The 54,414-nt window shown below is 64.1% G+C and carries 58 protein-coding genes and 1 pseudogene (2 of these 59 cut by a window edge); 40 read left to right on the plus strand and 19 right to left on the minus strand.

Translation table 11 applies throughout. The features are described from left to right. From AC0L2L_RS17215 to AC0L2L_RS17230, 4 genes are all read left to right on the plus strand, one after another. On the plus strand, nt 1-235 hold the 3' portion of the coding sequence (locus tag AC0L2L_RS17215) for a DUF3775 domain-containing protein (RefSeq protein WP_473579775.1). The gene continues 191 nt to the left of window position 1, outside the view; only the last 235 of its 426 coding nucleotides appear in the window; its start codon lies beyond the left edge, outside the window; the stop codon is at nt 233-235. 75 nt (nt 236-310) lie between these two features. After that, entirely contained in the window at nt 311-1,357 is a 1,047-nt protein-coding gene (locus AC0L2L_RS17220; RefSeq protein WP_473579776.1) for an extensin-like domain-containing protein, read from the plus strand. Between the two features lie 166 nt (nt 1,358-1,523). Beyond that, nucleotides 1,524-2,351 carry an extensin-like domain-containing protein gene (locus AC0L2L_RS17225; protein WP_473579777.1) on the plus strand — a complete coding sequence of 276 codons (828 nt, stop codon included), beginning with the start codon at nt 1,524-1,526 and terminating at the stop codon, nt 2,349-2,351. 66 nt (nt 2,352-2,417) lie between these two features. Then, nucleotides 2,418-3,125 (plus strand): LssY C-terminal domain-containing protein, encoded by a 708-nt coding sequence (locus AC0L2L_RS17230; RefSeq protein WP_473579778.1) that lies wholly within the window; start codon nt 2,418-2,420, stop codon nt 3,123-3,125. Nucleotides 3,126-3,140: 15 nt separating this feature from the next. On the opposite strand, the gene AC0L2L_RS17235 is transcribed toward AC0L2L_RS17230, so the two are convergent. After that, on the minus strand, nt 3,141-4,163 hold the full coding sequence (locus AC0L2L_RS17235; protein WP_473579779.1) for a zinc-dependent alcohol dehydrogenase family protein: 1,023 nt from the start codon (nt 4,161-4,163) through the stop codon (nt 3,141-3,143). A gap of 122 nt (nt 4,164-4,285) precedes the next feature. Here AC0L2L_RS17235 and AC0L2L_RS17240 point away from each other — a divergent pair, with 122 nt between their 5' ends. The 3 genes from AC0L2L_RS17240 to AC0L2L_RS17250 all read left to right on the plus strand — a co-directional run bounded on the left by AC0L2L_RS17240 (nt 4,286) and on the right by AC0L2L_RS17250 (nt 8,011). Next, a complete protein-coding gene (locus AC0L2L_RS17240) occupies nt 4,286-5,200 on the plus strand; it encodes a LysR family transcriptional regulator (protein WP_473579780.1) in 915 nt (304 codons plus the stop codon). A 76-nt stretch (nt 5,201-5,276) separates the two neighbouring features. Continuing rightward, nucleotides 5,277-6,587, plus strand: coding sequence for a hemolysin family protein (locus AC0L2L_RS17245; RefSeq protein ID WP_473579781.1), 1,311 nt, complete (start codon nt 5,277-5,279; stop codon nt 6,585-6,587). Nucleotides 6,588-6,709: 122 nt separating this feature from the next. Next, nucleotides 6,710-8,011: a glucoamylase family protein gene (locus AC0L2L_RS17250; protein WP_473579858.1), complete on the plus strand. Its 1,302-nt coding sequence runs from the start codon at nt 6,710-6,712 to the stop codon at nt 8,009-8,011. 60 nt (nt 8,012-8,071) lie between these two features. On the opposite strand, the gene AC0L2L_RS17255 is transcribed toward AC0L2L_RS17250, so the two are convergent. Then, nucleotides 8,072-8,227: a hypothetical protein gene (locus AC0L2L_RS17255; protein WP_473579782.1), complete on the minus strand. Its 156-nt coding sequence runs from the start codon at nt 8,225-8,227 to the stop codon at nt 8,072-8,074. 87 nt (nt 8,228-8,314) lie between these two features. Here AC0L2L_RS17255 and AC0L2L_RS17260 point away from each other — a divergent pair, with 87 nt between their 5' ends. After that, nucleotides 8,315-8,638, plus strand: coding sequence for a winged helix-turn-helix transcriptional regulator (locus tag AC0L2L_RS17260; RefSeq protein ID WP_473579859.1), 324 nt, complete (start codon nt 8,315-8,317; stop codon nt 8,636-8,638). 24 nt (nt 8,639-8,662) lie between these two features. Here AC0L2L_RS17260 and AC0L2L_RS17265 read toward each other — a convergent pair whose 3' ends face one another. Further along, nucleotides 8,663-9,343 (minus strand): TetR/AcrR family transcriptional regulator, encoded by a 681-nt coding sequence (locus AC0L2L_RS17265; RefSeq protein ID WP_473579860.1) that lies wholly within the window; start codon nt 9,341-9,343, stop codon nt 8,663-8,665. Between the two features lie 147 nt (nt 9,344-9,490). Between AC0L2L_RS17265 and AC0L2L_RS17270 the strand changes: the two genes are divergently transcribed. From AC0L2L_RS17270 to AC0L2L_RS17280, 3 genes are read left to right on the plus strand one after another with little or no spacing between them, the layout of a single operon-like run. After that, on the plus strand, nt 9,491-10,507 hold the full coding sequence (locus AC0L2L_RS17270) for an efflux RND transporter periplasmic adaptor subunit (protein WP_473579783.1): 1,017 nt from the start codon (nt 9,491-9,493) through the stop codon (nt 10,505-10,507). A 6-nt stretch (nt 10,508-10,513) separates the two neighbouring features. Beyond that, nucleotides 10,514-11,755 (plus strand): ABC transporter permease, encoded by a 1,242-nt coding sequence (locus tag AC0L2L_RS17275; protein ID WP_473579784.1) that lies wholly within the window; start codon nt 10,514-10,516, stop codon nt 11,753-11,755. Next, nucleotides 11,752-12,423 (plus strand): ABC transporter ATP-binding protein, encoded by a 672-nt coding sequence (locus AC0L2L_RS17280; RefSeq protein ID WP_473579785.1) that lies wholly within the window; start codon nt 11,752-11,754, stop codon nt 12,421-12,423. The genes AC0L2L_RS17275 and AC0L2L_RS17280 overlap by 4 nt, the downstream gene beginning before the upstream one ends. A 203-nt stretch (nt 12,424-12,626) precedes the next feature. On the opposite strand, the gene AC0L2L_RS17285 is transcribed toward AC0L2L_RS17280, so the two are convergent. Further along, nucleotides 12,627-13,232, minus strand: a complete 606-nt coding sequence (locus tag AC0L2L_RS17285) for an NADPH-dependent FMN reductase (protein ID WP_473579786.1) — start codon at nt 13,230-13,232, stop codon at nt 12,627-12,629. A 91-nt stretch (nt 13,233-13,323) separates the two neighbouring features. Here AC0L2L_RS17285 and AC0L2L_RS17290 point away from each other — a divergent pair, with 91 nt between their 5' ends. Then, nucleotides 13,324-13,692 (plus strand): winged helix-turn-helix transcriptional regulator, encoded by a 369-nt coding sequence (locus tag AC0L2L_RS17290; protein WP_473579788.1) that lies wholly within the window; start codon nt 13,324-13,326, stop codon nt 13,690-13,692. A 487-nt stretch (nt 13,693-14,179) separates the two neighbouring features. On the opposite strand, the gene AC0L2L_RS17295 is transcribed toward AC0L2L_RS17290, so the two are convergent. Further along, nucleotides 14,180-14,575: an acyl-CoA thioesterase gene (locus AC0L2L_RS17295; protein ID WP_473579789.1), complete on the minus strand. Its 396-nt coding sequence runs from the start codon at nt 14,573-14,575 to the stop codon at nt 14,180-14,182. A gap of 21 nt (nt 14,576-14,596) precedes the next feature. Here AC0L2L_RS17295 and AC0L2L_RS17300 point away from each other — a divergent pair, with 21 nt between their 5' ends. The 4 genes from AC0L2L_RS17300 to AC0L2L_RS17315 are packed head-to-tail and all read left to right on the plus strand — an operon-like array spanning nt 14,597 to nt 18,505. Next, nucleotides 14,597-14,728 (plus strand): hypothetical protein, encoded by a 132-nt coding sequence (locus AC0L2L_RS17300; protein WP_473579790.1) that lies wholly within the window; start codon nt 14,597-14,599, stop codon nt 14,726-14,728. Nucleotides 14,729-14,763: 35 nt separating this feature from the next. Next, complete coding sequence (locus AC0L2L_RS17305; RefSeq protein ID WP_473579791.1) at nt 14,764-16,380, plus strand: GMC family oxidoreductase; 1,617 nt, start codon at nt 14,764-14,766, stop codon at nt 16,378-16,380. Next, nucleotides 16,377-17,591 (plus strand): mandelate racemase/muconate lactonizing enzyme family protein, encoded by a 1,215-nt coding sequence (locus AC0L2L_RS17310; RefSeq protein ID WP_473579792.1) that lies wholly within the window; start codon nt 16,377-16,379, stop codon nt 17,589-17,591. Before AC0L2L_RS17305 ends, AC0L2L_RS17310 begins: the two co-directional genes overlap by 4 nt. Continuing rightward, nucleotides 17,588-18,505 (plus strand): NAD(P)-dependent oxidoreductase, encoded by a 918-nt coding sequence (locus AC0L2L_RS17315; protein WP_473579793.1) that lies wholly within the window; start codon nt 17,588-17,590, stop codon nt 18,503-18,505. The genes AC0L2L_RS17310 and AC0L2L_RS17315 overlap by 4 nt, the downstream gene beginning before the upstream one ends. Nucleotides 18,506-18,576: 71 nt before the next feature. Here the strand turns inward: AC0L2L_RS17315 and AC0L2L_RS17320 are convergent, their stop codons facing one another. After that, the gene (locus AC0L2L_RS17320) at nt 18,577-19,515 is read right to left on the minus strand and encodes a diacylglycerol/lipid kinase family protein (protein ID WP_473579794.1); all 939 of its coding nucleotides are present in this window, start codon (nt 19,513-19,515) and stop codon (nt 18,577-18,579) included. Between the two features lie 938 nt (nt 19,516-20,453). Here AC0L2L_RS17320 and AC0L2L_RS17325 point away from each other — a divergent pair. Then, a complete protein-coding gene (locus tag AC0L2L_RS17325; RefSeq protein ID WP_473579795.1) occupies nt 20,454-20,969 on the plus strand; it encodes a hypothetical protein in 516 nt (171 codons plus the stop codon). Nucleotides 20,970-20,975: 6 nt separating this feature from the next. On the opposite strand, the gene AC0L2L_RS17330 is transcribed toward AC0L2L_RS17325, so the two are convergent. Then, the gene (locus AC0L2L_RS17330; RefSeq protein ID WP_473579796.1) at nt 20,976-21,602 is read right to left on the minus strand and encodes a hypothetical protein; all 627 of its coding nucleotides are present in this window, start codon (nt 21,600-21,602) and stop codon (nt 20,976-20,978) included. Between the two features lie 229 nt (nt 21,603-21,831). On the opposite strand from AC0L2L_RS17330, the gene AC0L2L_RS17335 reads away from it, so the two are divergent. Continuing rightward, nucleotides 21,832-22,314, plus strand: a complete 483-nt coding sequence (locus AC0L2L_RS17335) for a YegJ family protein (protein WP_473579797.1) — start codon at nt 21,832-21,834, stop codon at nt 22,312-22,314. Between the two features lie 11 nt (nt 22,315-22,325). Here AC0L2L_RS17335 and AC0L2L_RS17340 read toward each other — a convergent pair whose 3' ends face one another. Beyond that, the gene (locus tag AC0L2L_RS17340; RefSeq protein WP_473579798.1) at nt 22,326-23,297 is read right to left on the minus strand and encodes a DUF3137 domain-containing protein; all 972 of its coding nucleotides are present in this window, start codon (nt 23,295-23,297) and stop codon (nt 22,326-22,328) included. A 93-nt stretch (nt 23,298-23,390) separates the two neighbouring features. After that, nucleotides 23,391-24,452 carry a CapA family protein gene (locus tag AC0L2L_RS17345; RefSeq protein WP_473579799.1) on the minus strand — a complete coding sequence of 354 codons (1,062 nt, stop codon included), beginning with the start codon at nt 24,450-24,452 and terminating at the stop codon, nt 23,391-23,393. Between the two features lie 138 nt (nt 24,453-24,590). On the opposite strand from AC0L2L_RS17345, the gene AC0L2L_RS17350 reads away from it, so the two are divergent. Next, nucleotides 24,591-25,844, plus strand: coding sequence for a hypothetical protein (locus tag AC0L2L_RS17350; RefSeq protein ID WP_473579800.1), 1,254 nt, complete (start codon nt 24,591-24,593; stop codon nt 25,842-25,844). Between the two features lie 16 nt (nt 25,845-25,860). On the opposite strand, the pseudogene AC0L2L_RS17355 reads toward AC0L2L_RS17350, so the two are convergent. Continuing rightward, nucleotides 25,861-27,140, minus strand: a pseudogene (locus AC0L2L_RS17355) (clavaminate synthase family protein). Between the two features lie 47 nt (nt 27,141-27,187). Here AC0L2L_RS17355 and AC0L2L_RS17360 point away from each other — a divergent pair. The 7 genes from AC0L2L_RS17360 (at nt 27,188) to AC0L2L_RS17390 (ending at nt 35,123) form a co-directional block, all read left to right on the plus strand. Then, a complete protein-coding gene (locus AC0L2L_RS17360) occupies nt 27,188-28,123 on the plus strand; it encodes a LysR substrate-binding domain-containing protein (RefSeq protein WP_473579801.1) in 936 nt (311 codons plus the stop codon). Between the two features lie 99 nt (nt 28,124-28,222). Then, the gene (gene uvrB / locus AC0L2L_RS17365) at nt 28,223-31,363 is read left to right on the plus strand and encodes an excinuclease ABC subunit UvrB (protein ID WP_473579802.1); all 3,141 of its coding nucleotides are present in this window, start codon (nt 28,223-28,225) and stop codon (nt 31,361-31,363) included. Nucleotides 31,364-31,695: 332 nt separating this feature from the next. Then, the gene (locus AC0L2L_RS17370) at nt 31,696-33,222 is read left to right on the plus strand and encodes an ABC-F family ATP-binding cassette domain-containing protein (RefSeq protein ID WP_473579803.1); all 1,527 of its coding nucleotides are present in this window, start codon (nt 31,696-31,698) and stop codon (nt 33,220-33,222) included. Nucleotides 33,223-33,317: 95 nt separating this feature from the next. Then, nucleotides 33,318-33,707, plus strand: a complete 390-nt coding sequence (locus AC0L2L_RS17375; protein WP_473579805.1) for a nuclear transport factor 2 family protein — start codon at nt 33,318-33,320, stop codon at nt 33,705-33,707. A 92-nt stretch (nt 33,708-33,799) separates the two neighbouring features. Beyond that, nucleotides 33,800-33,982 carry a hypothetical protein gene (locus tag AC0L2L_RS17380; RefSeq protein ID WP_027169923.1) on the plus strand — a complete coding sequence of 61 codons (183 nt, stop codon included), beginning with the start codon at nt 33,800-33,802 and terminating at the stop codon, nt 33,980-33,982. A gap of 261 nt (nt 33,983-34,243) precedes the next feature. Next, nucleotides 34,244-34,660, plus strand: a complete 417-nt coding sequence (locus tag AC0L2L_RS17385) for a VOC family protein (RefSeq protein WP_095766546.1) — start codon at nt 34,244-34,246, stop codon at nt 34,658-34,660. Between the two features lie 109 nt (nt 34,661-34,769). Next, on the plus strand, nt 34,770-35,123 hold the full coding sequence (locus tag AC0L2L_RS17390) for a DUF1428 domain-containing protein (protein ID WP_473579806.1): 354 nt from the start codon (nt 34,770-34,772) through the stop codon (nt 35,121-35,123). Between the two features lie 342 nt (nt 35,124-35,465). Here AC0L2L_RS17390 and AC0L2L_RS17395 read toward each other — a convergent pair whose 3' ends face one another. Both AC0L2L_RS17395 and AC0L2L_RS17400 read right to left on the minus strand, forming a co-directional pair. Next, a complete protein-coding gene (locus tag AC0L2L_RS17395) occupies nt 35,466-37,100 on the minus strand; it encodes a tetratricopeptide repeat-containing sulfotransferase family protein (protein WP_473579807.1) in 1,635 nt (544 codons plus the stop codon). 201 nt (nt 37,101-37,301) lie between these two features. Next, complete coding sequence (locus AC0L2L_RS17400; protein ID WP_473579808.1) at nt 37,302-37,694, minus strand: Kazal-type serine protease inhibitor domain-containing protein; 393 nt, start codon at nt 37,692-37,694, stop codon at nt 37,302-37,304. A 435-nt stretch (nt 37,695-38,129) separates the two neighbouring features. Here AC0L2L_RS17400 and AC0L2L_RS17405 point away from each other — a divergent pair, with 435 nt between their 5' ends. The 3 genes from AC0L2L_RS17405 to AC0L2L_RS17415 all read left to right on the plus strand — a co-directional run bounded on the left by AC0L2L_RS17405 (nt 38,130) and on the right by AC0L2L_RS17415 (nt 39,403). After that, nucleotides 38,130-38,342 carry a cold-shock protein gene (locus AC0L2L_RS17405; protein ID WP_006202520.1) on the plus strand — a complete coding sequence of 71 codons (213 nt, stop codon included), beginning with the start codon at nt 38,130-38,132 and terminating at the stop codon, nt 38,340-38,342. A gap of 237 nt (nt 38,343-38,579) precedes the next feature. Continuing rightward, complete coding sequence (locus AC0L2L_RS17410; RefSeq protein WP_006202521.1) at nt 38,580-38,792, plus strand: cold-shock protein; 213 nt, start codon at nt 38,580-38,582, stop codon at nt 38,790-38,792. A 197-nt stretch (nt 38,793-38,989) separates the two neighbouring features. After that, entirely contained in the window at nt 38,990-39,403 is a 414-nt protein-coding gene (locus AC0L2L_RS17415) for a BA14K family protein (RefSeq protein WP_027169928.1), read from the plus strand. A 114-nt stretch (nt 39,404-39,517) separates the two neighbouring features. On the opposite strand, the gene AC0L2L_RS17420 is transcribed toward AC0L2L_RS17415, so the two are convergent. From AC0L2L_RS17420 to AC0L2L_RS17430, 3 genes are all read right to left on the minus strand, one after another. Then, on the minus strand, nt 39,518-40,156 hold the full coding sequence (locus AC0L2L_RS17420) for an MBL fold metallo-hydrolase (protein WP_473579809.1): 639 nt from the start codon (nt 40,154-40,156) through the stop codon (nt 39,518-39,520). Between the two features lie 151 nt (nt 40,157-40,307). After that, the gene (locus AC0L2L_RS17425; RefSeq protein ID WP_027169930.1) at nt 40,308-40,625 is read right to left on the minus strand and encodes a hypothetical protein; all 318 of its coding nucleotides are present in this window, start codon (nt 40,623-40,625) and stop codon (nt 40,308-40,310) included. Nucleotides 40,626-40,771: 146 nt separating this feature from the next. Next, on the minus strand, nt 40,772-41,665 hold the full coding sequence (locus AC0L2L_RS17430) for a branched-chain amino acid aminotransferase (RefSeq protein ID WP_473579810.1): 894 nt from the start codon (nt 41,663-41,665) through the stop codon (nt 40,772-40,774). 257 nt (nt 41,666-41,922) lie between these two features. Here AC0L2L_RS17430 and AC0L2L_RS17435 point away from each other — a divergent pair, with 257 nt between their 5' ends. The 4 genes from AC0L2L_RS17435 to AC0L2L_RS17450 all read left to right on the plus strand — a co-directional run bounded on the left by AC0L2L_RS17435 (nt 41,923) and on the right by AC0L2L_RS17450 (nt 45,895). Continuing rightward, the gene (locus AC0L2L_RS17435; RefSeq protein WP_473579811.1) at nt 41,923-42,453 is read left to right on the plus strand and encodes a MarR family winged helix-turn-helix transcriptional regulator; all 531 of its coding nucleotides are present in this window, start codon (nt 41,923-41,925) and stop codon (nt 42,451-42,453) included. Next, entirely contained in the window at nt 42,440-43,159 is a 720-nt protein-coding gene (locus AC0L2L_RS17440; protein ID WP_140827952.1) for a response regulator, read from the plus strand. The genes AC0L2L_RS17435 and AC0L2L_RS17440 overlap by 14 nt, the downstream gene beginning before the upstream one ends. A gap of 52 nt (nt 43,160-43,211) precedes the next feature. Then, the gene (locus AC0L2L_RS17445; RefSeq protein ID WP_473579812.1) at nt 43,212-44,627 is read left to right on the plus strand and encodes an ATP-binding protein; all 1,416 of its coding nucleotides are present in this window, start codon (nt 43,212-43,214) and stop codon (nt 44,625-44,627) included. Between the two features lie 245 nt (nt 44,628-44,872). Next, nucleotides 44,873-45,895 carry a glycosyltransferase family 4 protein gene (locus AC0L2L_RS17450; RefSeq protein ID WP_473579861.1) on the plus strand — a complete coding sequence of 341 codons (1,023 nt, stop codon included), beginning with the start codon at nt 44,873-44,875 and terminating at the stop codon, nt 45,893-45,895. 314 nt (nt 45,896-46,209) lie between these two features. Here the strand turns inward: AC0L2L_RS17450 and AC0L2L_RS17455 are convergent, their stop codons facing one another. From AC0L2L_RS17455 to AC0L2L_RS17465, 3 genes are all read right to left on the minus strand, one after another. After that, a complete protein-coding gene (locus AC0L2L_RS17455) occupies nt 46,210-46,569 on the minus strand; it encodes a tRNA-binding protein (RefSeq protein WP_027169936.1) in 360 nt (119 codons plus the stop codon). A 17-nt stretch (nt 46,570-46,586) separates the two neighbouring features. Then, a complete protein-coding gene (locus tag AC0L2L_RS17460) occupies nt 46,587-47,087 on the minus strand; it encodes a type III secretion system chaperone family protein (protein WP_040989643.1) in 501 nt (166 codons plus the stop codon). 317 nt (nt 47,088-47,404) lie between these two features. Then, entirely contained in the window at nt 47,405-47,707 is a 303-nt protein-coding gene (locus AC0L2L_RS17465) for an accessory factor UbiK family protein (RefSeq protein ID WP_027169938.1), read from the minus strand. Nucleotides 47,708-47,916: 209 nt separating this feature from the next. Between AC0L2L_RS17465 and AC0L2L_RS17470 the strand changes: the two genes are divergently transcribed. The 7 genes from AC0L2L_RS17470 to AC0L2L_RS17500 all read left to right on the plus strand — a co-directional run bounded on the left by AC0L2L_RS17470 (nt 47,917) and on the right by AC0L2L_RS17500 (nt 53,995). Next, nucleotides 47,917-48,156: a BrnA antitoxin family protein gene (locus AC0L2L_RS17470; protein WP_473579813.1), complete on the plus strand. Its 240-nt coding sequence runs from the start codon at nt 47,917-47,919 to the stop codon at nt 48,154-48,156. A 97-nt stretch (nt 48,157-48,253) separates the two neighbouring features. Beyond that, nucleotides 48,254-49,108, plus strand: a complete 855-nt coding sequence (gene lgt, locus AC0L2L_RS17475; protein WP_473579815.1) for a prolipoprotein diacylglyceryl transferase — start codon at nt 48,254-48,256, stop codon at nt 49,106-49,108. Continuing rightward, nucleotides 49,105-50,172 (plus strand): class I SAM-dependent methyltransferase, encoded by a 1,068-nt coding sequence (locus AC0L2L_RS17480; protein WP_473579816.1) that lies wholly within the window; start codon nt 49,105-49,107, stop codon nt 50,170-50,172. Before lgt ends, AC0L2L_RS17480 begins: the two co-directional genes overlap by 4 nt. Before the next feature lie 88 nt (nt 50,173-50,260). Continuing rightward, nucleotides 50,261-51,049, plus strand: coding sequence for a peptidoglycan editing factor PgeF (pgeF, locus tag AC0L2L_RS17485; protein ID WP_473579817.1), 789 nt, complete (start codon nt 50,261-50,263; stop codon nt 51,047-51,049). Further along, nucleotides 51,049-52,200 carry a M24 family metallopeptidase gene (locus tag AC0L2L_RS17490; RefSeq protein WP_027169943.1) on the plus strand — a complete coding sequence of 384 codons (1,152 nt, stop codon included), beginning with the start codon at nt 51,049-51,051 and terminating at the stop codon, nt 52,198-52,200. The genes pgeF and AC0L2L_RS17490 overlap by 1 nt, the downstream gene beginning before the upstream one ends. Before the next feature lie 55 nt (nt 52,201-52,255). After that, nucleotides 52,256-52,870 carry a hypothetical protein gene (locus AC0L2L_RS17495; RefSeq protein WP_473579818.1) on the plus strand — a complete coding sequence of 205 codons (615 nt, stop codon included), beginning with the start codon at nt 52,256-52,258 and terminating at the stop codon, nt 52,868-52,870. Nucleotides 52,871-53,059: 189 nt separating this feature from the next. Further along, the gene (locus tag AC0L2L_RS17500; RefSeq protein ID WP_473579819.1) at nt 53,060-53,995 is read left to right on the plus strand and encodes a ribose-phosphate pyrophosphokinase; all 936 of its coding nucleotides are present in this window, start codon (nt 53,060-53,062) and stop codon (nt 53,993-53,995) included. Here AC0L2L_RS17500 and AC0L2L_RS17505 read toward each other — a convergent pair whose 3' ends face one another. Next, on the minus strand, nt 53,996-54,414 hold the 3' portion of the coding sequence (locus AC0L2L_RS17505) for a dihydrofolate reductase family protein (protein ID WP_473579820.1). Its footprint extends 133 nt past the window's final position; only the last 419 of its 552 coding nucleotides appear in the window; its start codon lies beyond the right edge, outside the window; it ends in the stop codon at nt 53,996-53,998.

The following is a 54,414-nucleotide window of genomic DNA, read 5'->3' on the forward strand; positions in this document are numbered from 1 at the left end:
GGAAAACCTCACCGAGGAAGAATTCCGCGAACTGATCAACGATCTCAATGTCGACGAAGCGGCCGAACTGATCGCGCTCGCCTGGGTCGGGCGCGGCGACTATGACGCATCCGAGTGGTCCGACGCGGTCACAGCCGCGAAAGAACGTTCCAACAGGCGCACCGCCAAGTATCTGCTCGGCCTGCCGCTGCTTGCCGACTGGCTGGAGGAAGGCCTTGAAGCCATTGGCGCGTAACGCACCGGTAACCGATTGTGATCGGCAAGGCTGCTGGCGCAGGCAACTTCGCAACGCGACCGCCGTTTCGGGGCGATGGCAACGCTGAGCTTTTCGCGACTATGCAAACTGGCGCTGCCTTTGGCGGCCGCGATCCTGCTGGTTACGCCGGCCCTGGCCAAGCACCATCATCGGCACAAAAGACACGTGCCGCCGACCAGCCTGAGCGCCGCTCCGGCACCGGAAACGCCCCTGGCGACGCCGGTTCCGGGGCCGCGTCCTCAAGATATGGAGAACGGCGCCGACAAGTCCGGGCAAGACAAAAGCCGCCTCGAAGGCGATGACGACTTCCTCAACCAGGAGAAGTCGCACCCGAAATGGGATGCCCATCCGCCGCGTTCGAAGGGCGCTGAATCCGAGCCGCAGACAGAGTCCGAGCCGCAGACGCCGGCAGTCGTTCCGACGCCGCCGGAGAAACCGGCCGAACTCGAGCCGGAACCGCCCGGCACGGCGCCGCAGCCGCCGGAAAAACCCGCACCTCCGGGCGAGGAAAAGATGCTTCCCGATCCACGCTCGGCCGACATGCCGGCCGACAGGATGCCGGCGGAAGAAACCGCATGCCGCGCGCGGCTGAAGGCGCTTGGCGTCGAATTCGAGGAACACAAGGCCGAGCACGATCCTGAGATCGGCTGCTCGATCCCCTACCCTGTCGTCTTAAAGACACTCGGCAAATCCATCGGCATCAGCCCTGGCACCGAACTCAACTGCGAGATGGCCGAGGCGGCGGCGCACTTCATGGCTGATGTCGTCCAGCCCATGGCGAAGGCCGAACTCGGCGCGGATCTTAAGTCGATCAACCAGGCCTCGGCCTTTGTCTGCCGCCCGCGCAACGGCACGCGCAGACTGTCGGAACATGCCTTCGGCAACGCGCTCGACATCGCCTCTTTTACACTGTCGGACGGCAAGAAGATCGAGATCGGCCCGACGCCACCCGAGAAGGACGCGAAATTCCTCAACGCGGTGCGCAAGGCCGCCTGCGGGCCGTTCAAGACGGTGCTTGGGCCGGGCGCCGACCCCGACCACGCGCTGCATTTCCACCTCGACCTGGAACCGCGCCGCCACGGCGGTACCTTCTGCCAGTAAGCATGGTCTCGAAAGTTTCGACCACGTCCCGGCAAGAACAGCGCCGCAATTCCGCCCCACGCATGAATCCCGGCGCTGATCTTTCCTTTACTCTTGCCGACTAGACTTGTGCCATCGGAAGCATGATCCCAATTGGGATCAGCTCTTGGGGACAGGATGCCTTTCGATGGCTGGAAGACTTGGTGCCATGCTTAGCCTGGCGCAACGGAACAGGTGCGCGCGGATCACGATTGTCGGGCTGGCAGCGGGCGCCATCGCCACGATATCGGCCTGCACGACCGGTGACGTCTTCGCGCTGCAGCCGGCCGTCGATGTCGGCAGCCAGACGGCAGCCGTGCCGCAGCCCGAGGCGCCGCAATATTCCGGCATGCAGCGCCTAGTTCCGTCCAACCCCTACATGACCCAGGCTGCCTATCCGCGCATGGACGAGCCGATGTCGCCTCTCGAGCAGATGCCGGCCAGCGAGATCGACTGCCGCAACGAGTTGAAGCGGATGGGCGTTGTCTATCAGGACATCCAGCCGATTCATGAAGGCCAGTGCGGCATCGATTATCCGGTGAAAGTCTCGGCGATCGGCGGCGTCGCCATGAAGCCGGCGGCGACGCTGACCTGCAACATGGCCGCCACCTTTGCCGCCTGGACGAAAAACGAGCTGCAGCCGGCCGCCCGCTGGCGCTATTTCTCCGGCGTCAAGGCGATCCACCAGGGCTCGAGCTATTCCTGCCGCAACATCGCCGGCGAAGGCGTCCTGTCCGAGCATGGCAAGGGCAACGCGCTCGACGTGATGAGCATCGAGCTCAACAATGGCGACGACATCGACGTCCGCAAGCCCGGCCTGTTCGCCTTCCGCACCCGTGGCTTCCTCAACAATGTGCGTGCCGACGGCTGCCAGTATTTCAACACCGTGCTCGGCCCCGGCTACAATTACGACCACCGCAACCACTTCCATTTCGACGTCAAGGACCGCAAGAGCGGCTACCGCGCCTGCCGCTGAGGCAGTGCTGCCCAAACTGGTCCGCACCGCATAGAGTGGTTGTCATGGGTCAGGGAGTGGTTTCTCGTGAGTGAGCGAAGCCTTCGGCGGCGTGCGGCGATCTGGCTGGCGGCCTTCTGCGCGGGCTATTTGGCGCTTGCTTATGTCGCGGCGCCGGAATTCTGGACATTCCGGGATCGCGGCTTCCGCACCCGGCCTTTCGAGATGGTGACACATACGCCGCAGGGCATTCCCGGCGACCCGATCAATGTCGGACTTGTCGGCACCAAAAAGGAGGTCGTCCACGCTTTCGCCGTCGCCGGCTGGGACACGGCTGACGCCGTCACGCTGCGGACCGCGATCGACATCGGCGAAAGCGTCTTGTTCTCCCGCCCCTACCCCGATGCGCCGATGAGCCGCCTGCTGTTCGAGGGTCGCGCCCAGGATCTTGCCTTCGAAAAGCCGGTCGGCGACAGCGCCGACCAACGCCACCATGTCCGCTTCTGGCTGACAGACACGGTCGGCGACGACGGCCGCCCGCTCTGGCTGGGTGCCGCGAGCTTCGATCGCGGCGTCGGCCTCAGCCACGACACCGGCGCCGTCACCCATCATATCGGTCCCGACATCGACGCGGAGCGCAACTTCCTGATCGGCGACCTGAAGGCCGCGGGTCTGCTGGCATCGACCAGCAAGATACAAGGGATCGGCGCCACCAAGACGGGGCGCAACGGCGGCGGCGATCCCTATTTCACCGACGGCATGGCCGTGATCGGCGTGTTGAAGACGCAGCAGTGACGTCGCCGAAGACGGTCAGGTCGTGGTGATCACGATCTTGCCGAACGGTCCTTCTTCCAGATGCTGGAGCGCCTGCGGCACCTCATCGAAGCCGTAGACCTTATCGATGACCGGCTTGACGTTAAGCGCCTCTATCGCCTGGTTCATGCGCTCGAACGCGCGCCGATGGCCAACGGAGATGCCCTGGACGACGATGCGGTTGCGCATGAACGGTATGATCGGAAAGCTGATCTCCATCGCGCCGAGCAGGCCGATGATCGATAGCCGGCCGTCGGCGGCAAGCGCGTTGAGCGACCGCCGTGCATTGTCGCCGCCGACCATTTCCAGCACATGGTTCACGCCGAGCCCGTCCGTCAGGGCGCGAGCGGCCTCGTCCCACGCCGGTTGGGCGCGGTAGTTGATCGCCTGCCAGGCGCCGAGATCCCTGGCGCGCTCCAGCTTCTCGTCGCTGCTCGAAGTGACGATGGCGCGCAGACCGAAGGCGGCGGCGAATTGCAGCGCGAACAGCGACACGCCGCCGGTGCCCTGGATCAGGATGGTCTGGCCCGGCACCGGTCTTGTCGCTTCCGCCATCGCGAACCAGGCGGTCAGCGCCGCGATCGGCAGCGTTGCGGCCTCTATGTCGCTCAGCGAGGCCGGCGCCGGCACCGCGGCGTCCTCGCCGAAGACGACATGCTGGGACAGCATGCCTGAAAGCGAGGAGCCGAGCGTATGTCGGTGGAGCACCGCCGGCGCATCGCCGTCCGGCCAGTCGGCGATCACCTGCCCCAGAACCCGCTGTCCGACCTTGAAGCGGCTGACGGCGCTGCCAACCGCCACGATCTCGCCCACGGCATCCGAAGTCGGCACGAACGGGAAGGAAAGATCGGGGATCAGCACGCCGTCGACGATCATCTTGTCCTTGTAATTCAGCGAGACGGCTCTCGTCCGCACCAGAAGCTCGTGCGGGCCTGGCTCGGGTATCTCGCCTTTCACCGGCCTCAGCTTCGAAAGGCCGAAACCGCTCATTTGCCAGGATCTGTTGCTGTCGGTGCCCATGCGTCGCGCTCCTTGTTGACGGTGCGCGAAAGATTTATGCGATCCGACTATGGAAAATAGTGCCGCAATGCGGGATATTCGACGACAAATTGAAGACTTGAAATCTACAATAGGAAATCGAAATGGACTCGGCTGATCTCCAGGGTGTCGTCGCATTCGTCAACGCCGTCGAAGCAGGCAGCTTCACCGGCGCCGGCGAGCGGCTGCATGTGACGAAGTCGGCGATAGGCAAGTCGGTCGCGCTACTGGAGCAGCGGTTGGGCGTGCGCCTGCTCAACCGCACCACACGCAGCCTCAGCCCGACCAGCGAAGGCATGAGCTACTACGAGGCCTGCGTGCGGGCGCTTGCCGAGATCGAGGCCGGGCAAGCGCTGCTCGCCTCGCGCCGGCGGATCCCATCGGGCAAGCTTCGTGTCGATGTGCCGCTCGCATTCGGCCGCCGATGCGTCGCGCCGGTGCTGTTCGACATATCCAACCGGTTCCCCGACCTGACGATCGAGATCTCTTTCAACGACCGCCGCGTCGACCTGATCGAGGAAGGCATCGACCTTGCCGTGCGCATGGGCGACCTCGACGATTCTTCATCTCTCGCGGCACGCCGCCTTTATGCCCAGCGCTCGGCGATCTGCGCATCGCCCGCCTATCTCGAACGGCACGGCCGCCCGCAATCCATCGACGACCTCGCCCGGCACAGCGTCATCGGCTATGGGCGCGAAGGCGTCGTCCGTCCGTGGACCATACGCGACGGCGCCGGACGTCTCACCACCTTCGTGCCCAAGGCGCGGCTTGTCCTTGGCCACGGCGAGCCGATGCTGGACGCCGCGCTTGCCGGCTGCGGCATCGCCTCACTGCCGACCTGGCTGGCCGGCCAGAGCCTGAGGCGCGGCGCGCTCGAAATGGTCCTGTCCGATTATCCGGTCGAACACATCGTCGTCCATGCCGTGTGGCCAGTCACGCGCGCGCTGACGCCAAAGCTGCGCGTGGTCATCGACGCGCTCGTCGGGCATTTCTCGGCACCGATTTGGGACGCCGCCTGAACAGAGCAAATTGTCATGTTCCAAAAATGCCGTCGGGCTATTTTCGGATGCACCGCAGCAATGCTATTGACCGCCCATGCTTTACGCTGAAATCGCCGTCGTTGCCGTCCTCATCTTGGTGAACGGCCTGTTGTCGATGTCGGAGCTCGCCATCGTCTCGTCGCGGCCTGCCCGCCTCAAGGCGATGATCGACCGCAACGTCAAGGGCGCCGGCCGCGCGCTGGCGCTCGGCTCCAACCCCGGCAAGTTCCTGTCGTCGGTGCAGATCGGCATCACCCTGGTCGGCGTTCTCTCGGGCGCGTTCTCGGGCGCGACGCTCGGCGAACGGCTGGCGCAATATCTGGCCTCGACCGGCATCCGCGAAACCATCGCCGACCCCGTCGGCGTCGGCATCGTCGTCGCTTTGATCACCTATGCCTCGCTAATCGTCGGCGAGCTGGTGCCGAAGCAGATCGCCTTACGCGATCCCGAGCGCGTCGCTGCCCGCGCCGCGCCCGCAATGACGGTCCTTGCCACCGTCTCGGCCCCGCTCGTCTTCCTGCTCGACCTCTCCGGCCGCACCATTCTCTGGCTGCTCGGCCAGAGCGGGGAGACGGACGAGAAGGTTACCGACGAGGAGATCAAGATGCTGGTCGCCGAGGCCGAGCATCACGGCACCATCGAATCCGACGAGCGTCGCATGATTGCCGGCGTCATGCGGCTCGGCGACCGCGCCGTGCGCGCGGTGATGACGCCGCGCACCGAGGTTGACTGGCTGAACCTGCAATCCGACGAAGCCGCGGTCCGAAAGCTCTTGATGGACACCCAGCATTCGCGCCTTCCCTGCGGCGACGGCAATGTCGATGCGATGGTGGGTGTGGTGCAGACGCGTGACGTTCTGGCGGCGATTCTCGGCGGCAAGCCGCTGGAGCCGCGCCAGCATGTGCGCGCCGCCCCCATCGTGCATGACCAGGCCGACGCGCTCGATGTCCTGCAGAAGCTCAGGGAATCGGACGTGCCGATGGCGCTTGTCCATGACGAATACGGCCATTTCGAAGGCATCGTCACGCCGGCCGATATCCTCGAAGCCATCACCGGCGTCTTCCGCTCCGACCTCGAGGCCGGCGAGGAGGAGAACGCCGTCAAGCGCGAGGACGGCTCCTGGCTGCTCGCCGGCTACATGCAGGCCGACGAGATGGCTGAGGTGCTGGGCATCGACCTGCCAGAGAACCGCGACTACGAAACCGTCGCCGGCTATGTGCTCTCGCATCTCCACCATCTGCCGACGACCGGTGAATGCGTCGACGCGCAAGGCTGGCGCTTCGAGGTGGTCGACCTCGACGGCCGCCGCATCGACAAGCTGATCGCCACCCGCCTGCCCGACGGCCACCGCCCGGTGGCGCGCTGAGTGGTCGGAAAGGTTCGACTAAGCGTCGGGGCGGTTGACGCAGCAGTAAGGCTTCGCTTCCTCACATAGGATTGACCGGCTAGAAAGCTTTGAAGCGCTGCGAAAGCGTTTATATCGGCACTATGGATGCATCGAGCGAACACGCGCTGAACGACGAGCTTCTTTCGGACATCCAACGTCTGTCCTTCGACTATTTTCTGAAGGAGGCCAGCCCGGTCAACGGGCTGGTCGCCGACCGAAACACCGCTGCATCGCCCGCCAGCATAGCCGCCGTCGGCCTCGCTTTGTCGTCTTATCCTGTTGGGGTCGAGCGCGGTTTCATGACGCGCGCCGCGGCGGTCGAGCGGACACTCGCCACGCTCCGCTTCTTCTGGAGCGCGCCGCACGGGCCGGAGCCCGACGCCACCGGCTACAAGGGCTTCTACTATCATTTCCTTGACATGAAGACCGGCCGTCGCGTCTGGAAGTGCGAATTGTCCACGGTCGATACGGCGCTTCTGCTTGCCGGCGCCCTGGCAGCCGGCGCCTATTTTGATGGTGACGACGCGCCCGAGCTGGAAATCCGTCGGCTTGCCGATGCGCTCTACCGCCGCGCCGACTGGCGCTGGGCGCAGAATGGCGGCGCCACTGTCACCCATGGCTGGCGGCCCGAAAAGGGATTCCTGCGCTACCGCTGGGAAGGCTATGACGAGGCGCTGATCCTTTACATGCTGGGCCTCGGCTCGCCGACCTTTCCGCTCCCGCCCGAGAGCTATGCTGCCTGGCTGTCCAGCTACAAATGGAAGAAGATCTATGGCTGGGAATTGGTCTATGCCGGTCCGCTCTTCATCCACCAGTTCTCGCATATCTGGATCGATTTTCGCGGCATTCGCGATGCCTTCATGCGCAATGTCGGCAGCGACTATTTCGAGAACAGCCGCCAGGCGACTTTTCTCCAACGCGACTATGCCATGCGCAATCCCAAGGGCTTCGTTGGCTACGGCGAGAATTGCTGGGGCCTCACGGCCAGCGATGGCCCGGGCCTGCGGCAGAACCAGGCGGCGGCCGGCGGACGCCGCTTCTTCGGCTACCTGGCGCGCGGTGCGCCCTTCGGTCCCGATGACGGCACGCTGTCACCCTGGGCGGCGATCGCCTCATTGCCCTTTGCACCGGAGATCGTGCTGCCGGCGCTGCGCTATTTCCACGAGATCGACCTGCACGAAGGCAATCCCTACGGCTTCACCGCGAGCTTCAATCCCACGATCGCCGACGCCGCCGGCCGACCTTGCGGCTGGGTGTCGCCGGACCATGTCGGCATCAACCAGGGGCCGATCGCGCTGATGATCGAGAACTACAGGTCGGATTTCCTGTGGCGGCTGATGCGCCAGGTGCCGGCCATCATCACGGGCCTGCGGCGAGCCGGATTTTCGGACGGCTGGCTGTAAGAGGCAGCCTGCCCTTCGTATCGCAGGGGCAGCGTCTGAACCGGCTTCTGCCGGTTCCGCTCAATGCGCATCCGGCGGCGGCGCCTTGGGCATCACGTTGCGCAGGAACGGAACCAGTGCCGTGGCAACGACGAAAGCCGCCATGATGACAAGGAACGCATCCGCATAGGCCATCGTCGAGGCCTCGCGATAGGCCAGTTGCCAAAGCTGTTTCAATGAGGCCGCGTGACCATCACCGATGGCGCCGGGCAATTGTCCGTAGCGCTGCGCGACAGTGTCGACCATGCGCATGGCCGCTTCGTTCTGCGGCGTCAGGTGCGAAGCGATCGTCAGGAAATGGAAGTTGGTCCGGTTCCGCGCCGGCTCAAGGCGCTGATGCCCGGCATCACCCAGAAGGTACTGATCGACCAGCTGCGCGAGATGGAAGAGCATGGGCTGGTAAGCCGCGATATCTTCGCGGAAATCCCGGCGCGCGTCGAATATTCCGCGACACCGCTCGGCTTCAGCCTCGAGCCCATCCTGCTGGCGCTCTGCCAATGGGGACAGCACCACGCCGACGAGCTGGACGAGCGGAGCCGCCTTGCCGACTGTATCATCAGGCCCAGGCAGGTGGCTTCCGCAAATTGAAAAAGATCAAACACCCGGCGCTCATCAATTCGCCTCCAGGAATGCCCGGGCGAAACCAGGCTCTACAGCCTTGATCGTTCCATCAGGCAACTTGAGCAAGCGGTCGACCGCAATGCCGTAGATCCGCAGCCGCTCCTCGAGCAGGTGGGCCGCTTCCTTGAGATCGCCTTCTTCGGCCTGGCGCAGCGCACGGTGCATCACGTCCCGGAAGAACAGCCTGATCTGCAGAAGCATATCGGCGAAGGCCATCGGGTCGGGCACCTCGAAGGCGCCTTCCTGGCTCCCCTTCCTCAGGAGGTCCGCGACCATCGGCAGGGCGAGCTCCCTGGCGGCCTCGTCGATCCTGTGGAAGAGCACGACGTTCTCCGGCCGAAAGACCACGGCGAAAGTCTTCCTGATCTGCGGGGCAAACTCGACATTGAGCCGCTGCGATCCGGAAAAAAGCGCGTTGAGCCGGCCGATCGCATCGAGCGAAGAATCTTCGAGCATGGGCCCGAGCTCGGCGAGACTTTCGCGAGCGATCCGCGCCGCGAGCGCTTCCAGCAGCGCCTCCTTCGAGGCGAAGTAGTGGTAGAACGCCCCCTTCGACAGCCCGGCCTCATGGATGATGTCGTTGACCGTCGTGTCGTCATAACCGCGCTGGGTGAACAAGCGCTGGGCGCAGTCGAGAAGCTCGGCAGAGCGTATTTCGGGCGACTTTATCACTCTGGCCAATTGGGTTCCCTCGGGACGACTGCTTGCTCAAAACGTGATCGACAGGCCGGAACGCCTCCGCTGTCAATACGTTTTGGAGAGTATAGACCGACGGTCGGTCTGATGCTATAGGTCCCGCCCTTGAAAAAGGAGCGCTCCATGCGGTTGAGGCGGTTGAAAGCCTGGATTGCGGGTATTGTCGTCGCAGCGGCGGCGGCCAGCGCCACGGCCTGGTATCTGCTGCAGCCGACGCCCGTCCCGGTGGTGACGGCCAGGCGCGGCGACGCGGCCGAGATCGTCTATGCCAGCGGCTCCGTAGAGCCGAGGACCTGGGCAAAGGTGGCGCCCGTGGTCCGCGAGAGGATTTTCGAGCGGTGCGACTGCGAGGGCTCGCGGGTCAAGCGCGGCGACGCGCTTGCCAAGCTCGACGATAGCGAGGTCAAGGCCGCGCTCGGCGAGCTCGAGGCGCGACGGGCTCTGGCCGAACAGGAATTCCAGCGCCAGACGGTGCTCGCGCAAAGAAATGCTGCCAGCCAGCAGGCGCTCGATCAAGCGCGCAGCGCGCTGTCTCAGATCGAGGCGCTGATTGCCGCGCAGAAGGCGCGCCTCGAAACTTATATATTGCGCGCGCCGAGCCCGGGCATCGTGCTGAGGGAGGACGGCGAGGTGGGCGAGGTGGCCGAACTCGGCACCATACTGTTCTGGATCGGCGAGCCGCGGCCTCTGCTCGTGGTCGCCGAGGTCAACGAAGAAGACATTCCGCGCGTCGAGGTTGGCCAGCGGACGCTGCTGAGGGCCGACGCGTTCCCCGGCCGGAACCTGGAAGCGGTCGTCGATCGGATCACGCCCAAGGGCGATCCGGTGACGAAGACATATCGCGTGTATTTCCGCCTGCCGGACAACACGCCGCTCAGGATCGGCATGTCGACCGACGTCAACATCGTTACCCGCGAGGCCAGGAACGCGCTGCTGGTTCCTTCCGCCGCGGTCCAGAAAAGCGATGTCGTCGTGGTCGAAGGCGACAGGGCACACAAGCGCGAAATCGGCGTCGGCATTCGAGGCGTGAAGGACGTCGAGGTGCTGTCCGGCATCGGCGAGCAGGATCGCATCGTCTCGCCCTACCCGGCTGACCTCGAAGACGGCACGCGCGTGAGGGCCGCCGAAGGAGGAACGTGAAGCGAGATGCCGCTGATCCTCGACATCGCCATCACGCATATCGCCTGCCGCGGCCGCCAGACGCTGGTGGCGCTGGTCGGCGTGGCGGTCGGCGTCGGCTTCTCGATCGCCATGGCGGCGCTGATGCAAGGCGGGCAGGACGATTTCGTCAGGCAGCTCGTCGACACGATGCCGCATGTCGACATAACCGACGAACAGCGCACGGCTCGCCGCCAGCCCGTCGAGGACGTGTTCGATGCTGTCGCCATATCGGGTCTGAGGCCACGCGACGATCGCAGGGGCATCATCAATCCGACCCAAGCGATCGCATGGCTCGGAAGCTGGATACCGGGACGATTCGCCGTCAGCCTCAGGACGCAGGGCGTTATCCGCTATTCGAGCCGCGAGGTTGGCGCCACCATCATCGGCGTCGAGCCGGAGCGCGAGCGCGGCGTGTCGCCGATCGTGGACGATTTCGTCGCTGGCAACTTTGCGGCGCTGGCCGCGGGCGGAAACAACGTGCTGATGGGCGATACGATGGCGAGCCGGCTCGGCGCCGGGTTCGGCGACACGATCACGGCGGTATCGTCGGAAGGGCAGGCACGCAGCTTCAAGATCACGGGCCTTTTCCACACCGGCACGACCGCACGTGACGAGGGCGAGGCCTACATTCTGTTGAAGAACGCGCAGATCCTGTCGCAGCGACCCAACGCCATCAACGATATCCGGATCAAGCTCGACGACCCGAACCGCGCACCCGTGGCGGCGCACCGGGCCGAGGCCGAGCTTGGCTACAAGGCCGTGGCATGGCAGGAGGCCAACGAAGCGATCCTGCAGGCTTTCGTCATCCGCAATATCATCATGTACACCGTGGTCGGCGCCATCATGCTGGTCGCTGGCTTCGGCATCTTCAACATCATCTCTACCATCACTCACGAGAAGACGCGCGACATTGCCATCATGAAGTCGCTTGGCTTCCGGGAAGCGGATATGCGGCGATTGTTCCTGCTTGAAGGCGTGGTGATCGGCGCCGGCGGCTCGACGCTCGGCTGCCTGCTCGGCTTTTCGATGGTCTTCGCGCTGTCGCTGGTGCGTTTCGAGATTGCCGCGGCTGGCCAGGAGATGACCCATCTGCCGATCGCCTGGAGCGTGTTGCATTACATCATCGCCTCGTTGTTCGCGGTCGGCTCGGCGGCGGTGGCCGGCTATCTGCCGGCGCGGCGGGCGGCGAGGCAGAACCCGGTCGAGATCATCAGGGGCGCGACATGAGCACGCTGATCGAGACCGAAGGGCTGACCCGCATTCTGCCGGAGACGGTGCCTGTGACGCTCGTCAAGGACATTACCCTTCGGATCGACGAGAGGGAGCTCGTCGCCATCACCGGTCCGTCCGGGTCGGGAAAATCGTCACTGCTTTACCTGCTCGGCCTTCTCGACCGGCCGACTTCAGGCCGGCTCTCGATCGCCGGCCGCGACAGTGGCCCCATGGACGAAGAGGAACGCGCCAGGACACGGCTCGAGACGATGGGCTTCGTGTTCCAGTTCCATTTTCTGTTGCCGGAATTCACGGCGCGCGAAAATGTCGAGATCCCGATGCGCAAGCTCGGCCGGCTTGCGCGGGACGAGATGCGCAAGCGCGCCGGCGATCTGCTCGGTTCGCTTGGACTGGGTGAGCATCTCGACCGGCGACCCGACCAGTTGTCGGGCGGCCAGCGCCAGCGGGTGGCGGTAGCGCGCGCGCTCGCCAACGACCCTCCGCTCATCCTCGCCGACGAACCGACCGGAAACCTCGACAGCAAGAATTCCGAGCAGGTTTTCGAAATACTGCAGAACCTGGTGCGTGAGCGCAGCAAGGCGGTGGTCGCCGTGACCCATGACCTCGACATGGCCGCGCGAATGCAACGCCAAATCCATATCGTGGACGGTAGGACCGCGTGAAAGCTGCAGCTTGCACTGAGGCCGTTGCCTCGGCAAAGCCGAGCCCGATGGCAGCCCATTTGCGGAAATGAAGGGAACAGCCTGGCCGACTGCATATCATGCCAAGGCTGGCGGCCGACGCTTCCGCGAATTGAAAGGGCGGCGCGAAGCGCCGCCCTTGGGGACATGATCTTGAGAGGACGATCTTGGGAGGACGATCCTGTTCAGGCGGCCTGGGCTTCGCCGGCGATCGCGTCGGCGGCGCGGGCGGCCTTCAGCACCCTCGCCCACCAGGCGACGTCGTTGACCAGCGCGGCTGCCGCCTGGTTCAGGTGCTCGATGTCCTCGAGCTTCTTTTCGCCCTGGCGGACGGCAAGGAAATCGCCCCAGGCGATATGCACGGCCGACTTGACCGGCGCCATCTGCAGCTCGACGGCGATCAGGCGGAGCTGTTCGACCGCGCGCGCGCCGCCGACCGAGCCATAGCCGACAAAGCCGGCCGGCTTCTTGTTCCATTCATTGGCGGCGTAATCGATGGCATTCTTCAAGACACCGGTCGGAGCGTGATTGTATTCGGCCGCGGTGAAGATGAAGCCGTCGAACTCGGCGACCTTCTTCTGCCAGCGCTGCGCCACTTCGTTCTGCGACGGCGCCCACGCCGAGGAAGCGACTTCGTCGAAGAAGGGCAGCGGCCAGTCGCGCAGATCGACGATCTCGACGTCGATGTCGGCATGGGATTTGGCGATCTTGGCGATCCACTGCGTCGGCACGTCGGCGAAGCGGGCGGCGCGTGTCGAACCAACGACGATGGCGATTTTGGGCTTGGACATAAGGGGGCTCTCCTTGCGGGAATTTCTGGTATCGTTTGGATACCGGCGCTATATGTGATACCGACAACTTGGCGCGCAAGGAGGCACGTTTTTGTTACTGAGGCACCCGCACAACACCGAGGACTGCCGGGCCGTGTCGGAAATCCTGCAACGGGTCGGCGACAAATGGACCGTGCTCGTCGTCGGCAAGCTCGGCGGCGGAGCGATGCGCTTCAACGAATTGCGCGCCGCAGTCGGCGGCATTTCGCAGAAGATGCTGACCACCACTTTGCGCGGTCTGGAACGCGACGGCTTCGTCACGCGAAAGGTGTTTCCGACCATTCCGCCGCGTGTTGACTACGAGCTGACCGAGCTCGGCCACGAGTTGCTTGTGCCGGTCGGCGCGCTCGGCGCATGGGCGCGCAAGAACACCAATCGGGTTCAGGAAGCGCGCGCGAAATTCGACAGCCAGCAGGGCTGAAACCCTTGTAGCGCAAGGGATTCTGAACCGACGGTGAAATCCGTGCGCCTCAGCGCCGGCCTCATCACCCTGTGATTTTGATCAGATCCGCTGCGATCTCGAGTTAGCCTCGCAGTGTCGCCACGCCACCGCTTCGCCAGGGACGACCGTATTTAGTCGGCCACTCATCAGGCGCTTGGGGCGCTGCTGTCGCAGCATGTAGTCGAGCAGCTTTGCACCCGCGCCACCCTCTTGCCCACCGCCTTCCGGTCTCGCATGCAGGCAACGCGTGGAAGGTCTTTGCTGACCTCCACAGAGGCCGTTATGCCGAGCAGGCAGACCAGGGCGATAAGGGCTGCCACGAGCCAGCCGTTCAGCATGTGTTGACGCATTGTCTTTCCCCCGCGCCCTCAAAGTGGGGCGTGAAAGCAACCACTGGATGTCGCGAAGCGCATCTCCCGCGCGGGCGTTGTTACAAAACCGCATGCTTCTTGAGAATCGGGCCCCGTCAGCTCTCGGCCGGAACCGCCTTCGGCTTGCCCTCGCCATCGAGCGCCACCATGACGAAATCGGCATGGGTGACCTTCTCCATCAGGTCGGAAAGGTAGCGCTGCGCCCAGGCCTCGACCTTGAGCACCATCGAGGTGCGGCCGACGCGCTCGACATGGGTGTAGATGCACAGCGTGTCGCCGATCTTCATCGGCTTGGCGAAGGACATCTCCTTGACCGCGGCAGTGACCACCCGACCCTTGGCGCGCTCGGCGGCGCGGATGCCGCAGGCAAGATCCATCTGCGCCATCACCCAACCGCCGAAAATATCGCCGGCGGCATTGGCGTCGGAGGGCATGGCGAGCGTCCTCAAGGTGAGATCGCCAAGAGGTTTTCCGTCCGCGTAGTGCACCATCGCGAAATCCTTAAAGGTCAGATGCTGCTGCGTATCAATGCGACCGCCATGTCGCAAGCTTTGGTGAAAGCGAAATGCACGCCGCTGCGCCGGTCGCTTTTTTCACAAGCCATGCCGGAAGCCACGGCGACGCCGCAAGCCGGCAATGTCTAGGGTAAGCCCGACATTGCGGAGCCCGCCCTTCCATCATGCAGACTTATGATTTCATCGTCGTCGGCTCCGGTTCGGCTGGTTCGGTGGTTGCCGACAGACTGTCGGCTTCGGGACATTATTCCGTGCTGGTGCTGGAGGCAGGCGGGACCGACCGGCGGTTCTATGTCCAGATGCCGCTCGGCTACGGCAAGACCTTCTTCGACCCGGCCGTCAACTGGAACTACAAGGCCGAGCCCGATCCCGGCCTGGCCGGCAATAGCGACCACTGGCCACGCGGCAAGCTGCTCGGCGGTTCGAGCTCGATCAACGCCATGGTTTTCATCCGCGGCGCGCGGGAGGATTTCGATGCCTGGGCCGCCGCCGGCAATCCCGGCTGGAGCTATGACGACCTCCTGCCTTCCTTCAAGGCGATGGAAGACAATGCGGCCGGCGCCGATCAGTGGCGCGGCGTCGGCGGCCCCTTGCGCATCACCGACTGCACAAACGCGGTGCACCCACTGACCAAGCGCTATCTTGCCGCCGCACAGCAGGCCGGGCTGCCGCTCAATCCTGATTTCAACGGCGCTTCCCAGGAAGGCGTCGGCGTCTACCAGATCACGACGAAGAACAGCCGCCGCATGTCCGCCGCTCGCGCCTTCCTGCGGCCGGCGATGAAGCGCTCCAACGTCCGTGTCGAGACCAACGCGCTGGCGACGAAGATCCTGTTCGAGGGCAGGCGCGCCGTCGGCATCGAATATGAGCAGAACGGCGAGACCAAAACTGTCCGCGCCGGCCGCGAGGTGATCCTTTCGGGCGGGTCGATCAACACGCCGCAACTGCTGCAGCTGTCCGGCGTCGGCCCCGCGGCGCTGCTAGGCAACCTCGGCATCCCGGTCGTTCGCGGCAACGACAATGTCGGCGCGAACCTCCAGGACCATGTTGGCATCAACTACACCTTCAAAGGCAAGCTGCCGACGCTGAACCAGATCCTGCGGCCCTGGTGGGGCAAGCTGCTGGTCGGCATGCAGTACATCCTGCTGCGCTCGGGTCCGCTGTCGCTGTCGATGAACAATGCCGGCGGCTTCTTCCGCACCGACCCGTCGATGACGCGACCGAACATGCAGCTCTATTTCCAGGCCTTCTCGACCGTCATCCCGAAGAGCGGCGAGCGTCCGATCCTGACGCCCGATCCGTGGCCCGGCTTCTCGATCGGCTTGTCCAACTGCCGGCCGTCGAGCCGCGGCGAGATCATGATCCGCTCCAAGGATCCGCGTGCGTATCCGAAGATCACGGCTAACGCCTATTCGACCAATGCCGATGTCGACGAGATGCTGGCGGCGGTGAAGTTCGTGCGCAAGATCGCCTCGATGCCGGCCATGGCCGAGATCATCGAGGAAGAAGTGCTGCCCGGCCCGTCTATCCAGTCGGACGCCGACCTGATCGAGGATTTCAGGAAACGCTCGGGCACCGTCTACCATCCGGTCTCGACCTGCCGCATGGGGCCGGACGCCGCGCGCGCCGTCGTCGATCCGCGGCTGAAAGTTCATGGGCTGGAAGGCCTGCGCGTCATCGACGCTTCAATTTTCCCCGACAACATCACGGGCAACACCAACGCCGCCTCGATCCTGACTGGATGGAAAGGCGCCGAGTTGGTTCTGGAGGATCAGAAATGAAGATTACCGACGTCAAGACCTGGGTGGTCGGCAACCCGCCGCCCGGCATCGGCGGCAAGTATTTCATCTTCGTCAAGCTCACCACCGACGGCGGCGTGGTCGGTTACGGCGAGGCCTATAACGCCACCTTCTCCGCGCATATCACCGCGAAAATGATCGAGGACATGGCCGAGCGCTATCTCGTCGGCCGCGATCCGCACGACATCGAGAATTTCTTCCGCCGCGCCTATTCCTCCGGCTTCACGCAGCGGCCCGACGTTTCCGGCATGGGCTGCTTCTCGGCGCTGGAAATGGCCTGCTGGGACATCATCGGCAAGGAAGCCAGCAAGCCGGTCTACAAGCTGCTCGGCGGCAAGGTGCACGAGACGCTGCGCTCCTACACCTACCTCTACCCGCACACCGGCAGCGTCCATTCCGAGGACGCGCCGGACGGCAGGAACGTCTACAACGACCCTGATATGGCGGCCGCCTGCGCGCTCGAATATGTCGAGCAGGGATTTAATGCCGTCAAGCTTGATCCGGCCGGCCCCTATACCGCTTTTGACGGCCATCAGCCGCGCTTGATCGACATCGACCTCTCCGCCCGCATGGTCAAGGCGATCCGCGAGGCTGTCGGAAACAGGGCGGACATCCTGTTCGGCACGCATGGCCAGTTCACCGCATCCGGCGCCCTGCGCATGGCGCGCGCCATCGAGCCCTACGATCCGCTGTGGTTCGAGGAGCCGGTGCCGCCGGACATGCCCGAGGTTATGGCGCAGGTCGCCCGCGGCACGTCCATCCCGATCGCCACCGGCGAGCGGCTGACGACGAAATTCGAGTTCGCCCGCGTCATCGAGAACCGCGCCGCCACCATCCTGCAGCCGGATCTCGGCCGCTCCGGCGGCATTCTCGAAACCAAGAAGATCGCCGCCATGGCCGAGGCCTACCATATTCAGATCGCGCCGCACTGCTATTGCGGCCCGATCGTCGGCGCCGCCAACATCCAGTTGGCGGTGACGCTGCCCAATTTCCTCATCCTGGAATCGCTGAAGCAGTGGGACGGCTTTCACGCCACCCTGCTCAAGAAGAAGATCGAATGGCAGGATGGCAATGTCATCCCGTCGAAGGAGCCTGGCCTCGGCGTCGAGCTCGACGAGGCGGTTTGCGAGGCGCATCCTTACACCGGCAAGGACCTGCATCTGCAGATGATGCAGACGCCGCTGATGCCGTGACCCGCGCTTACGCCTTCATCGGCCTTGGCCATCTCGGCGGCAACCTTGCCGCCAGCCTGCTGCGCAACGGCTTTGCCGTCACCGTCTTCGACCGCGAGCCGGCGGCGGTCGAGCGCCTTGTCGTGCTCGGCGCCATGGCGGCGGCAAGCCCGGCGGATGCCGCTGCCCGCGCCGGCAATGCGATCACCTGCCTGCCCTCGCCGAAGGTCAGCGAAGCGGTGCTCGCCGGCCCCGACGGATTGCTTCAGGGCCTGCCCGCGGGCGGCACCTGGATCGAGATGTCGACCAATGGCCGCGACGAGATACTGCGGCTCGCCGCACTCGCTTCGGCAAAAGGCATCGAGACGCTGGAATGCCCGGTGACCGGAGGTGTGCATCTGGCGGCGGCAGGAAAAATCACTGCGCTCGTCGGCGGTGACGCTGCTCTCTATGAACATCACCGCCCGGCGATCGAGGCGATGTGCGCGAAGTCGTTCCTGATGGGGCCGGTCGGCTCGGCGGCGGTGATCAAGGTGATCACCAACATGCTGGCCTTCATCCATCTGGTCGCCGCCGGCGAGGCGCTGATGCTGGCCAAACAGGGCGGGCTCGACCTCGCCCAGGCCTACCACGCCATCGTCGCCTCCTCCGGCAACAGCTTCGTGCATGAGACCGAAAGCCAGCTTGTCCTGAACGGCTCCTACGATATCGGCTTCACCATGGACCTGGCGCTGAAGGACCTCGGCTTCGCGCTGGCCATGGGCAGGGATTTCGGCGCGCCGCTCGATCTGGCGTCTCGCGTCAACGCGATCTTCGAGGAAGGCAAGCGCGCCTATGGCGGCGATGCCTGGTCGACCCGGATCGTCAAGCTGCTCGAGGATGAAGTCGGTGTTGAGCTTCGCGCGCCGGGCTTCCCGGCCAGACTCGAACCATAACCGGCAAAAATTTAGCCAGTTATTTCAGGCGGCTAACAGGATCGGGTGAATCAGCTTCTCAGCCAGTTGATTCAACCTCTCAGCGTCAGCGCACCGGGCAGGATCTCGAAAGTCGCCGGAATCCGGCCCGGCGACTCGCCGTCTATGTCGACCAGCGCGCCGTTCTTTTCTACGTCCCCCAACGGCTCTACCAGCACCTTGCGCCCGCGCAGGATGGTGATAGCCGGATGGTTGCGATGGCGTCCGCCATAGAGCAGCCGGATGTCCCTTATCAGGCCGAGCTTGCCGGCCGCGCGCAGGATGACGATGTCGAACTGGCCGTCGGCGAGCTCGGCGTCGGGCGCAATCATCATGCCGCCGCCGAAGAATTTCCCGTTGGCTACCGCCACCAGCGCCATGCGCGCCTCGATCGGTTCGCCGTCGTCGATGGTGATCCGGACGTCCTGGAAGCGGTAGCGGATGAATTCCGCCACCGTGCGCCAGAAGAACAGCGCCTTGGCCGAGACCCTGCCCTTGCGCTTGTCGGCGTTGACCGCGCGATCCGTCGCGCCGGACAAGCCGAGGCTGGCGATGTTGATGAAGTGACGGCTGGCCAGCGCGCCGTGGTCGTCGATGTAGGAGATGCGCCCGGCATCGATCTTGCGGATCTTTGCGCTGGCGATCTGCTTGACGGCAGCGTCGATGCCGCGCGGCAGGCCAAGCCCGCGCGCGAAGTCGATGCCGGTGCCGCAAGGCAGAAGCCCCAGCGCGCTTTCGCGGCCGGTCTCGTGCTGTGCCTGCAGCAGCCCGTCGGCCACCTCGCTGGCGGTGCCGTCGCCGCCGGCCGCGATCACCAGGTCGCATCCGCCGGCGGCAAGGTCGATCGACAACCGCTCGGCGTCGCCGCCGGCTTGCGTCTCGCGCAGCACGAAATCGCCGAAATTCCTGTTGAGCGACGCCGCCGCCTCCGCCCAATGCCGCTTGAGCTTGCCGCCGCCGGCAATCGGATTGAGAACCACCCCGACCTTCAAACTGACCTCCCCCGAGGCAGGCTGCCCAAAACGCGCGGCGGATGCCGCGTTGGCGCCCAAAGTCTTTTGCCGGCCTAAAGCCTTTTGCCGGCCCAAGTCTTTTGCCGGCATTGAAACGCGGACCGGGCGGCGGGGCAAGGCTCCAGTATCCGAGGGCAACAGAAAAGCGGGGCAGGCTGTCCAAGGAGCTCGGCCGGCAAATTCCGAGGCTTTTGCCAATGGTCCCCGATAATCCCGCTATCCACAGGGCCGAGGGCATTCCGCAAACCGCTTACCCGGCGTACGTTAAACCCATCTCAGGCGGCTACCGAACGCCCAGCCGAAAGGCAAAAGCGCAAGGCGGATTTCCTGAGGCCCGTACGGCCCGGAACGACAGCAGGTTCGCCTGTTGGAGGGAAGGATGCCGAGACCTACGGGTGCCGCGGAAAGCGTGCCAACGCCGACGGCGGACCGATGCTGCCATGAAGGCCGGTAAAAACCTTCGATGGCACGCTGGGCGAAGCCTGCAAGGGTGGAGAACGGCGTGGTCTGGAACGGGCGCTGCCCTCGGGTGGCGACTGGCAGGACCGTCAAAATCAAGGCTGGCCTGGCGCGACGACTTTGCGGAAGTTGCTGCCATAACCGGTTCCTGATCTGACAGGGAGGCGCTGGGAGAAATCCCAGCGCCAACTGTCTTTTTGGAGCGGCTTTCCCGGCAGCCTGTTGCCGATGCATCGCCAAGCCCTCGAGTGGCCCGTTCGTGGATCGGCGCTGCGGACTGCACCCTGTCCCGCCGGCTCGCCAGGGCCTGCACATCGACGACTGAGGCATTTCGGCCACAGTCTCCGGCTGAGCAGCCTTCGGAAACGTCCCATCCTCCACATTTCACAATGGCGGCCAAATCCCGCCTTGTTCGGCGTGGATTGATGCAGGGGGGAGACAATTCGAAGGACAAGATCGTGATCAAGACCGCCCTTGTCGCCATGACCATAGTCGGCTGCGACTGCGACGCCAAGCTGTGCGAATATATCGGCGAGACGCCGGCCAAATGGAAAACGATTGCCGACTGCGAAGCGGCGATGAAGGGCCAGATGCTGCATCAGCACAATTTCAACTATCCGCTGGTTTCAGGCATCTGCCGCGTCAAGGGCTCCGCCTCCTCCTCCGAGCTTGCCGCGAAAGCCTCCAGGCCGGATCTGAAGCCCAGGAACCGTGTCGTCGAGACCATCGCCCCGCTGCCGCCCGAACTCAACCGCCGCCCGAGCGTTCCGGTCGGCGCAACGGTGACGGCCGGCGAAACGGAAGCCGCGAAACCCGTCGCCTTCGACGGGTCGATCGATGGCGGCCGCGCCGTGCTTTACCGCACCAAGGCAGGCTATGCCGTGGTCAAGACCGACCTCAGCCGCGCCGCCGGCGCGACGGTGGACGCGGCCAAGCGGTCGGCAAGCTGGCTGGCTGGCCTGACCGGTCTGTAAGCTGCCTTACGGTTTGACCTTCAAGGTCTTCCAGAACTTGTCGATCAGTGGCTGTTCGGTGGCATTGTCCTGATCGCCGATGCGCGTGATGAAGAGCAGTCCCTGATCGGCGGTGCCGAAGCCGACGATCTCGAAATCCGCGCTGTCGGTGCGCGTCTTCACGGTGGCTTTAAGTCCACTCAGCGCCTTGCCGTCGGCAAGCTTGCGGGTCGTCGGCGCCTGCGTCAGTTGCCCGCCCGCCTGGATCGTTTCCTTGGTCATCTCCTGCAGCATCAGCTGGTTGAGGGAGACCGGGTTCATGTTGTCGTATTTCTGCACCACGACGAGGGTGCCGAGCGCCGAAGCCATGAGATATTGGGCGATGCCGTCGCCGAGATCGGTCTTGGTAACCGAATTGCCGCTTGGATGGACGAAGGAAAAAGTGCCGCCGGAGAAGGTGGCGAAATCATTGTGGTCGATACGCACCTTGCTTGTCCTGCCGCCGGACAGGGTCACGTCGACATCCTCGCCCGGATCGATGTCGACCGTGACGCCGTCGATCGTCAGCTTGAAAGCCTTCGGGTCCTCGGCGCGGGCAAGCCCGGCGCACAGCATGATCGCGGCGAATGCCGCAGCCGCAAATTTCCTTCGCATAGTCCTGTCCTCCCCGCGCGGTTCCATTCAGTGCATTCGACGGCGGCCTCGCTTCGGCAGCCGAAGCTGTTTCCCGCTTGTCATTCCCCAGTGACAATCGGATTGCCGGAACGGCCGGCGCGCACCGATGAGCCTGATCCTGGGGACGCGAGCCGCAGCCTCGTATTGATAAAGCCGACACATTGCAGGAGGATAATGGACAGGAAATCAATGGCCTTTGGGGGGCGTCATGATCTTTGCCGTTCGTTTCGGGTTGTGCCTGCTGCTGGCGCTCGCTCCACTGCATGCTCGGGCGCAAGGCGACGACAAGGCCATGATGATCGCCTCCGACGACGCCGACATGGCGGCAGCGATCGCAAAGGCGCGATCCAGCCTGGATGAATTCCTGGCTTTGTCCGACACTCCGCCGCCGGGAACCGGCAGGTTCAAGCTGAAGGTGATGGTCGCCGACGGAAACGCGACGGAGCATTTCTGGGTCATCCCCTTCAAGCGGACCGAGACCGGCTTCGTCGGCATATTGGCGAACGAGCCGGAAATCGTTCAAAACGTCGTCCTCGGCCAGGACATCGAGTTCACCAGGGACGATATTTCCGACTGGGGCTATACCAGGAGCGGGCACCAGGTCGGCAGCTTCACCGTCTGTGTGATGTTCAAGAAGATGTCGAAGGAAGAGGCGGATTACATGCGCGCCCAATACGGCTTCGATTGCTGAGCTGAAGTGCGCTAGCCGGCCGCCTCGTCCTTCGCGCCGACCTTGCGCACCAGCGCCGCTGTCGCCAGCATCGCTCCGAGATCGGCGATCATCGGCGCTATATGCGTCTTGTAGTCGAGCGGCACCGAGATATCAGGCAGCTCGAAGAAGTTCTTGTTTTGCGGCAGCAGCAGAAAGCCGTCGCTGCCGTTGAACGCGACGCGTGCCGGTTCCTTCTGCCATGTTTCGCTCAGCCACTTCAGCGCCTGCGCCAGCCTGCCGGTCACCAGCGGCCGCGCAGCCTCGGCATTGTCGGTACGGAATTCGTAGGCGGCGTCGAGTTCCGGCACGCCGCATGACAGTTCTTCCACCTTGCTGGCGAACATGCCGCGGAAGAAGCCGGCGACCATATTGGCCCGCCGCGCCGCCACCAGTATCCCCGGGAACGGCGCAGTGGTCTCAAACGCGATGATGACGCCCTTGAACACCATCGATGTTGTCTTGCCGTGGCTCTCCAACAGCGTCACCTCGTAGAGTTCGAACGGAACGCCTTCGTACCGACCGGAAATGACATCCTCGAAATACGGGCGGTTGAACGTGCCAACCGTTTCACGCGGCAACCGGTCGAAGGACTTCGGCGGCACGCCATGTTGATAACGCATGTCCTGGATGAAGCCGAAGATGATTGGCAGCAGCGTATTGCGAAACGATTGCTGCAGTTTCCTCGCCGGCTTTACCGCCTGGAAATGGAGCAAGCCAGCGGCCACGAAGCCGCTGACATAAAGGAACACATGCGGCGTCGACAACCACTGCTCGTTCGGATCGGCGAGCTTGTTGAAAAGCCAGGCTACCAGCGCCACGACGACAAGCACCGATCCGATGAACACCGGCACGCGCCAGCGGGTCTGACGATAGGCCGACGCTCGCCCGGCCTCATAGGCCTCGATGTCTTTCCTGATGCCGGCGATCACCGCTTCGCTCGGCATGAAATCCGTCGTTTCCATAGCCACCCCCACCGCAAGCCTGAGCCTATGATAGCCGCTTTCGCAGGCCGCGTCAGTGCAGCGCGTCGGTGTATCGCGCGAGGCAAGATCAAGTCAGAAATCGACTGGAGCACCGCCAAAGATCGCTTCGAGGCGAGCCGCAGCCTTTCGCTTCAATGCGCCTTCCAGCGCCTCCACCGGCACCAGCCGCTCGTGGTCATTGGTGACGAGGCGCGCGAAGAAATGCAGTTCGTACGCCGCGATCATACCGCGCGTGACAGTATCGGCACTGACATCGACGGTCAGGATCGACCCAATACGGCCCGGCCATGGCTGGCGCGTAAAGGCGGTGCCGAGGAAATCGCCAAGCCCATAGGCGACCACGCTGTCGCCGATCCGCTCGGCCGGCTGCACGACATGGGCATGATGCCCCACGATCAGCCGGGCGCCATGATCTGTAAGTTTCCTCGCCAGCGCCCGCGTCGCCGGCCTTGGAAAGTGCCGGAACTCCCAGTCCCAATGTGGCACTGCGCAGAGCAGGTCGATGCCGCAAACAACCTCGCGCGGCCATTCGGCGGGATCGCCGCGCATCGACACGCGTTCTACGAACGGCGCGGCATCTGTGTTGCGCCAAAGCGTGAAAGCGGCAAAGCCGATCGTCAGCGATCCGGCTGCATGATGCTGGACAGGCCCGCCCGCCATCGTGCCCATGGTGCGGATCCCGAGCCGTTTCAGCGCCGCCAGCGTTGCCTCGAAGCCGGCAATGCCCTGATCGAGCACATGGTTGTTGGCCAGCGACAGAACGAGCCTGTCGCGTGCGATGCCCGCGCTTGCAAGCGCGTCGGCCAGGAAACGCTCGCTCATCGCGTGATGCGTGCCGAGCCATGTGCCCATCACGGCGCGTGGACGCTCGACGATCGGGCTTTCGCAATTGCCGACCACGAGGTCGGCGGATGAGAGCAGCGCGGCGATCGCCGGATCGCATTCCGGCGCATCGCGATTGGCCACGGCCGAAATGTCGCCGACGAACGCCAGCCGCACCTTCCGCATTGGCGGCGGATCGATCAACGCCGCCGCCGGCGCCGCGAAACCGCTTCTGTCGCCGCCAAGCGACGGCTTCAGGAAACGCGGCAACCACGACAGTTTGTAGGAAAGCGGATAGTTCGACACGGGCATGTCCAGTTTCGCCCTGTGTAGACTGTCTGACGAGTTGGTAGAAGCCGGCCGCCGAATGATCCGGCAGCGGACATCACCCAGGCTCGGCCGGACCAAAATACGTGTATGCTCCGCCACGTCACGCAGTGGAGGACGATAATGTTGCTGAAGACTGTCTTTGCAGCCGCCCTGTCGGTGTTCCTGCCGGCGTCCTTCGCCTGGGCGGATATGCCGGACGCCGCCAAGTCCATGTTCGAGGCGAAGAGCGTGGCCGACCGGAACACGGCGCTGTCGACGCTGGAGGCGGCAGCGGCCAAGGCCCCGGCAGCGGCCTATGCCGCCGGCGCCGGCGAATTCTTCACCGCGCTGGAGCTCCTCGCCGGCGGCCTGCATCGCCACGGTTTCGAAAGTCCGAAATCCTTCATGCTGCCGCTGATGCAGTTGCCCGTGCCGGACAATCCCAATCCGGAGCCGCTGACCTACGAAGAATTCCGCGCCATCCTGGTCGCCTTCCGCGACAGGCTCGAAAAATCCGCCGCCACGCTCGGCTCCGTCCCTGCCGGCGCCGACATCGGCATGATCATAGACCTCACCCATGTCGGCATCGACCTCAACGAAGATGGCACGATCGCGCCGGACGAAAGCATCGCCGCGATCATGGCCTCGCTCTCGCGCGGCAGCGTCGACACTAGCGATGCCGCGCCCTCGCTGACCTTCCGCTTCGACCGCGCCGACGGTTTTTGGCTGCAGGGCTATGCCGAATTCCTGATGGCCCAGGCCGATTTCTGGCTGGCGCATGATTTCCGCAATGCCTTCGACGGTTCCTTCCACATGCTCTTCCCCCGCGCGAAACTGCCGTTGCAGGATACGCTGGTGCCGCTGGACGGCGGCATGAGCGGCAACATGTTCACTTCCGAATGGCGCTTGGCCGACTTCATCTCGCTGGTGCATCTCGTCAACTGGCCGGTGATCGAGCCGGAGCGCCGGCAGGCCGCGCGACGCCACCTGCTGGAGATGATCCGGCTGTCGCGCGAGGATTGGAAAGCGATCCTGGCCGAGACGGACAACGACCGCGAATGGCTGCCCGGACCGCAGCAGAAGGGCGTCAACCCGCTGACCGGCCTCGAGGTCGGCCAGGAACAGGTGCAGGCCTGGCTCGCCACGCTGACGGTGGCCGAGGACCTGCTCGAAGGCCGCGCGCTGCTGCCGCATTTCCGTATCGCCGGCAAGGGCATCAACATGAAGCGGTTCTTCGACGAGCCAAAACCGTTCGATCTCGTGCTGTCGATCACCGGCCCGGCCATCGCGCCTTATCTCGAAAGCGGCAAGATCCTCAGCAGCGACGATTTCGACCAGATCCAGCGCCAGTTCGGCGGCGCCGGCTTTTTGACTTTTGCGCTGTGGTTCAACTGAAGACCGATCCCGCAGGCTAAAGGATAGCGCCCTGATAGAGCACGGCCTCGGCCTCTTGCGGCGCGAAGCGCCGCGCCAGGGTGCGAAACGCGCTGTGGACGCCGTCGCGGTCGAGGTTGCAGCTTCTGAGGTGCCGGACGGCCAGCGTCGGATCGAAGGCGGTGCGCCCGTGCAGGACCCGCTGGTTGTCGAAGACCAGCACCTCGCCCGGCTGCAGCTGGTGCTGGAACTGGTTTGCCGGATCGCAGATCAGCCGCGTCAATTCGGCAAGCGCCTCGATCAGGCCGTCGATCTCCTCGATCGAACCGGCTTGTGGCGCCAGGCAGCGGTCATTGTAGCGTATGCCGGTGACGGCGCCGCTCGCGTCGAGGCTGATGACATGCGCCTCGGCGCTGAAGAACACGTCCCCGGCGTGCTCACGATGGAATGTAACGCATGCCGCGCGAGTAGGTCGAACAAATGAGGCGTGTCGCGGCGCATCCGCTCGGCGACCTGAAAGCCGTCGACCATTAGCGACGTGCCGCCGCTGCCGGCGCCGGTCCTAATGGCATGGAAGAAGATGAAGCCCGGCGGTGAATAGCGGAACGGCTCGTCGGTGTGCGGGATCTGCGCGCGCGCCGTCTCTCCAGCCACCCGCGCATCCGGTCGTGAGATAAGGTCGAAGACCTTGCCATAGCTGGTCTCGCGCACGGGACCGTAGCGGCCGGCGACACGCAACGTCGCCTCGGGCTCGGCCGGAACACCGGTCAGCATGGCGATGCCGCGGTCGCGCAAGGCGCGCAGCGATTGGAAAAGCGCCTCGTCCTCCTCGACCACGGCATCGAAAGCAAAGCGGCCCAGCCGGCCCGCCAGATTGCTGCTCCACAGCGCCGGCCGGAAGCGTGCAGCGCCCTGGTCGCCGGCCTGCCCGGCATGAGCGGCCAGAAAGCTCGCCACGAAGCGCGAGACATGGCCGTCCTGCCAAACCACGTCCATCTTTCCGCCCGACGAGATTTCGATCGACGTTGCCCCGGCATCGGCGGGAACGTCGGCGGGCGTCAGCCAGCGCTTTCCGGAAGCGGTGTCGCCGCATATCCCGCATTCGCAGGCAAGCCGCAGCCAGCGCATCGACAGCCGGCCCGCGCTGCCGTCATCAAATTCGACCGCGATGCGTGTTCCTTCGCTGCGCACCGACCGCAAGGAGCGGGGCGTCGCAAGAGCGCGATCGGCGGGGACGGATTGCGTTTGCATATCGAGCATGGCGATGACTTCCTTGGGTTGAGCTGCCTTCAACAAGGCTAGGTCTTTCTCGGCCATTTCTGCAAACGAGTTTGCTTTCCCAGGTTTTGAGGTAAGCTCAATCCGTGACGTCTCTTCGCGACCTTCCGCTATCGGCTTTGCGGGCGCTGGCCGCCGCCGCGCGCACCGGCAGTCTGACGCGCGCCGCCGACGAACTCGGTGTCACGCCGGGTGCCGTCGGCCATCAGTTGCGGCAGCTGGAGGATCGGCTTGGCGTCAAGCTGGTCAGGCGCGAGGGCAACGGCATCGCGCTCACGCGTATTGCCGAGGCGGCATTGCCCGATATCGACCGCGGCTTCGACGCGCTGGCCTCCGGGCTGAGGCGGCTGCGTTTCGAACGCCGCGCCGATACTTTCACCGTCGCGGCCGATCCCTCCTTCGCCTCGCTTTGGCTGGCGCCGCGCCTTGGCAACGTCCGTGCGGCTCTTGGCAAGCTGGACGTGCGCGTCGTCGTGTCGATTGCGTTGGACGCGATGCTGGAGGAAGGCATCGACCTCGCCATCAGCTACCGCAACAGTTCGACGAGGGATCTCGCATCGGCCGATCTCTTTACCGAAAGGGTTATACCGGCCTGCGCCCCGGCCTTGATGCGAAGCCACTCCGATAGGGATGGCGCCGCGGTGCTTGACCGCCTGCCTCTGCTGCATATCGATCAGACCATGGGCGACGACGTCTATCCCACGTGGCGGGACTGGTTCAGCGCCGCTGGTCTGCAGCGGAAAGACCTCGACCACGGGCCGCGGTTCCCCTTGACGGTCCTGGCAGCGCAGGCCGCAATCTCCGGCATGGGGGCGTTGCTCGCCAGCGAACTGGTGCTGAGGGAGCATCTCGGCTCCGGTCGGCTCGTCGAGATCGCCCGCGACGTTCCGGCATTGACCATCAGGCGCCGCTTGGTCTGGCCGGTGGACGGGCCGAAGGCCCGCCGCGCTGCCGCCGTCGCCGCGGCGCTTGCCGCGGTCGCGACGGCGGAGGTGGGCGATCCCCGGCTGGTCGGGTCATGACGCCTCTCCTGACAGCCTTCTGTCAGCAGCGTCCGCGGGCCGCCGGCGCCCTTTCACTCCGCTCTTTCCATTTTGGCCGAGTCCTCCCATATTCGGGTCATGGCCAAACGTCCTGACAAGAAAACGCCTTCGCCGGCGCAAGATGGCGCGCAGAAGCGGCGCAGTCCGCTGACGGAATTCCTCGATGCTGCCGAGCCGCTGGAGCCCGGTGGTTTTGCCGAAGCGCCGCAGGCCGATTTTTCCGGCGCGCCGCTGACCGGATCGATCTCCGATTGGGCCGGTCAGATCGAGCGCGAGGCGGAAAAGCAGCCCAAGGCAAAAGCCCCGAAGAAGATCCCCGAGCGCTCGTCGGCGCCAGGGCGCACGGCGCGCGGCACCTCGATGGGCGGCGCGGCCTCGGCGAAAGAGCGCGCGGCCGCCGGCCTCAACCCGGTGGCCGGCCTCGACATCAGCCTGGAGGACGCCGAGTCGGTTTCCTCGGGCGGCGTCACCGCGACGGTCGCGGCGCTGTCGGCGCTGATCGAATCCGGCAATCCACTGCACAAGGACGGCGTGCTGTGGACGCCGCACCGCCCTGCCCGCCCGGAGAAATCCGAAGGCGGCATCGCTATCAAGATGGTGTCGGATTTCGAGCCGGCCGGCGACCAGCCGACCGCCATCAAGGATCTCGTCGAAGGCGTCGACAACAACGACCGCACCCAGGTGCTGCTCGGCGTCACCGGCTCCGGCAAGACCTTCACCATGGCCAAGGTGATCGAGGAGACGCAGCGCCCTGCCCTGATCCTCGCGCCCAACAAGACGCTGGCCGCGCAGCTCTATTCCGAGTTCAAGAAATTCTTCCCGGAAAACGCGGTCGAGTATTTCGTCTCCTACTACGACTACTACCAGCCGGAAGCGTATGTGCCCCGGACCGACACCTATATCGAGAAGGAATCCTCGATCAACGAGCAGATCGACCGCATGCGCCATTCGGCGACGCGCTCGCTGCTGGAGCGCGACGACGTCATCATCGTCGCCTCGGTCTCCTGCATCTACGGTATCGGCTCGGTCGAGACCTACACCGCGATGACCTTCCAGATGCAGGTCGGCGACCGGCTCGACCAGCGCTCGCTGCTCGCCGACCTCGTCGCCCAGCAATACAAGCGCCAGGACATCAACTTCGTGCGCGGCTCGTTTCGCGTGCGCGGCGACACGATCGAGATCTTCCCCGCCCACCTGGAAGACCGCGCCTGGCGCATCTCGATGTTCGGCGATGAGATCGAACAGATCACCGAGTTCGACCCGCTGACCGGGCAGAAGACGGGCGAGTTGAAGAGCGTCAAGATCTACGCCAACTCACACTATGTGACGCCGCGCCCGACCTTGAATCAAGCCATCAAGTCGATCAAGGAAGAACTCAAGCATCGCCTGCAAGAGCTTGAAAAGGCTGGCCGCCTGCTGGAGGCGCAACGGCTGGAACAGCGCACGCGCTTCGATCTGGAGATGCTGGAGGCGACCGGCTCCTGCGCCGGCATCGAGAACTATTCGCGTTACCTGACCGGCCGCCAGCCCGGCGATCCGCCGCCGACGCTGTTCGAATATGTGCCGGACAATGCGCTGATCTTCATCGACGAAAGCCATGTCACCGTGCCGCAGATCGGCGGCATGTATCGCGGCGACTTCCGCCGCAAGGCGACGCTGGCCGAATATGGTTTCCGCCTGCCCTCCTGTATGGACAACCGGCCACTGCGCTTTGAGGAATGGGACGCCATGCGCCCGCTCTCGGTGGCCGTCTCGGCGACGCCGGGCGGCTGGGAACTGGAGCAGTCCGGCGGCGTCTTCGCCGAGCAGGTCATCCGCCCAACCGGCCTGATCGATCCGCCGGTCGAGGTGCGTCCGGCCAAGAGCCAGGTCGACGACGTCGTCGGCGAGATTCGTGACACGACCCGGGCCGGCTATCGAACGCTGGTCACGGTGCTGACCAAGCGCATGGCCGAGGACCTCACCGAATATCTGCATGAAAACGGCATCCGCGTACGCTACATGCACTCGGATATCGACACGCTGGAGCGTATCGAGATCCTGCGCGACCTGCGCCTCGGCGCCTTCGATGTGCTGGTCGGCATCAACCTTCTGCGCGAAGGCCTCGACATCCCCGAATGCGGCTTCGTAGCCATCCTCGACGCCGACAAGGAAGGGTTCCTGCGCTCCGAAACCTCGCTGATCCAGACCATCGGCCGCGCCGCCCGCAACGTCGACGGCAAGGTCATCCTCTATGCCGACCAGATCACCGGCTCGATGGAACGGGCGATGGCGGAGACCAACCGCCGCCGCGAGAAGCAGATGGAGTGGAACGCCGCCAACGGCATCACGCCGGAATCGGTCAAGTCGCGCATCTCCGACATCCTCGATTCCGTCTACGAGAAGGATCACGTGCGCGCCGACATCTCGCAGTTCACCGACGGTGCCGGAGCGATGATCGGCAACAATTTGAAAACCCATCTCGAGGCGCTCGACAAGCAGATGCGCGATGCCGCCGCCAATCTCGACTTCGAGAAGGCCGCCCGTGTCCGCGACGAGATCAAGCGGCTGCGCGAGATGGAACTTGCCATCTCCGACGACCCGCTGGCGCGCGAGGTGGAAAGCCAAAGTCCTGCGTCAGGCCGCGAGAAGGGCAAGCACAACAAGGGCGTGGCTAAACATCGTACGGTCGAAGAACAGGAGCGGTTCCGCAAGCTCGATGAAGCCCGCGCCGCCGAAGAGGCGGCCAAGGCTGCCCGGCCCAACCTCTTCCGCAAGCCGACGCTCGATGAGATGGGCGCCGACGGTGCCGCGCCGGTGAAGAAGCCGCTGTTCGCCAAGCCGTCGATCGACGACATGGGTCCCGGCACCGACATGCCGACCCCAGCCGGCGCGGTGTCCCGCTCGCTGTTCAAGAAGCAATCGGCGCAGGAAGCGCACGGTTCCGATTTCGGCATTCCCGGCGAGGCCACCAAGCCGCTGTTCAAGAAGAACTCGCTCGACGAAATGACGGTGCGGCGGACGGAAAAACCGGTCGAAGGCAAGGTGCCGGCGAAGCCGCAGCCAATCTCTTCCCATGTGGGGGAGGTGTCCGGTAGGACAGAGGGGGGCGCGAAGGAACGCGACGATTCCCCTAAACCAATCGTTCGCCAGCGCGCCGGCATCGGCTCCTACGAGGATCCAGGCGACGAGCACCGTCAAAAGCGCCGGACAAGCAAGACCGGGCGGCCGGGGCGGTAGCGCTTTTCCCTTCTCCCCTAGGGGAGAAGGGAAGTACTCCACCGCCGCTTGAAGCGGCTCACTTGCCCTCACCTTGGCCTTTGGTGTAATCGCTCCTCCACACTCGAACGTCTTGAAAGGAGGGCTGCGTGTTTATCGATCACCATCGTCAGCGTGGCCCGATCTGTGCCCTGCGAGCTTGCTTGCAGGGCTGACCAGGACGGTCCGGGTGTTCCCGTTTCGATTTTTGGTCTGCCCTTCGTGGTGCTGCTGAACCTGGCCTGATGGCCTGTCGGCGCACCGTCAAAGTGCATCAGCCGGACTTTGCCGCCGGCAAGACCAGAGAAATCCAAATGGCCCTGATCAGCCTCAAATCCCTCGGCGTCACCATGAGTGCGCCGCTGTTCTCCAATCTCGACCTCACCATCGGCGCCGGCGACCGGCTGGGCATCGTCGCGGCAAATGGCCGAGGCAAGTCCACCTTGCTCAGATGCCTGGCCGGCGAATTCGAACCCACCACCGGCGACATCACAAGATCGCGCGGCCTGCGTGTCGGCCATGTCGAGCAATCCGTCGCTGACGCATTGCTCGACCGCAGCTTCCACCACGTCGTCGCCGATGCCTCGCCGGCGGAGCAACGCGACAGCGAGCTGTGGCGCGTCGACGTGGTGCTGGATTCGCTCGACGTGCCAGAGGACATGCGCGATCGGCCGATGCGTGCTCTCAGCGGCGGCTGGCAGCGGCTGGCGCTGATCGCCCGCGTCTGGGTCACCGATCCGGACGTGCTCCTGCTCGACGAGCCGACCAACCATCTCGACCTCGCCAGGATCAGCCAGTTGGAAACATGGCTCAACGCGCTGCCGCGCGAGGTGCCGGTGATCGTCGCCAGCCACGACCGCGCCTTCCTCGACGCCGCCACCAACCGCACGCTGTTCCTGCGTCCGGAAGAATCGCCGGTCTTCGCGCTGCCCTATTCACGGGCGCGGCAAGCTCTCGACGAGCTGGACGCCTCGACGGCGCGCAGGTTCGAGCGCGACATGAAAATCGCCCAGCAGTTGCGCAAGCAGGCCGCAAAGCTCAACAACATCGGCGTCAATTCCGGCAGCGACCTTTTGACGGTGAAGACCAAGCAGCTCAAGGAACGGGCGGAAAAGCTCGAGGACGCGGCAGTGCAGGCGCATCGCGAGCGCTCGGCCGGCGCGATCAGGCTGGCCAACCGCGGCACCCATGCCAAGGTGCTGATCACGCTGGAAGACGCTGCGGTCGAAACGCCCGACGGCACGCTGCTGTTCAGGACCGGCAAGCGCCACATCTGCCAGGACGATCGCATCGTGCTGCTTGGCCGCAACGGCGTCGGCAAGACGCGCTTCATTGCGATGATCCGCAACGCTGTCGCCGAGCCAGGATCGGTTGAAAACCTCAAGGTGACGCCATCGACCGTGCTCGGCTACAGCGACCAGGCGCTATCCGGCATCAGCGGCGACGACACGCCGTTGGCGATGGTCTCGCACCGGTTCGAAGTCGGTGAGCAGCGCGCCCGCTCGCTGCTGGCCGGCGCCGGCGTCGCCATCGAAATGCAGGAAAGGAAGATCGGCGTTCTGTCGGGCGGACAGAAGGCACGGCTGATGATGCTGGTTCTGCGCCTCGCCAACCCCAACTTCTACCTGCTCGACGAACCGACCAACCATCTCGACATCGACGGCCAGGAAGCGCTGGAGGACGAATTGTTGAGGCATCAGGCGAGCTGCGTGCTTGCCTCGCATGACCGCTCCTTCATCCGCGCCGTCGGCAACCGCTTCTGGCTTATCGAGAAGCGTCGGCTGACCGAAGTCGACGACCCGGAGGAGTTCTTCCGCTCCGTCGCCGAATCGCCGAGCTGAGAGACGACACATCTGCCGGGCAGCATTGCCTGCATACTTTTCCACTCGCTAAAAAAGGAGCATGTTGAGTTGCTTAGCCATGGAGGGAACGGGCCATGCGTGCAGTGGAAATCGTCAGCAATCTCTACAAAGCCTATGCGGACCGCGACATCGAGGGCGCCCTGGCGCATTGCTCCGAGAATGTCGTATTCCGTTGGATCGCCGATCCCCGGCAATCGCGTCATGCCGGCACCGCGCACGGCAAGCAGGAATTCCTCGCGAGGCTCCTGGCGCTCGACGATGACTTCGAATACCGGCACGTTGTCCCGGTCGAGATCATCGACGGCGGCGACAAGGTCGCGGCGCAGGTCGAGATCCACATGACGCGCCGCACCACCGGCGAGGAGTTCGTCATGCGCACCGCCAATTTTTGGACGGTCCGCGACGGCGAGATCATTGAGATGGTGGAATATTACGACACCGCGCTGGCCGCGTCGGTGTTCTGAAAAAAATCGAGCCGATCTGTCGGATCGCCAATTGCCGCCTCGTCCTTGGGGTGCCGGCACGATGATGCTGGCGTCAACCAGGGAGAATTGTCATGTCGGTACTGTCATCCATCGGCCGCCTTGCGAACCGGTACGCGCAGGCGCGTGCCCGTCACCGCAGCGAGCGCATCCTGCTTTCGCTGCCCGCCGAGCTGCGCAAGGACATCGGCTTTCCGGAGATTTTCGAAACGCGCGAAAGCCGCCGCACGGCCACCTTCTCGGCGAAGGTCATATAAAGTGGCACTTTCGATGCGATTGTCTTCCAGCCTCGCCGGTCGCCCGGACTGTCTGCGACCGGCGCTTTAAAAAATTCCCGAAGGCCATGTAGGATCGCCAACGCTTCATTCGTCCTCAGAGCAATTCCAGGAAAAAGTGTGAAACGGTTTTCCGTCAGGAATTGCGTAGAAACGAAGAGATAGGGCGGTTCGCCGTTGCCGCGAAATGGTGAAGCGCCCGGGCTCGCAAGCCAGATCAACCCCGTGAAGAGGAACACGCGAATGAACGACCAGACCCCGCCCCGCGCCAAGGTCCTTGGCGGACTGACCCCCTATCTGCAGGTCGACGGCGCCATCAAGGCCGCCGAGTTCTACAAGAAGGCTTTCGGCGCCGAGGAAGTGTTTGCCTATCCGCCGGACGACAAGGGCCGCACCATGCACATCCATCTCTACGTCAACGGCTCGACGCTGATGCTGGGCGATGCCTATCCCGAACACGGCCATCCGCATCAAGCGGCGCAGGGCTACACGCTGCAGCTCCATCTCGGCAGCGACGATATCGATGCCTGGTGGCAGCGCGCGGTCGATGCCGGCTGTGAAGTCGTCACCCCGCTGCAGGTGATGTTCTGGGGTGACCGCTGGGGCCAGGTGAAAGACCCCTTCGGCGTCGCCTGGGCAATGAACGCGCCAGTGAAGTGAATTTCCTAGCGAGCAGCGGCGCCCGTCGATGGCGGGCATGACGCGCTCACTCGCGCCGGGTCGTACCCCCGCCGGCCCGGCGCCCGATTTCACCAAAGAGGAGACCGCCATGTCCTATGTCGATGGCTTCGTGCTCGCCGTGCCGAAGGCAAATCTCGATGCGTACAAGAAAATGGCTGAGAAAGGCGGCGCCGTCTGGATGGAGCACGGCGCGCTCGCCTATGTCGAATGCGTCGGCGACGACGTGCCCTATGGCGAACTGACCTCGTTCCCGCGCGCCGTCCAGGCAAAGGACGATGAGACCGTCATCTTCGCCTGGGTCGTCTATGAATCGAGGCAGAGCCGCGATGCGGTCATGGCCAAGGTGATGGCCGATGAGCGTCTCAAGATGGACTGGTCCGCCATGCCGTTCGACGGCAAGCGCATGATCTTCGGCGGCTTCCAGCCATTCGTCGAGCTTTGACGAGCTGACGCGACGCCTCTGCGATTGGCCGAAACACTCATCACTTCGTCATCCTATGGCGAAGCAAGGAGCGAAGCGACGCGGCGCAGACCATAGGATCCATGCCGTTACCTATGAACGTCACGGCGGTGCAGAACGACCTCTGTTCTGCGCCGCCTTTACGCTTCGCGCGAGGTCACGGAATGGATCCTCGGGTCTGCGCCGCGTCGCTTCGCTCCCGCTCCGCCCGTGGATGACGAAGTTCGGGCGCTTCGGCCAGTGCCGCGCCAGGGCTGAGTGCTTCGGCCGGCGAAGGCCGGAAGCGCAGGGAACCGCCATTCGCAGGCCGGCCTCACCTCAAGATCAGCCTAGCTTGTCCAGCAGCGGCTTCAGCCTGTCGCCATAGCGCTTCCACAGATCGACCGAGCCCTGATACATCGGCTGGCGCACCTGTGCCGCCGATGCGGTGCGCACCGGCCGGTCCGTCTCGTGGAACGACAGCACCTTGTCGTCCCAGGGCAGGCCGAGATGCGCCATCAGCGCCCGGGTCTGCCCTTCCTGGTCGGCGACGAAATCCTCATAACGCACATCGTGCACGACGCCCGGCAACACCTTGTGCCAATGCGCCATGATGTCGGCATAGAGATTGTGGAAATCGGCGAGTTCGCCGAGGTCGTAACCGTAGCGGTGGCTGTCGCCGCGGAAATGCACCTTGAAGATCGACAGGCAAGTGGCCGCCGCATCGCGCGCGCAATGGATGATCTTTGCCTTCGGCAGCATCATGTGCAGGAAGCCGACCAGCAGGAAGTTGCCCGGCATCTTGTCGGTGACATGGCGCAATCGCGGATAGCGGGCATGCAGCATGTCGAGATAGGCCTGCCCCGCCTCGGCAAAAGCGCTGTCGGGCATGTCGGCTATCCCGGCGGGAAAGCCGCCTGGCATGCTCATCGGAAACTGCTTGCCGACGGCCGTCTTCAGGATGCTCAGCTCGCCCGCCCCAAACACCTGCGGGTGGCTGGCGATGATCTGCTCGACCAGCGTCGTGCCGGAGCGCGGCATGCCGACGACGAAGATCGGCGTGTCGTCGGAAATGTCGCTGGGCTTGTGCCTGTCGAAGAAGGCCTTGTCGAAGGCCGCCTTCATCGCCTCGAATTCGCTGCGCGTGCGCACCGGGTCGTAGTCGATGCCCCGACGGCGGATAGCGTTGCCTTCGGCGAAATAGTCGAAGGCGCGGCCATAGTCCTTGAGGTCGTCATTGACCTTGCCCAGGCCGAAGGAGAGCTGCATGCGTGCCAGGCTGCCCTGCGGCGCCTTGGCATGCTCGGCTTCCATGCCGGAAAGCTCCTTGTCACGCTCGATCTGGCGCTTGACCTGCGTGAGCAGCAGCCAGGCCTTCGCCATGTTCGGAGCGATCGCCAGCGCCTGGCGGGCGAGATCGGTCGCCTCGTCGAGCTTGCCCTTCTCCATCATCGCGACGCCCAGCCCGTAGAGAAGCTCGGCGTCCTTCGGCCGGATCGACAGCGCCTCGCGAAACAGCGTGATCGCCTCGTCAAGCCGACCGGCTTCCTGCATCGTCTCGGCAAGACCGACACGCGCGCGGACATGGAACGGGTTGCGGCCGATCGTGCCGCGATAGATCTCCTCGGACGCGTCGAGCTGTCCGATCTGCCGCAGCGACGAACCGAGATTGTCACGCGCGGCCAGCTGGTCCGGCCGTATATCCACCGCGCCGCGGAAGAAATCGACCGCGGCGGCGACGCGCCCGAGATCGCGCATGACCGTGCCCATATTGTTGAGGAAGTCGGCATTTTCGGGCTGCAAGGTCACGGACTGCTCGATGAGATCGAGCCCCTCCTCGCTCCTGCCGGTCTGGTGCAGCAGCAGCCCGAGGAAATGCAGCGCGGCGGCATGGTTCGGCTGCTGCCCCAATACCTGCCGGTAGAGCCCCTCGGCCTCCTGGCGGCGCCCTGCCTGGTGCAGCTGCAGCGCCTTTTGCACATACGGGTCGAGCGGGCTCGCCGAGCCACCTGGCTTGCCGCCCGCGTTTGCCGCTCTTCTGTGATCTCTGTTAATGGGAAACCTGCCGTATTTGTTGGTCCGCCGGACCTAAGCCATGCGGGCAAGAGATTCAAGGCTAAGCGTCGCCACGCGCGCTGCTATGTCCATCTCCGCCTGCGGAGACGGATCCAGCAGTCTCCTCTAACAGGGCCCGTCGCCAACGATGCGATAGTCCGCTGCGCGGGCCTCGCATGCATTCGGGAAAGTGCGCACTTGCCCGTTGCGCCTGGCGCAGACCGGCGCGTATTCGCGCATGCAGAAGGTTTGTTCGCCGCCGCCGCCACCGCCGCCGCGGCAAGGACCGTCCCGCACGATGCGGTAGCCTTCCCTTTCGGCCAGGCAGGCATTGGCGAAGGTCTGGCGGTCGCCGTCGCGCCGGGCGCAGACCGGCTGGTATTGCATGGTGCAGAGCTGTGGACGCGGCCTGGGCGGGCGCGGGCCCGGCCCATCGTCGACGACGACGGTACAGGCCGCCAGCAGCGCGGACAGGATGAAAATGACAAGGCCCTGCCGGGAGATCGCAAGAAATCGCATGTGTCCCTCCTCCGTCCCGGCGCCACGATGCCGGCTCGCGATATCCTTGCATCCTCCGCGGCAAACGCAAAGGCTGAATGCCCGCATTCGAATGCCTTCGCTGGCCCATGCTTGGCCCGTCTCTGGCCGATGACCGGTGATGAGGCCGGGTCTATCGAGACCCTGCGTTGGACGAGCCGCGGGCCTTCCGCGACCGCTGTCTTGCAACCATCACGTTTCCGTGTAATAAATTTCCCCGTTCGGGCATTTGCGACCCGGAGAGCGGAACGTTTTGGACGACCTTTCCCCGACAAGTGTGAATCTCTGACAGCCCCGTTTTTCGGCGGGGGGTTTGACCATGCGCAAATGCATGACCGCCGAAGCAACCACCGGGAATTGCCTGAGGCGCTAGGCAGCGGGCAAACCACAAGACTGACGGGTGAAGGAGTTTCCCCAATGGCCCAGACCGGCACCGTAAAGTTCTTCAATGCCACCAAAGGCTTCGGCTTCATTACGCCCGATGGCGGCGCCAAGGACGTGTTCGTCCACATCTCCGCGATCGAGGCTTCCGGCCTGCGCACGCTGGTCGACGGCCAGAAGGTTACCTTCGACGTCGAACCGGACCGCATGGGCAAAGGCCCGAAGGCGGTCAACCTGCGCGCCGCCTGATCGACGCAACCGGCCAGTCCTTGCGGATGCAATGATGCGGCAGGATGATGAACAGGCTTCTCGACAGGCCCGAAATTGCGAAGGCGCGACGGTTTCGTCGCGCCTTTTTTGCACGCAAATGCTTGGATCGGCAGGCGAAAACTTTCTCTTGCCGATAGCGCTAAAATAAAGGACAAATTTCCTTTCGGGCAGTTTGCCGGCCCGAGACTTGACTTGATGGGACCAAAGGAGTTTCCCATGCCGCAGACCGGCACCGTCAAATTCTTCAACCATGCCAAAGGCTTCGGCTTCATCACGCCCGATGATGGCGCGAAGGATGTCTTCGTCCACATCTCGGCTGTGCAGGCGTCGGGCCTTCCCGGTCTTGAGGATGGGCAGAAAGTCACATTCGACACCGAGCCTGACAAGCGCGGCAAGGGTCCGAAGGCCGTCAATCTGTCAATCGGCTAAGCCGGCTCACGACGGATCCGACGGAGGCTGTTGAGGCGGGCCATCTCCCGCCCTGAATGGATTGTGCCCTGGCCTCGAAAAATCGGTCATGCCGATTTCTGTTCAGCCTCCGTTCAGCCACGGTCCTCTATTAACCTTTGCTAAAGCCGGTCCGCATCCCCTGAAAAATGCGCGGACCGGTGCGAAGGAGACCGAAAATGAACCGTTTTCTCAAGACCGCCATCCTGACCGCAGGCATTGCCGCGACCACTTTGGCCACCTTCTCGGCCGCCAATGCCGATGACTGGCGGTGGCACCATCATCGTGATCGCGGCGGCGACGCCCTCGCAGCCGGCGTTGTCGGCCTCGCGGCAGGCGCCCTGATCGGCAGCGCGCTCAGCAACCCCGGCCCGAGATATTACGACCCGGCCTATGATGACGGCTACTATGTCGACCGGCCGGTGCGTCGCTACTACGTGCAGCAGCCGCGCGTCGTTTACGCCGACCGCTATGCCGAGCCATGGACCCGGGCCTGGTACGAGTATTGCTCGGATCGCTACCGCAGCTTCAATTCCCGAACCGGCACCTTCACCGGCAATGACGGCGATCAGCATTTCTGCGTCGCCAACTGACCGCAGCAAACAGTGAAACGGCCAGGTTCGGCGCCTTCGCCGTAGCCTTCCATCCGGCTGGGTTCCCTGCCCAAGAAAAGCGCCTCCAGCGGCGCTTTTCTTTTGCTTGCAAGGTCAGGTCAGAAAGGGATTGGTCCGCCGCTCGTCGCCAAAACGGCTGCCCGGGCCATGGCCGCAGATGAAACCGATATCGTCGCCAAGCGGCAGAAGCTTGTCCTTGATCGATGCGATCAGCGCGGCATGGTCGCCGCCAGGCAGATCGGTGCGCCCGACCGAGCCGCGGAACAGCACGTCGCCGACATGCGCGAATTTCGCTGCCCGGTTGAAATAGACGACGTGGCCCGGCGCGTGCCCCGGGCAATGCAGCACCTCGAATTGATGATTGCCGAACGACACCGTCTCGCCTTCGGTGAGGAAACGGTCCGGCACGCAGTTGCGCACGCCCGAAATGCCATAGCGCCTGCCCTGGTTCTCGAGATTGTCGAGCAACATCTTGTCGGCCGCGTGCGGGCCGATAATGTCGATGCCCAGCGCCTCCTTCAGCTCCATCGCGCCGCCGGCATGGTCGATATGGCCGTGCGTGATCCAGATTGCGCCGGCGTCGATGGCATTGTCCTTCAGCGCGGACAGTATCTTGTCGACATCGCCGCCGGGATCGACGACGACGCCGTTCTTGTCGTCCATGTCGAAGAGAATGGTGCAATTCTGCTGGAAGGGCGTGACCGGCACGATGCCGGCATTGAGCTGACCCATGGCTTTCCTTTCGAGATGCCGCCCTGATGTAGAGGCCCCTGATTTAGAGGCCATGGCGAGCCGCGTCCACCGTCGACCGGAGCGAATAAACCTCGAAAAGAAATGGGCGGCCGGAGCCGCCCATGCGATGGCCCGAAGGGGATATCTGGGCCTATTTCTTCATCGCGCCCATCACCGCGCCGATGATGGCGGTCAGGATGGCGCCGCCGCCGGCGCCGCCGACGATGTTTGGGATGTTCAACGCGCTGCCCAATCCGCCCGCTGCCGCCGCAGCAGCCGCCGGATCGACCGTACCGCCGCCGAGCAGGCTGCCCAGGATGGCCGCGCCGCCGACGCCGCCGATGGCGCCGCCGAGGATTTTAGGAAGCTGGCCCAACGCCGCCGTTTTCAGCGCCGCGCCGACTGCCTGACCGCCGATAACACCCGTAATCACCTGAATAACGATCGCAACAAGCGTGTTCGTATCCATGTACCTAGTCCCTCCATAGCCGCCAGCCTCCTCGGGCCGACGCCATCATGAGACGCCGAATTGTTCGAAAGTCAAATGCGCGAGCGCTTAAATAAAAGGGGCGGCTGGAAAACCGCCCCTATTGCACAAAAAAGCTGTGACTATCGCTATTCTGCGGCGATGGCGTGCTTTGGTTGCACCGCAGCGGAATAGTCATTCATCAACGTCTTGGCGATCTCGCCGACCTCGAATCGGTATGGCCCAATCTCCGAAACCGGCGTGACCTCGGCTGCGGTGCCGGTGAGGAAACACTGCTCGAAACCTTCGAGCTCCTCCGGCATGATGATGCGCTCGACCACTTCGAAACCGCGGTCCTTCGCCAGGCCGATCACCGTGCGGCGGGTTATGCCGTCGAGGAAGCAGTCGGGCGTCGGCGTATGGATCTTGCCGTCCTTGACGAAGAAGATATTGGCGCCCGTGGCTTCCGCCACCTGGCCGCGCCAATCCAGCATCATGGCGTCGGCATAGCCCTTGGCCTCGGCGGCATGCTTGGACAGCGTGCAGATCATGTAGAGGCCGGCGGCCTTCGACTTGGACGGCGCGGTGCGCGGATCGGGCCGGCGCCATTCGGCGACATCGAGGCGGATGCCCTTGAGCTTCTGCGCCGGGTCGAAATAGCTCGGCCACTGCCAGATGGCGATAGCGCAGTTGATGCGGTTGTTCTGCGCCGAGACGCCCATCTGCTCGCTGCCGCGCCAGGCGATCGGACGCACATAGGCGTCCTGAAAACCCTGCTTCTTCAGCAGCGTGCGGCAGGCCTCGTCGATCTCGGCGACCGGATAGGGAATCTTGAAACCGAGCAGGCGCGCCGATTCATGCAGGCGCTCATTATGCTCGGTCAGCTTGAAGATCTGGCCGCCATAGGCGCGCTCGCCCTCGAAGACGGCGCTGGCATAGTGCAGGCCATGTGTCAGCACATGGACCTTGGCGTCGGCCCATTTGACGAACTCGCCGTTCATCCAGATGAAGCCGTCCAATTGATCGAAAGGAACGGATGCCATGGAAACCTCCCGCGGGCGGGCGCCCGCAAATCGTTATGTCATATGGCCTTTCGCGCCGGTCCCGCCACGGGACCCGAAACGCTGGCCAGTACTTGAAAGCGTAGGCGGATATTCAATCCGTGGCAAACTCAGGAAGTTCCGGAAAAAAGGCTTCCTCTTGCCTTTTCGTTCGCAATCCGCCGAAAAGCTTGTCAAAAATTATCATTGCCCGGAAATTACGTCAATAGTACTGACATAATTCCGCCTCGCATGGAGAAATGATGACGAGCCCCGCAGCCGGAAAACCGATCAGGACGGCCATCACCGATGAGGACGGCATCGATTTCGCCATCATCGAACTGTTTTTCTTCGCCTATCGCGACTTTACCTCCGACCCGGACCAGATCCTCGCCGATTACGGCTTCGGCCGCGCCCATCATCGTGTGCTGCACTTCGTCAACCGCAGGCCGGGCCTTACCGTCGCCGAACTGCTCGATGTGCTGAAGATCACCAAGCAGAGCCTTGCGCGGGTTTTGAAGCAGCTGATCGACACCGACCATATCGTCCAGGTGCAGGGTCCGCGCGACCGCCGGCAGCGCGAACTCTACCCGACCGCCAAGGGCCGCGCCCTGGCCCTGGCTCTGGCACGGCCACAGTCGCGCCGCATCCGTGCGGCATTGGAAGACTCCGGAACCACCGAACGCGCCACGATCGAGCGATTCCTGGAAGCGATGGTCAATCCGGAACTAAGGGCGCAGATCGACATTGTGCCTGCGCAAACATCGAGGAAGAACCATGGAGACCATTGAGAAGGTTGATCATCCGGCCGCGCCCGACGATGACGCGCCGCATCTTCTGGTTGTCGACGACGACACGCGTATCCGCAACCTGCTCAAGCAGTATCTGTCCGAGAACGGTTTTCGCGTCACGGTCGCCGGCAATTCCGGCGAGGCCCGGCGCAAGCTCGCCGGCCTCGACTTCGACCTTCTGGTGCTCGATGTCATGATGCCGGGCGAAACCGGCGTCGACCTCACCAAGGCGCTGCGGGCCGACAAGAACGTGCCGATCCTGATGCTGACGGCGCTGTCCGAGACCGACAGCCGCATTACCGGGCTGGAGGCCGGCGCCGATGACTACCTGCCAAAACCGTTCGACCCGCGCGAACTGATTCTGCGCATCAACAACATCCTGCGCCGTGGCGGCCCGGCGGCGACGCCGAAGGTAGAGCAGTTGGTGTTCGGACCCTACACGTTCCAGATCGCCAAGCGCGAATTGAAGCGCGGCGGCGAGGCGCTTAAGCTGACCGACCGCGAGCAGGAGATCCTGGCGATCTTCGCGGCTCGGGCTGGCGAGACCATACCGCGCCATGAACTGGTGGGCGATGAATCGGATGTCGGCGAGCGCACCATCGATGTCCAGATCAACCGGCTGCGCCGCAAGATCGAGCGCGATCCGTCCAATCCGGTGTGGCTGCAGACGGTGCGCGGTATTGGGTATCGGCTCAGCGTGGAATAAGTTAGCGTCGAAGGCCCTTTGCTGAACAGGCCATCGACGAGCGGAAGGGCGAATGGCGACCACGCAACTGGAAAAGCGCAAGGACGGCGGCTTCGGCGTACTCGCGATGCGCACGCTGAGGGCGATGCCGCGCGCCTGGAACCGGTTCTGGCGCCTGGTCGCGCTCTACATGCCGAAGCGGCTCTACGCCCGCTCGCTGATCATCGTCATCGCGCCGATGATCCTTTTGCAGTCGGTCGTCGCCTTCGTCTTCATGGAGCGCCACTGGCAGACGGTCACCCAGCGCCTGTCGCAGGCGACCATCTCGGACATAGCGGCCGTCATCGACATGATGGAGACCTATCCGCACGACGCCGACTACGCCAACATCATCCGCATCGCCCAGGACCGCATGCAGTTGAAGGTCGACCTTTTGCCGCCCGACCCGCTGCCGCCGCCTGGCCCGAAACCGTTCTTCTCGATCCTCGACGAGGCCTTATCGTCGGAGATCACAAAGCAGATCAACCGTCCGTTCTGGATCGACACGGTCGGCAATTCCAACGTCGTCGAGGTCCGCGTCCAGCTTGAAGGCAAGGTGCTACGCGTCTTCGTGCGGCGCAGCCAGGCTTATGCCTCCAACACCCACATCTTCCTGATCTGGATGGTCGGCACCTCGCTGGTGCTGTTGATGATCGCCATCCCCTTCCTGCGCAACCAGATCAGGCCGATCCTGACGCTCGCCGAGGCCGCCGAGAGTTTCGGCAAGGGCCGGCCGATGCCGCGCGATTTCCGCCCGCGTGGCGCCGAGGAAGTCCGCCGCGCCGGCTTCGCCTTCATCCAGATGCGCGAGCGTATCGAGCGCCAGATCGAGCAGCGGACCGCCATGCTGACCGGCGTCAGCCACGACCTGAGGACCATCCTCACCCGCTTCAAGCTGCAGCTGGCGCTGGCCGGCGGCAAGTCCGAGACCAAGGCCGCGCTCAACCAGGACATCGACGACATGCAGTCGATGCTGGAAGGCTATCTCTCCTTTGCCCGTGGCGAGGCCGCGGAGGACACCGGCCGTTTCGATCTCAAGACCTATCTCCAGAAGCTCGGCGAGGAAGCGCAACTGCGCGGCTGCAAACTCACGACGACACTGACCGGCGATCCGGCCGTGCATGTGCGGCCAAACGCTTTCGCCAGGCTCCTGTCCAATGTCATCGGCAACGCTTTTCGCTACGCCAAGACGGTCGAGGTCCACGCCAATCACGGTCGCGGCTCACTCACCGTCACCATCGACGATGACGGCCCGGGCATCGCTGCCGACAAGCGTGAAGAGGTGTTCAAGCCGTTCCTGCGGCTCGACGAGGCGCGCAACCTCGATGCCAGCGGCACCGGGCTCGGCCTGTCGATCGCCCGCGACATCGCCCGCAGCCATGGCGGCGACATCAGTCTCGAGGACAGCCCGCTCGGCGGCCTGCGCGCCGTGATCAAAGTACCAGCATAGTCGGAGCATGATCCGAGCCTTCGGTTCGGATAAGATTCATGCTCAATCAAAAAGCAGCTTCATCCGCCCGTCATGAAATCATGGTCAAGAGCGCGCATGAAGCGCGCGACCTCTGTTGATTCGGCCCTGCCGCCCCGCTTCGATCCCGCGCCTGCCCGGGTGCGCTGGAGCGAGGCGCGGACCGCTGCCTGGTTGCCGTTCCGGAATTATTGCGGCAAAGGGCCGTCATGCGCATCGGGATCGCCATGCGCATCCTGATGGTCACCGACGCCTGGCGGCCGCAGGTCAATGGCGTGGTGCACACGCTGGAGCGCCTCACCGAGGCGCTGAAACCCTTCGACGTCGAGCTCGATTTCCTGACGCCCAACCTCTTTCGCACCTTGCCGATGCCGACCTATCCCGACATCCGGCTTGCGCTGACGACACCGGGCCATGTCGGGCGCCTGATCGAGGCCGCCAAGGCCGACCATATCCACATCGTCACCGAGGGTCCGCTCGGCATCATGGCGCGCCGCCATTGCCGCAGGATCGGCCGTCCCTTCACCACCAGTTACCACACGCGCTTTCCCGAATATCTCAGCGCCCGCCTGCCGGTGCCGGAGAGCTGGGCCTACAACTGGCTGCGCGACTTCCATAATTCCGGACAGGGCACGCTGGTGGCGACACAATCGCTGGCGGACGATCTCGCGGCACGCGGGTTCAACAAGCTGAGACCCTGGACGCGCGGCGTCGACACCGACCATTTCCGGCCGGACAGACGCAAGGAAACCGAATTTGCCCGCCCGGTTTTCCTGTGCGTCGGCCGCGTCGCGATCGAAAAGAACCTCACCGCCTTCCTCGACCTCGACCTGCCCGGCAGCAAGGTTATCGTCGGCGAAGGACCGGAACTGGCAAAACTCAAGGCGCGCTATCCCAACGCGCATTTCCTCGGCCACCGTCCGAACGACGAGCTGGCCGAGATCTACGCGTCGGCCGACGTCTTCGTCTTCCCGAGCCGCACCGATACTTTCGGCAACGTCATCATCGAGGCGCTGGCCAGCGGAACACCCGTCGCCGCCTTTCCGGTAACCGGGCCGATCGACATTGTCGGCGATGGCGTCGGCGGAGCTGTGTCGCAAGATCTGGCCGAGGCAGCAACGAAGGCGCTTCACGTCGATCGCGCCGAGGCCCGCGAACGCGCCATGCGCTACAGTTGGCAAGCTTGCGCCGAAATGTTCCTCGACGCGGTCGACGAAGCGCTGGGCAGGACGCGGAAGTTGGCGGCCTGACCCTCCCCTTCGTCATCCACGGGCGAAGCGGCGGCGAAGCCGCGCGCAGAACCGAGGATCCATTCCGTGACCTGCGAGCGTTTGCTGCGGTGGAGAATTTGCAGAATTGAGCCGGCGACGCGATCGCTCGTTCTCGGTGGGCGACTTCTCAATGGTCAGGTAAAAATAGCCGCGCTGTTCTGGGCCGCCGCAAATCTTCCGCCGAGGTAACGGCATGGATCCTCGGGTCTACGCGTCCGCTACGCTCCCGCTCCGCCCGTGGATGACGAAAGCACTGCGATCCCGCGACCCGACATGGCTGTCGGCGATCCAGCCTAGAACAGCCTCCCGCCGTCCGGCACCTTGCGCTCGATGGCGCCGAGCACCACGGCGCCTTCTTCATCGGGAAAGCCGAGCGTCAGCACTTCCGACATGAACGGACCGATCTGGCGCGGCGGGAAGTTGACCACCGCGAAGACCTGCCGGCCGATCAGCGTTTCCGGCGCGTAGTATTTGGTGATCTGCGCCGACGACTTCTTGATCCCGATGGCCGGACCGAAATCGATCTTCAGCTTGAACGCCGGCTTGCGCGCCTCCGGAAACGGCTCGGCCTCGACGATCGTGCCGGCACGGATGTCGACACGGTCGAAATCGGCAAAGCTGATCTCGGGCTTGCGCTCGCTGCTGGAACTCATCGGTATATCGGCTTGGTTCAGGCGTTTCCGTGGGTCTCAAAGAGCACGCTGGACAGCGCGTCCTTGGCCGATGTACCCGACCAGACGACGAACTGGAAGGCCTGGAAATAGCATTCGCAGGCTTCGAGCGCCGAGGACAAAAGCACCTCGACCTGCTGGCTCGATGGCTCGACCCCGCCGGCAAGCAGCAGCGACTGCCGGAACATGATCGCGCCTTCCTGCTCCCAAAGATCGAAATGGCCGAACAGCATCTGCTCGTTGATGAGCGACAAGAGCCGCATCACTTCCAGCGCCCGCGTCTCCGGCACCTTGATGTCGAAGGCACAGGCCAGGTGCAGCGCCTCGAAATCCTCCATCCAGGAAAAGGAGACGTGATAGTCGGTCCAACTGCCGGCCACCGAAATGGAAATCTCGTCGTCGCCGGCACGCTCGAAGGACCAGTCGTTGTTGTGGGCCACCTGCTCGATGACATCCACCGGGTGGATTTCGCGGGAGAATTCGAGTTCGAGAAGTTCCATGGATGCTTCCTGTGTTCAGGGGAGCGCCACGCGCTCCGCGGGGCACACACGACGAACAATCTTGTCTAGAACTCGGACGGCCAGGAACTTCTCAAACGCAGAGACCCCAGACCGGACCCCACCGCCCGGCGCATGACCCTGCTTCGAATCATGCAACAAATTCAGTCTATTGATCGGGAGTCGCGTGAACAGCCCAATTTTTCGCACTGCGTCATAAGCATGTGGAAAGGTCGCTGTCACAAAGATTCATGCAATGCCGGTAAGCGATTCACGGCAAAGCGATTTTTCGGATCGCGCTATGTGGAAAAGTTTAATAATTATTTTTTCGCGCGGGGCTTCGCAGCACCCGCAGGTGCGGCCTGTCCGGTCAGTTCGGCGAGCCTGGCCTCGAGCGCCTCGACGCGCGTCGCCAGCTGGATATTGTCTTCCCTCGCCTTGACCGCCATCTCGCGCACGGCCTCGAATTCTTCGCGCTGCACCACATCCATGGAATTCAGCATGCGCTCGGCCTGCGCCCGAAACGCCGTCTCCACCTCGCGCCGCACGCCTTGCGCGGCACCTGCTGCATCGGTCATCAGCTTGGCGAATTCATCGAGAACGCGGTTCGGTCCGGTCGACATGGCAGATCCTCGCTTTGTCGTTTTGACGTAGTGGCGCGCGGCGCGGAATGCAAGAACGTTAAGGGTTGAAGCTTCCTCTGCGTTGCTATGGCGCACGGCTGTGCCATGCCTTGCCTGCGCAAAGCTTTCAAATCGCCCCAAGCTGTACTTGAAGACGCCAATTCGCCTATTGTGTTGCGTATCGCTTCAGCACTCTTCAAGGTCAACCAATGGCAACGCCCCCGCGCCGACCGATAAATCCGATGGCCGCCGCAGAAGCCGCCTTCAAGCCGGCCAAAAAACCAGCGGCCCCAATTCGCGAACCCGCTGCCGCCCCGAATGTCCGTGAGCTTGTTTCGATCAGGATCGACCGGGCCGTGCTGGATCATTTCCAGGAAGATGGTCCCGGCTGGCAGGACAGGATCAACGACGCGTTGCGGCAGATGATAGCCACCAAGCCTCAGGATTGAGCTCCCCGCCTGTACGGTGCCCACCTTGCCTTGACCCCGCCAAAACCCTGCCGCATGGTCCGCGCCCAATCGTGACCGTCACCGGGGAGACCCCAGTTTGAGCGAATATTTCCTGCTGCCGCTGGCCTCGCTGCCCTTCCCCAACATCGATCCGGTCATCGTCAACATCGGGCCGCTGGCGGTGCACTGGTACGGCATCGGCTACATCGTCGGCATTCTCTTTGCCTGGTGGTACGCCAAGCGGCTGGTCACCAACCCTCGCCTCTGGCCGGACGGCAATCTGCCGATGAAGCCCGAGGACCTCGACGACTTCATCGTCTGGGCGGCGATCGGCGTCGTGCTCGGCGGCCGCACCGGCTACGTGCTGTTCTACGACCTGCCGCGCTACATCGCGCATCCGCTCGACATCGTCGCCGTCTGGCAGGGCGGCATGTCGTTCCATGGCGGCCTGCTCGGCGTCATCCTCGCCATGACGCTGTTTTCGCTCAAGCGCGGCATTCACACCTGGACGCTGTTCGACGTGGTCTCGGCTGGTGTGCCGGTCGGTCTCGGTCTTGTGCGTGTCGCCAACTTCATCAATTCCGAGCTTTGGGGCCGGCCGACCGATGTGCCCTGGGCAATTGAATTCCCCAATGGCGGGCCGTTCACCCGCCACCCCAGCCAGCTCTACGAGGCCGTGCTCGAAGGCCTCGTGCTCTTCCTGGTGCTGCGTTTCCTGACCCATTCGCGGCTCAAGCTGAAGACCCCGCGCTTCGTCGGCGGCGCCTTCATCTGCGGCTATGGCCTGTCGCGCATCTTCGTCGAGTTCTTCCGCGAGCCCGACCAGCAGCTCGGCTATCTCCTCGGGACCAACTGGCTGACCATGGGCATGATCCTGTCCACGCCGATGGTGCTGGCCGGCATCTGGGCCATGGCGACGGCGAAGCCGGCGCCGCAATCGCTGGCGGCATGAGCCGGCTGAAGCAGCGCATCATAAGCCTGATCGGCGCGACGGGGCCGATACCGGTCAGCGAATATATGGCGCTTTGCCTGTTCGATCCCGACGACGGCTATTACATGACGCGCGAGCCCTTCGGCGCCGCCGGCGACTTCATCACCGCGCCCGAGATCAACCAGATGTTCGGCGAGCTTGTCGGCGTCTGGCTTTACCAGGCGTGGCAGGGCGCCGGCCGGCCCCTGCCCGCGACCTTTGCCGAGATCGGACCGGGCCGCGGCACGCTGATGAAGGATATGCTGCGCACCTGGTCGCGGCTCGATCCTGCCCTCGCCGGCAACGCCTCGTTCGCCTTGATCGAGACCAGCCCGCGCCTTGCCGAAATCCAGAGAGAGACGCTTGCCGGCCAGGACGCAAAGCTTGCCTGGCACCAGACCGTCGACACGCTGGCACGACAGCCGCTGTTCATCGTCGGCAACGAACTGTTCGACGCCGTGCCGATCCGGCAGTTCGTGCATCTTGGCGAAAGCTGGCGCGAACGCATGGTCGGCCTCGACGACAATGACGACCTGCGCTTCTTCGCGGGCGCGGGCTCGCTCGATCCCACGCTGCTGCCCGACAATGCCTCAGACGCGCCTGAAGGCGCCATCGCCGAGGTGGCCCCCGCACGCGCGGCATTGATGGCGGCGATCGCCGAGCGTATCGGCACGCCAGGCGGCGCGGGCCTTTTCATCGATTATGGCCATTTGCAGCCAGGCATCGGCGACACGCTGCAGGCCTTGCGCCGACACGAACACGAAGACGTGCTGGCCAATCCCGGCGAGGCCGATATCACGTCCCATGTCGATTTCGCCGCCCTTGCCGCGGCAGCCCGCTCCGTCGGGCTCGATGTCGAGATGACGACGCAGGGCGAATTCCTGCTCGGCATGGGCCTGCTCGAGCGCGCCGGCACGCTCGGCGCCGATGCTGATGCCAAGGCCCGTCAAGCCATTTCGGACGCGGTTGAACGCCTGGCCGGCCCAGAGGCGATGGGCGAGCTGTTCAAGGTGATGAAGGTCCTGCCGGCGGCGGGAGCCGCCTGAGCCAGGCGGGCGGTCCTGCGGCCTGGCCCTCTCCGCCGTCCCAACTTCGCCTTGACGAAGCCGCCCCGCACGGACGACAAACCCAACCATGCTGAATCAGACCAGGCCCGATCCTGTACGCTCGCCGCTCCTTGAAAAGGCGCAAGGCATCCGTCACGGCTATTTCACCCGCATCGGCGGTGTCTCCGGTGGCATCTATCGGGGACTGAACATCGGCACGGGCTCCAGCGACGACCAAACATTGGTGGCCGAGAACCGGCGACGCGTCGCCGACTGGATGGGCGTCGCAGCCGACCATCTGCTGACCGCGCACCAGATCCACTCGCCGGACGTGGTCATCGCCAGGGAAGCCTTCGCGGGCCCTCGCCCGAGGGCCGATGCCATCGTCACCGACCGTGCGGGCATCGCCATCGGGGCCTCGACAGCCGATTGCGGGCCGGTCCTCTTCGCCGATGCCCAGGCCCGCATCATCGGTGCCGCCCATGCCGGCTGGAAAGGCGCTTTCACCGGCGTGCTCGAAAACACTGTCGCCGCGATGGAGGGCCTCGGCGCCAGCCGTGAGCGCATCGTCGCCGTGCTTGGTCCCTCCATCGGGCCCGACAATTACGAGGTCGGGCCGGAATTCGTCGCCCGCTTCATTGAGGCCGATATGGGCAACGCGCGCTATTTCAGACCATCGAAGACTGACGGCCACTCGATGTTCGACCTCAACCAATATACGGTCGACCGGCTGCGCAAGGCCGGCGTGACCGCCGAAGGCCTTGGCCGCTGCACTTACGCGGAAGAAGATCTTTTCTATTCCTACCGGCGCACCACACACCGCAAGGAAGCGGATTACGGGCGCCAGGTTTCGGCAATTGTCCTGGAGAAAGAGTAATGGCGCTGCATTTCGAACGTTCGGAATTCGACGCGCGGCGCGACCGGCTGCTGATCGAAATGGCCGAAAAGAAGCTCGACGCCGTGCTCCTGTTCGCGCAGGAGAGCATGTACTGGCTGACCGGCTACGACACGTTCGGCTTCTGCTTCTTCCAGTGCCTTGTGGTGAAGGCCGACGGCTCGATGGTGCTGCTCACCCGTTCCGCCGATCTGAGGCAGGCGCGCCATACCTCGACCATCGAAAACATCGTGCTGTGGACCGATCGCCAGGGCGCCAATCCGGCGATCGAGCTGCGCAATCTGCTCAACGACCTTGATCTGCTCGGCGCCCGCATCGGCGTCGAGTATGACACCCATGGCCTGACCGCCTACAACGGCCGGCGCCTGGACGAGCAGTTGCAGACCTTCGGCCAGATCGCCGATGCATCCGGCATCGTCGGCCGGCTGCGCCTGTTCAAGAGCCCCGCCGAGGTCGCCAAGGCGGAAAAGGCAGCCAATCTTTCCGACGACGCGCTGGACGCCGCCTTGCCGCTGATCAAGCAGGGAGGCGACGAAGGGCTCATCCTCGCCGCCATGCAGGGCGCGGTCTTTGCCGGCGGCGGCGACTATCCCGCCAACGAGTACATCATCGGCTCAGGCGCCGATGCCCTGCTGTGCCGCTACAAGGCCGGCCGGCGCAAGCTCACCAAGAACGATCAGCTGACGCTGGAGTGGGCCGGCGTCTTCCACCACTATCATGCCCCGATGATGCGCACCGTTTTGACCGGCAAGGCGTCGAAACGACACCAGGAGCTGTTCGATGCCGCCCGTGCCGCCCTGCTCGCGGTCGAAAAGGCGATGACGCCGGGCAACACCTTCGGCGATGTCTTCGACGCGCATGCCCGCACGCTCGAGGCGCACAATCTGACCAAGCACCGGCTGAACGCCTGCGGCTACTCGGTCGGTGCCCGCTTCACGCCGTCCTGGATGGACATGCCGATGTTCTACCAGGGCAACCCGGAACCGATCGCGCCCAGCATGACGCTGTTCGCGCATATGATCATCATGGACTCCGAGACCGAGACCGCGATGACGCTCGGCCGGACCTACCTCACCACGGAATCGGCGCCAAAGCCGCTGTCGCGCCATGATCTCGACTTGATCGTGCAGTGAATCCATGATGGTTGGTTCACGCGGGGGCGTTCGCCACTAGGGAGTTTTCAGGCAGATGAGACGATCGCAGGTGACGACCGTGTCATTGCTTGCGGCGCTGGCGCTTGGCGCTTGCACCAACGCCAAGGACGTTCTGGAACCTTCCGCCATCACTCCGCCGGCAAGTTCGGCCCAGCCTTTGCCCGCCACGCAGGGCACATCGACGACCGCCACATCCCCGACCACGACCGCGCCGGCCCCTTCGACGGCGCCGTCGTCCACGACACCCGCCACGCCCGCCAAGACCGCCGTCCTCGCCAAGACACGGTTGCAGGTGGCGCCGATCGTCGGCGCGTCCGTGGACGCTGCAGCGCCCTTGACGGCGGAACTGCAGACCCGCGCCAGGCAGCGCGGCCTGACGCTTGTCGGCAGCACGGACCAGACGGCGACGCATGTGCTGAAAGGCTATTTTTCGACGATGTCGGAGGGCAAGGAAACCACCGTCATCTATGTCTGGGACATCTACGACCCGTCCGGAAACCGCCTGCATCGCATCAATGGCCAGCAGAAGGCGGCCGCGGTCGGCAGCGGCGAGGGTTGGCCCACGGTGACGCCCGCGACCATGCAGGCCATTGCCGACCAGACGATCGACCAGTTCGCCGCCTGGCTAGGCAGCGGTGGCGCCGGGTGACAAAACTGTTGCCGGCCAGACTGTTGCCGGCCGAACTGTTGCCGGTTTGCGATGTTTTCGACGTTTGTTGCGGTCGCCGGAAGGATTCCCGACAACGAGGCTTGCAATACCGGCGCGGGCCGCTAAAAGCCCGCATAAAAGGCATATGAGAGTCTCTCCGGCCTCTCCATCCTTCACCAGGAACGGTGCATGAAGCTTTTCGCGGGCAATTCCAACCGGGTGCTGGCCGAGGCGGTCGCTCGCTATCTCAACGTCCCGCTGGGTAAGGCCAGCGTCAGGCGCTTCGCCGATCAGGAAATCTTCGTCGAGATCCAGGAAAACGTGCGCGGCGAGGATGTCTTCATCCTGCAGTCGACCTCTTATCCGACCAACGATCATCTGATGGAACTGCTGATCATGATGGACGCCTTCATGCGCTCCTCGGCCAAGCGCATCACGGCGGTTATCCCCTATTTCGGCTATGCCAGGCAGGACCGCCGCGCCTCGGGGCGCACGCCGATCTCGGCCAAGCTGGTCGCCAACATGATCACCCGCGCCGGCGCCAACCGCGTACTCACGCTCGACCTGCATGCCGGCCAGATCCAGGGTTTCTTCGATATCCCGACCGACAATCTGTTCTCGGTGCCGGTGATGGCCCGCGACGTGAAGGCCAAATACAAGCAGCTCGGCAATGTCGTCGTCGTGTCGCCTGATATCGGCGGCGTGGTGCGGGCGCGGGCGCTGGCCAAGCGTTTCGACGCCCAGCTCGCCATCGTCGACAAGCGCCGCGAACGCCCCGGTGAATCGGAAGTCATGAACATCATCGGCGCTGTCGCCGGCAAGGATTGCCTGTTGATCGACGACATCGTCGATTCCGGCGGCACGCTTTGCAATGCGGCCGACGCGCTGCTGGCCAACGGCGCGACCTCCGTCACCGCCTACATCACCCACGGCGTGCTTTCCGGCGGCGCCGTTGCCCGTATCGCCGGCTCGAAGCTGCAGGAGTTGGTGATCACCGATTCCATCCAGCCCAGCCAGGCCGTGCTCGACGCGCCGAACATCCGTGTCATTTCGATCGCCGACCTGATGGGCGAAGCGATCTCGCGCACGGCAACCGAAGAATCGGTATCGAGCCTGTTCGACTGATTATCGCGCGTAACGCAGCAGCGTGACACCTTGTGCAAGGCGCTCCGTGCCGAGCGGCTTCAACGCCAGTGACAGGCCGGGCTGGAAATACGACTTGCCGCCGCCCAGCACGACCGGATGCACATAGAGCCGGTATTCGTCGATCAGGCCCGCGCGTGCAAGATGCGCGGCCAATTCGGCGCCGGACACGGAAATCTCGCCATCCGCTTCCGCCTTGAACGACCTTGCCACCGCCTCCGCGTCGCCCTTCACCAGACGAGCATTCGGCCCGACTTCTTGAAGTGTGGTTGAAAACACGATCTTCGGCGTTTCCCGCCAGGCGCGTGCAAAATCCCGCTCGACGTCTTCAGCGGCAATCTCCCGTTCGGGGCTGTCCCAAAAGCGCATGACGTCATACATCCTGCGCCCGCACAGCGCGA

The sequence above is a fragment of the Mesorhizobium sp. WSM4832 genome (assembly GCF_055811115.1).

What these genes read in the sequence shown, in the direction of transcription:
- AC0L2L_RS17330 (WP_473579796.1), bottom strand. Translation starts at nt 21,602, where the DNA reads ATGCGAAGGAAATTTGCGGCTGCGGCATTCGCCGCGATCATGCTGTGC.
- AC0L2L_RS17305 (WP_473579791.1), top strand. Translation starts at nt 14,764, where the DNA reads ATGCAGACTTATGATTTCATCGTCGTCGGCTCCGGTTCGGCTGGTTCG.
- AC0L2L_RS17445 (WP_473579812.1), top strand. Translation starts at nt 43,212, where the DNA reads ATGGCGACCACGCAACTGGAAAAGCGCAAGGACGGCGGCTTCGGCGTA.
- AC0L2L_RS17280 (WP_473579785.1), top strand. Translation starts at nt 11,752, where the DNA reads ATGAGCACGCTGATCGAGACCGAAGGGCTGACCCGCATTCTGCCGGAG.
- AC0L2L_RS17220 (WP_473579776.1), top strand. Translation starts at nt 311, where the DNA reads ATGGCAACGCTGAGCTTTTCGCGACTATGCAAACTGGCGCTGCCTTTG.
- AC0L2L_RS17380 (WP_027169923.1), top strand. Translation starts at nt 33,800, where the DNA reads ATGTCGGTACTGTCATCCATCGGCCGCCTTGCGAACCGGTACGCGCAG.
- AC0L2L_RS17420 (WP_473579809.1), bottom strand. Translation starts at nt 40,156, where the DNA reads ATGGGTCAGCTCAATGCCGGCATCGTGCCGGTCACGCCCTTCCAGCAG.
- AC0L2L_RS17425 (WP_027169930.1), bottom strand. Translation starts at nt 40,625, where the DNA reads ATGGATACGAACACGCTTGTTGCGATCGTTATTCAGGTGATTACGGGT.
- AC0L2L_RS17455 (WP_027169936.1), bottom strand. Translation starts at nt 46,569, where the DNA reads ATGAGTTCCAGCAGCGAGCGCAAGCCCGAGATCAGCTTTGCCGATTTC.
- AC0L2L_RS17245 (WP_473579781.1), top strand. Translation starts at nt 5,277, where the DNA reads ATGCTTTACGCTGAAATCGCCGTCGTTGCCGTCCTCATCTTGGTGAAC.
- AC0L2L_RS17270 (WP_473579783.1), top strand. Translation starts at nt 9,491, where the DNA reads ATGCGGTTGAGGCGGTTGAAAGCCTGGATTGCGGGTATTGTCGTCGCA.
- uvrB (WP_473579802.1), top strand. Translation starts at nt 28,223, where the DNA reads ATGGCCAAACGTCCTGACAAGAAAACGCCTTCGCCGGCGCAAGATGGC.
- AC0L2L_RS17370 (WP_473579803.1), top strand. Translation starts at nt 31,696, where the DNA reads ATGGCCCTGATCAGCCTCAAATCCCTCGGCGTCACCATGAGTGCGCCG.
- AC0L2L_RS17480 (WP_473579816.1), top strand. Translation starts at nt 49,105, where the DNA reads ATGAGCCGGCTGAAGCAGCGCATCATAAGCCTGATCGGCGCGACGGGG.
- AC0L2L_RS17340 (WP_473579798.1), bottom strand. Translation starts at nt 23,297, where the DNA reads ATGGAAACGACGGATTTCATGCCGAGCGAAGCGGTGATCGCCGGCATC.
- AC0L2L_RS17275 (WP_473579784.1), top strand. Translation starts at nt 10,514, where the DNA reads ATGCCGCTGATCCTCGACATCGCCATCACGCATATCGCCTGCCGCGGC.
- AC0L2L_RS17350 (WP_473579800.1), top strand. Translation starts at nt 24,591, where the DNA reads ATGTTGCTGAAGACTGTCTTTGCAGCCGCCCTGTCGGTGTTCCTGCCG.
- AC0L2L_RS17345 (WP_473579799.1), bottom strand. Translation starts at nt 24,452, where the DNA reads ATGCCCGTGTCGAACTATCCGCTTTCCTACAAACTGTCGTGGTTGCCG.
- AC0L2L_RS17375 (WP_473579805.1), top strand. Translation starts at nt 33,318, where the DNA reads ATGCGTGCAGTGGAAATCGTCAGCAATCTCTACAAAGCCTATGCGGAC.
- AC0L2L_RS17250 (WP_473579858.1), top strand. Translation starts at nt 6,710, where the DNA reads ATGGATGCATCGAGCGAACACGCGCTGAACGACGAGCTTCTTTCGGAC.
- AC0L2L_RS17335 (WP_473579797.1), top strand. Translation starts at nt 21,832, where the DNA reads ATGATCTTTGCCGTTCGTTTCGGGTTGTGCCTGCTGCTGGCGCTCGCT.
- AC0L2L_RS17385 (WP_095766546.1), top strand. Translation starts at nt 34,244, where the DNA reads ATGAACGACCAGACCCCGCCCCGCGCCAAGGTCCTTGGCGGACTGACC.
- AC0L2L_RS17490 (WP_027169943.1), top strand. Translation starts at nt 51,049, where the DNA reads ATGGCGCTGCATTTCGAACGTTCGGAATTCGACGCGCGGCGCGACCGG.
- AC0L2L_RS17390 (WP_473579806.1), top strand. Translation starts at nt 34,770, where the DNA reads ATGTCCTATGTCGATGGCTTCGTGCTCGCCGTGCCGAAGGCAAATCTC.
- AC0L2L_RS17235 (WP_473579779.1), bottom strand. Translation starts at nt 4,163, where the DNA reads ATGGGCACCGACAGCAACAGATCCTGGCAAATGAGCGGTTTCGGCCTT.
- AC0L2L_RS17440 (WP_140827952.1), top strand. Translation starts at nt 42,440, where the DNA reads ATGGAGACCATTGAGAAGGTTGATCATCCGGCCGCGCCCGACGATGAC.
- AC0L2L_RS17400 (WP_473579808.1), bottom strand. Translation starts at nt 37,694, where the DNA reads ATGCGATTTCTTGCGATCTCCCGGCAGGGCCTTGTCATTTTCATCCTG.
- AC0L2L_RS17300 (WP_473579790.1), top strand. Translation starts at nt 14,597, where the DNA reads ATGCTGCTGCGTATCAATGCGACCGCCATGTCGCAAGCTTTGGTGAAA.
- AC0L2L_RS17495 (WP_473579818.1), top strand. Translation starts at nt 52,256, where the DNA reads ATGAGACGATCGCAGGTGACGACCGTGTCATTGCTTGCGGCGCTGGCG.
- AC0L2L_RS17465 (WP_027169938.1), bottom strand. Translation starts at nt 47,707, where the DNA reads ATGTCGACCGGACCGAACCGCGTTCTCGATGAATTCGCCAAGCTGATG.
- AC0L2L_RS17450 (WP_473579861.1), top strand. Translation starts at nt 44,873, where the DNA reads ATGCGCATCCTGATGGTCACCGACGCCTGGCGGCCGCAGGTCAATGGC.
- AC0L2L_RS17285 (WP_473579786.1), bottom strand. Translation starts at nt 13,232, where the DNA reads ATGTCCAAGCCCAAAATCGCCATCGTCGTTGGTTCGACACGCGCCGCC.
- AC0L2L_RS17460 (WP_040989643.1), bottom strand. Translation starts at nt 47,087, where the DNA reads ATGGAACTTCTCGAACTCGAATTCTCCCGCGAAATCCACCCGGTGGAT.
- AC0L2L_RS17435 (WP_473579811.1), top strand. Translation starts at nt 41,923, where the DNA reads ATGATGACGAGCCCCGCAGCCGGAAAACCGATCAGGACGGCCATCACC.
- AC0L2L_RS17310 (WP_473579792.1), top strand. Translation starts at nt 16,377, where the DNA reads ATGAAGATTACCGACGTCAAGACCTGGGTGGTCGGCAACCCGCCGCCC.
- AC0L2L_RS17430 (WP_473579810.1), bottom strand. Translation starts at nt 41,665, where the DNA reads ATGGCATCCGTTCCTTTCGATCAATTGGACGGCTTCATCTGGATGAAC.
- AC0L2L_RS17410 (WP_006202521.1), top strand. Translation starts at nt 38,580, where the DNA reads ATGCCGCAGACCGGCACCGTCAAATTCTTCAACCATGCCAAAGGCTTC.
- AC0L2L_RS17470 (WP_473579813.1), top strand. Translation starts at nt 47,917, where the DNA reads ATGGCAACGCCCCCGCGCCGACCGATAAATCCGATGGCCGCCGCAGAA.
- AC0L2L_RS17405 (WP_006202520.1), top strand. Translation starts at nt 38,130, where the DNA reads ATGGCCCAGACCGGCACCGTAAAGTTCTTCAATGCCACCAAAGGCTTC.
- AC0L2L_RS17500 (WP_473579819.1), top strand. Translation starts at nt 53,060, where the DNA reads ATGAAGCTTTTCGCGGGCAATTCCAACCGGGTGCTGGCCGAGGCGGTC.
- AC0L2L_RS17415 (WP_027169928.1), top strand. Translation starts at nt 38,990, where the DNA reads ATGAACCGTTTTCTCAAGACCGCCATCCTGACCGCAGGCATTGCCGCG.
- pgeF (WP_473579817.1), top strand. Translation starts at nt 50,261, where the DNA reads ATGCTGAATCAGACCAGGCCCGATCCTGTACGCTCGCCGCTCCTTGAA.
- AC0L2L_RS17240 (WP_473579780.1), top strand. Translation starts at nt 4,286, where the DNA reads ATGGACTCGGCTGATCTCCAGGGTGTCGTCGCATTCGTCAACGCCGTC.
- AC0L2L_RS17225 (WP_473579777.1), top strand. Translation starts at nt 1,524, where the DNA reads ATGGCTGGAAGACTTGGTGCCATGCTTAGCCTGGCGCAACGGAACAGG.
- AC0L2L_RS17295 (WP_473579789.1), bottom strand. Translation starts at nt 14,575, where the DNA reads ATGGTGCACTACGCGGACGGAAAACCTCTTGGCGATCTCACCTTGAGG.